This is a genomic window from Aquimarina megaterium XH134, assembly GCF_000520975.1.
GTDB lineage: Bacteria > Bacteroidota > Bacteroidia > Flavobacteriales > Flavobacteriaceae > Aquimarina > Aquimarina megaterium.
The window spans coordinates 1-57,671 of the sequence record NZ_JACB01000054.1 but is presented as its reverse complement, the minus strand read 5'-3'; the positions used below and the strand labels follow the sequence as shown (position 1 = coordinate 57,671).

The window sequence follows — 57,671 nt, the reverse complement described above, 5'->3', positions numbered from 1 at the left end:
TAACCATGCAATTAATTATTACAAGTATGTTACTACACAAGTCGAAAAAATGAAGCCTATGATTAAAATTCATCATTTAAACTGTGTTCAAATAGAATCGCCAATGGGGCCTGCAATCGGACATTGTTTACTCCTTGAAGGAATAAACAGATTGGTGTTAATTGATTCTGGGATCGGATTATCAGAAACCAAAGACCCTGAAAAAAAACTTGGAAAGGAATTGATAGAGATCACGGGGTTTAAATTTGACGAAAAACGTACTGCCATAACACAAATACAAAAGTTAGGATTTCGTCCCGAAAAAGTTAAAGATTGCATCATTTCTCATCTTGATCCCGATCACATTGGGGGGCTTGCCGATTTTCCTGATATGAAAATTCATATTGCTAAAGAAGAGTACGAAAGTTTTAAAAGTGGAAACGAAAGGTATCTTCCCCAACAATTAGCGCATAATCCAGAAATAAAATTGTACGAAAAAAGTAATAGCAAATGGTTTGGACTTCCTGCTCGAAAAGTTGATTTAGATTTTGAAACTGAAATTTACTTAATTCCATTGTTCGGCCATACACTTGGACATTGTGGAGTAACATTTAAGAAAAATGAAAAATGGATTTTTTATGTGGGAGATGCGTATTACCTAAGAGATGAAATATCTGATTTGAATCATCCCGTAGATGAATTAGCAAGGATAAGAGCAGTCGATGATGAAATGAGAAAAGAAAGTCTTGAAAAAATAAGGGAAATAGTGAAAAAGCACGGAAATGAAATTGAATATTTTGGCTATCATGACCCTACAGAATTTCAGGAAACTAAGGAAAACTTAGCAGATAACGACGTCTATTATTAATAAACACCATAAAGAGCAACTATGAATCCAATACTTAAAAATATTCTAGCTGTTATTGCTGGATGGTTAGGAGGTAGTATCATCAATATAGCCCTCATCAAAATTGGTCATAAATTAATTCCTATAAAAGGGATTGATCCCAATGATATGGATGCTCTCGCAGCCGTTATGCCGTCTTTAGGATTCGAGTATTTTATTTTTCCTTTTTTGGCTCATGCTCTGGGTACTCTGGCTGGCGCAACGATTGCTGGTTTAATAGCCGCAAGTCACAAAATGAAATTCTCATTAGGTATTGGTGGATTGTTCTTATTAGGCGGAATCATGGTTAACTATATGCTACCCGGCCCTACCTGGTTTGCTGTTGCAGATATAGCTATCGCTTATATTCCTATGGCATGGATCGGTGGAAAAATAGCTATGAAGATATCAGAAAATAACATCTAAACCTCTCTGAATTCTCATAGAAAACATAAAATTTATTTCAGATCTTAAAAAGTATTTTCCAATTTGAAAACGTATAAAATTTTATATGGTTAACAAGAAATGAAATGCTAAAAACAACTAATTTAGCGTAAGCCTCCAAAGCTTACGCTTTTTTAATACATTTATAGTAAAAGACTTCAATTATCAAGATGTTACTGTATATATAACACCGTTGACAATTATGAAAAAAGCAATAATTATATCGACTCTTTTGTTTTTTGGGTTAGAACTGATTTCAGCACAGTCCAAAGAAACGGTCTTAGAGGATATAAGATCCGAGTATAAGACGATAAGAAACAATATAACTTCTTATGTAAAAAAATCCCCAGAAATTGAATTAAATACAACAGAAGGAGGGCTTGTAACTGCATATTTAGATAACAAAGATTTAAGGTTAATCGAAATCATTGAATTTGGAGAAACAGGAAAAAACATAACTCAATATTATTTTAAAAACAGAAAGTTATTTTTTGCATTTGACCAGCAATATCGCTACAATACACCTATTTACAATGAAGAATTTGATGCAAACAAAACTACTATAATTGAAGATCGATATTATTTTCACAAAGAGAAGCTATTTCTTTGGTTAGATACTGATAAAAATAAAGTCGATTTGACTTTACAAGCAAATAAGATGATTGGAAAAAAGTTTATTGATTACACAAAAAAATTAAAACACGAATTAAAAAAAGAGCAAAAACACTAACATAAAATTCGAATAAATGAATAGATATGTTGCTTTTCTACGAGGAATTAATGTAAGTGGTCATCACAAAGTTCCTATGGCCGACCTTCGTAAAGAAATGGAAAAACTGAATTTCGAAAAAGTGATTACAATTCTTAACTCGGGAAATATAATATTTGACTCAGCAAGAGATGATGTGAAGAGTCTTGAAAAAATAGTATCTGATCATTTTGAAAAAACCTTTGGTTTTCCTATCCCAACGATCATAAGAAAATCTGAAACGATCTATCATTTATTAGATAAAGATCCATTTAAGGACATACTACTAACAAAAGACATTCGATTGTATGTTTCATTTCTGCAGGAAGATGTTAAAACCGATTTACAGTTACCATGGGTAAATGATAATAATGCTTTCAAAATTATCGGTAAAATCGACAAAACTATAATAAGTGTCTTAGATCTTTCGATAACCAAGACACCAAAAGGAATGGAAGCTCTGGAACGATATTTTGGTAAGCAAATCACAACTCGTAACTGGAATACCATCAAACGAATAGAAAAGAAGCTTGAAATTAACTCTTAAGTCACGAATAAAGAGTAATATTAATTATCTTGTTACAATTTAAAACTAAATTGATATGAAATGAGCCATAACAATTGAGTAGATACCAATCTAGATGTTCAATGGTGTAATTCTATCTGACATTTAAAAGACAATAAAAAAGAACAGATGAAACATAAAGGTTATATTGAGATTGATCAATCTTTACATAAAGTGGCTGAGCTTTTTGCAAATCCAGATAATCTTAAAGAATATCAGGATGGATTTATTAAAAAAGAATTGATCAGTGGAGAAAAAGGAAAAGTTGGTGCTGTTTCTAAAATGTATTACAAACACGGAAAACATGATATGGAATTGACTGAAACAATAACCAAAAATGAACTTCCGCATTCATTTGAAGCCAGTTATCATCATAAACATATGGACAATACCATGAAATGTAATTTTATTGCCTTAGGCGATAAAAAAACAAAATATGAATTCGAATATGAATACACTCGTATAAACTGGGTTATGCCAAAATTGATGGCTATTTTATTTCCTAGTATGTATCGAAAACCCGCAGAAAAATGGCTTAGACAATTTAAAGAGTTTGCCGAACGACAATAATCACTGTACTTTTCTTTTTTATATTGCTCTTATGCTAATAATTCGAAAGATTGTTTGGCAATCTCTAATTCTTCATTAGTAGGAATAACTAATATTTTTACCTCTGAAGAGGGTAAACTTATATCCCTTATTTCTTTAGATCGAATATTGTTTTTTTCTTCATCTAATCGAATGCCAAAAAACTCTTGATCTTTACACACCAAATTTCTAATCAAAGTAGAATTCTCTCCTATTCCGGCAGTAAATACAATAGCATCCAAGCCGTTCATAACCGAAGCATATGCTCCTATAAATTTTTTGATACGATATGTATTCATTTGCAGCGCTAACTGGCAATCTTTATTGCCGTTTTCTGCTTCAGATTCAATATCCCGCAAATCGCTATATCCTGTTAACCCCAACATTCCACTTTCTTTTTGTAAAAGATCATTTACTTCTTTTAATGAATATCCCAGAGAATTAACCATATAAAAGATGACTGCAGGATCAATATCTCCAGATCGGGTTCCCATGATCAATCCATTCATCGGAGCAAATCCCAAAGTATGATCTATACTTTTACCATCCTTAACAGCAGTCATGCTACATCCATTTCCTAAATGAATTGTAACAATTTTAGATTTCTCTTTCCCTAAAAGTTCTATCGCTTTTTCTGAAACATATTTATGACTGGTACCATGAAAACCATATACTCTAATATTATGCTCATCTAAAAATTTATTCGGAATAGCATATTTATAAGCTTCTACAGGAATAGTTTGATGAAAAGCTGTATCAAACACGGCTACTTGTTGTGCGTTAGAAAAAATCTCTTCGGCAACCAAAATTCCTTCCAGGTTTGCAGGGTTATGTAATGGTGCCAATGCAGAAAGTTTCTTGATTTTTTGTTTTACTTCTTCGGTTATTTCAACTGTTTCGGCAAAAGTGCTTCCCCCATGAACTACTCTATGACCAACAGTATGAATTTCTGTTGCAGATCGGATCACTCCTACTTTATCATCCATCAAATAGCTGGCTATTAATTGTAGTCCATCTTTGTGAGTATTAACAGTCACAGTTTTTTCAATGTTATGTATCTCGGATGTATAAGAAATTTTAGCATTTTCTATACCAATACGCTCTACTAGCCCAGAACAAACTACTTTTGCATCGGGCATAGTAAATAGTTGAAATTTTATAGACGAACTTCCAGAATTTAGTACAAGTACTTGCATATTTTTTAATAATTAAGAGTATTAAAAATCAGATATTTCTTTACTCTGTTTATAATCCCTGAGCCTGAATTGCTGTTATAATTACTGTATTATACACATCATCAACAGTACACCCCCTGCTTAGATCATTAACGGGTTTATTCAATCCTTGTAACATAGGACCAATGGCTAATGCTCCTGTTTCTCGTTGAATAGCTTTGTAAGTGTTATTTCCTGTATTTAAATCTGGAAATATCAAAACACTGGCCTGGCCAGCTACTTCAGAATTTGGTAACTTACTTTGTCCCACTTCCAAATCTACTGCTGCATCATATTGTATAGGTCCTTCTATTTTTAGATCAGGGTGTTTTTCTTTTACAATGGCAGTTGCTTCTCTAACTATTTCTACATCTTCTCCTTTACCAGAGGTTCCCGAAGAATATGATAACATAGCTACTTTGGGTTCGATCCCAAAAGCTGCTGCCGATTCTGAAGAAGAAATTGCTATTTCTGCCAATTGTTCTGCATTAGGATTAGGGTTAATTGCACAATCACCAAAGACTGATACCCGATCTGCTAAGCACATAAAGAATACAGAAGAAACAACTTTTACTCCTGGTTTGGTCTTTATAAATTGTAACGCTGGCCTAATCGTATGTTGTGTTGTGTGCACTGCTCCCGACACCATTCCGTCTGCATGACCTTTGTATATCATCATCGTACCAAAATAGGATACATCTGCCATCATATCTTTGGCCATATCCAGATTTACATTTTTGTGCTTTCTTAGCTCATAAAATGTTTGTACATACTCATCATAATAAGGAGATTCTGTAGGGAAGACAATCTGTATTTTATCAAAATCTATCGGAATATCCAGTTTTGTAGCCTTGCTCTTTATTTTCTTTTCATTTCCGATTAAGGTAATATCCACAACTCCAGATGCCAATAATCTAGAAGTAGCTCTTAAAATTCTTTCATCAGATCCTTCTGGAAGAACAATATGTTTTTTATGTTTTAGAGCGCGTCTTAATAAATTATATTGAAACATTCGAGGGGTTAACCCTTCTGATTTAAATGTAATTAGTTTATCGGCTAATTGATCTTCATTAACATATTTTTCGAATATGCTAATAGATGTATTTATCTTTTGCAGATTATCTAGATAGATTTTAGATTTAATTGCTCCTATTTTATTAGTAATAGAAAATGTACCGCTAGGTACCGATATAATAGGGAAAGATAAAGAAACTCCTTCTATTAATTTAAGTATTGGTGGTTCAGGAATAATTCCTCCGGTAAGTATAATCCCCGAAATCTTAGGATAATTATCAGAAATATTTGCCTGTAATACCCCCAAAATGATATCTGCACGATCTCCAGGAGTAATGACAAGACTGTTATCCTTAAGATGTGTAAGGTAGTTACGTAATTGCATTGCTCCTACTCCAAAACTACCTGCTTGATTATTAAGGTATTCTTTACCAAACAACACATTACCCTCTAATTCGTTTACAATCTCTTTAATAGTAGGATTAATCAAAGAATTGATCTTTGGGATAATAATACGATCGACATTATTACCAAAATCTTTTTCAAAATTACTTTCTAATTGTTTTTCGCAACCTTGAGTAACTTTATTGGCTACCGTAGCCAAAACTTCAACATCTTTACTATTAAAAGTATCGTATGCTAGTTTTAGATTACTAACAATTTCATCATTTTGCTTATCAATTCCACTTGCTACTATAACTGCCGGGATACCCAAATTTTTGGCAATAATAACATTAATATCAAATTCAATGATATTACCTTCATCAGAAAAATCAGTACCTTCTACTAATATAAAATCAAATCTTTCTTCAAGGTTTTTGTATTTCCTGATGATCTCATCTATAATTTCTCCTGATTTACCCTGGTTGTATTTTTGAAGTACCTCACTTCTTGTATAGGCATAGGCATTTTTGAAGTTAATATCTAATTCGAAATGCGATATTACAGTATTAATATGGTTATCAACTTCTCCTTCTTTAGGATCATCGATAATTGGTCTAAAATACCCTACTCTGGCTACTTTACCCAGAAGCATACGCATCATACCCAAAACAACAATAGATTTACCACTATTAGGTTCTATAGTAGCAATATAAACGGCTTTACTCATGTTTAAGAATTTGGTAGTGCAAAGATACGTTAATACCGTAATTTAACATAAGATCATTGTATAATAAAACTTCTTTCTATCATAGTCATATAATATTAACAATTCGATTTTCATTTCAACAAAAAAGGTTTAGAATTACACTAAACCTTTTATTATATCCTATAACTTTTTGACATCTTAATTCATGCCTTTTCTACTTTTAAAGCCTTTGTACAATACATGCTATAACATATACTACAATTAATTTAATCAATACAATCATTATACATATTACAATTTAAAAGATAAACCAGCTTGAAACACCGAGTTTTTAAGCGATGTACTATTTTCTTTAGTAATATCTGCAAATCCAAGGTTATATCTAATTCCGATTTCTAAATTATCAGTTAACGAATATCCTATACCCAAAGCTACTCCGTAATCGATTTTCTTAAAGTTACTTTTAACAAAACCAGTTCCTTTGCCTCCTAATAAATATCCTACTTGAGGTCCTGCCTCGAGGCTTAACTTATTAATAGGATAGAATTTTATTATTGCCGGTAATACATTGATATAGTTTAATTTTATTTTTCCGGAACTATTTTTTGATTTAGCTCCTTGAGCAGAATACAGTATTTCGGACCGAATTGCTAATTTTTCGGATAGTCTATATTGAGAAAAGACTCCTCCCATTATCCCTATTTTAAATTTAGAAGATGTATTTCTAAACTCGGTTAGGTTAGCCCCTGCTTTAATCCCAAACTCTATTCCTTTTTGTTTTTCCTGTGCATTTATAGTCATTACCCCTAATAACACTGCACATAACATTAATTTAATTGTTTTCTTCATTTTGATTTATTTGTTTTTAATTGAATACATTATTGTTCTGAAAGCGATTTTCAGATTAAAAATTAATCCCTAATTCGAGCTCAAACCCAAAGTTTTTGGTATACACCTTAGAAGTTTGTATTTGTTGAAAAACACCTGCTCCAATGACAATACCATACTCTTTCCAGGGGATAATTTTCACTCCTTGTTTAGCGCCTATTCCTATAAGGAAATTATGCTGTTTTTTGCCTTCTATCTTTTTGGTGATTTCAAGTCCTAAAGGCACTTCTATGCCTATATTGGCATACACTCCTGGTATTATTTTTAGATACCCATCAAAACCGCCCCCTACGCTAAAGGCATCAACAGATGTGTAATTTTTGTTGAGTAATGAGCTTCGTTTTATACTATATCTATCATAGGATATTACAAAAGGCATGATGAAGTCTTTATCACTATCGGCAAAACCTATATAACTCATTTTCCACCCTTCTTTATGTTTGCTGTATACTTTCCTAAATGTCACCATATCAAACCATTTCCCTAATCGTTTTTTATGCTTCATTTCTGATTTCTCATAAAAAACATCTTCTGCACTGGTTTGTAGATCTCCTGATATGAATTCTGGTTTGTTTCTTTTTTTATAGGTATTGATAAAGCTTAAGGTACAATACTCTAATGCCGCTCTGATTCTCTGTTCATAGGTTTCGAATATTTTTGATTTATCAGAGATAGAAAAAGTTTCATCTTCATAATGCTGTACATCAAAAAGTTTTTGCAGTTTATCATTTTCTTTTTCATAAAAAATCAAGTTAATATACACCCTCGTTTTTATACTGCTTATACTACTTTGTGATTGTTGAATTTCTAAATTCTTTACTTTTATAACTATTGGTTTTGTGTCTTTGGTTTGCGAAAAAGAAGTTTTCATAAAATCCAGAATAGCCGTTGGTGCATCTGGATATAATTGAAAAATGACTTTTTCTCCATTTTCTTTAGTTCCTAATCCTAAGTTTTTCTCTTTTCTAATATCGATAACCTGTGCTATAGATATCGATAAATTTTCTGTATGAAAAGGAATGGTTTTTAAGCTTATATTTTCCTGAGATAATACTATAGAAGACAGGAAAAACATTGATACGTGCCAGATATACTTCATTATAAATCTGATTTTACAAATTAGACTTATAATGAACCTCGACCGCTCTAATTTCCTCAATATCAAAATATAACACTAGCTCTTTGGGTGTTAAAGTGGCAATGTATGCTTTCACTGTTTCTCTTTTGTCATCAGTCATCATTATATAACCTCCATTAGTATTTAACATCCAAACACCACTCTCCTTTTTCCCTTCAGATATGGAGACGAAGGTCATATCCTTTTTAAAAAGGATATAATCATTTCTTTCTTTTTTAGATGGTGGATATTTCTTAACTCCGATCTTATAAGTATCCAAATCCCATTTCTTTAGGAGAGCATTTTTATTCAGGGTTTGTGCACCGATACTATAAAGCGAAAAAGTAAATAGTATTGTCGTTAGAATTGTTATGTTTATTTTGCTGTTCATATCTTACTTTTAAAATTTTAGTCAAAACTAGTAAGCATGAATAGTATGTCGTTTGTCCTGTTAAGACAAAAAAATATGACTTATATATGATCTTAAAATTCTTATTTTACTGTAGTAATAACCTATCTAATTGTCCTAAAAAGACAACTCAAAAATTACTATATCGTAGTACCTTTCCTCTAAAATGATAAAACATGGGAAACCCAACACAACTGGAACGTTATAAAAAGCTAATTCTCTATATAGAAGAAAGATTTAAAAATGAAATCAGTAAAAAAGATATAGAAGACGTATCGTTTTATTCGTATCGAAATATAAATAGAATATTTCTTGCGCTTCATCACGAAACTATTGGACAATATATAAAAAGGATAAAACTAGAAAAAGCTGCAGAATACTTAAAATTTTCATCCGAGAATATCTCTGATATCGCTTATGAAATTGGATATAGTGATATTGCTGCTTTTAGTAAAGCTTTTAAAAAGCAATTTAAATGCTCTCCTTCTTCTTTTCGGAATTCAACCAAAATCAAACAACACATTACTCAAAAAGCTATCTTTCCATTAGAAAATACTAAAGAACAAATTCTTACGTATGAAATCGAAGAAATCCCCGGTTTTGATATTTTATATTTAACCTATCAAGGGTCTTATGAAAATATTAATGGAATAGAGAAAACCTGGAAACAACTGATCTCATATGCGTCAAAACATAGTTTATTAAAAGATGAAACAATTATATTGGGAGAAATACTAGATGATGACGAAATCACCGATACTTTACATTGCCGATATAATGCTTGTATCATTCTAGAAAAAGAAATAGATTTTCCTCTAAAAGGGTTATTTAAAACCAAACATATACCCCGACAAAAATATGCTAAGTTTATACACAAAGGTAGTCACGAGAGTTCTGTAGACACCTATGATTTAATCTATGGGTACTGGATAACCGAAGTACAATTAGAGTTTGAAGACAAACCAACTTTAGAGTTTTATCTTAATGATGAGTCTGATACTCCAGAAAAAGAACTTCTTACCGAGATTTATATTCCTGTAAAATAATAATTGTCTGTATTGAACAATAACGTTTCGAAACTGCTCATCTAAATTTGTTAGCAAAAACAGAGTTCTATGCAAAAAAGAATTATCGGAATAGATGTAGCAAGAGCATTAGCTATCTTCGGAATGATTATCGTTAATTTTAAAATGGTCTTTGGAAATCATGGCAACCCTCTCTTGAATACCTTTTTAGGATTATTAGACGGAAAAGCAGCTGCAACCTTTGTGGTTCTGGCAGGTGTAGGAATTTCATTACTAACAAAAAGTGCAATACATCAGAATAATAAAGAAACGTTAAACAGAAACAAAAATAAACTTCTTAAAAGAGCTCTATTTCTTTTCTTAATTGGTATATCCTATTCAACAATCTGGCAAGCAGATATTTTACACTTTTATGCGATATATATGTTGCTAGCAATATTTTTAATAAAAAGTAGTCCAAAAACACTAGTATCAATAGCAGTAGGAATGATTATAGTATATCCTATACTTATGATGTTATGGAATTATGATAGCGGATGGGACTATACTAAAATGGAATATACAAATCTATGGACTGTAAAAGGTTTTTTTAAAAACCTTTTTTTTAACGGTTTCCATCCTGTTATTCCATGGAGTGCATTTATGATTATAGGAATGTGGTTTGGTAAAATGGAATTAAGTAATACTATAGTGGTCACAAAAGCATTGTGGATTAGTCTTACTGTATTTATTGTTGTACAGATACTATCCTATTTTTCTATTATATTCTTTTCTATGGGAAACCAAGAAATCATCACAGAATTAACCCCGATTCTTGGAACAGATCCTATGCCTCCATTACCTTTATACATGGTTTCTGGGAGTAGTATAGCCATATTTCTTATTTCTTTTTGTATTCTAATTTCAAAAAAATATGAGAATACCATTTTCATATATATATTAAAAAACACCGGACAACTTGCTTTAACTTTTTATATCGCACATGTTATAATAGGAATGGGATGTATAGAAATTGTTAATCCCGCAAGAATGGGAGAGTATACTATAAATTTTTCGTTTTTATACGCCTTGTTCTTTATTGTAATATGTCTCATTTTTTCAATGATTAATAAAAAACATGCAAAACATGGCCCCATTGAATGGATAATGCGAAAATTAACCGATTAAAGATCTATAGATTAAAAACATAAAGACCGTCTAAGTTTTATTAGACGGTCTTTATTATTGTTTGTTATAGATTAGTTTCCTAATTTATATCCTCACCTTTTTTAAGTTTTTCCAAATCACCATTAAGTCTTCCTTTAAATCGATCAGGAGCGTTACCTAGTGATGTATTTATTGCTTTTATAGCATTTTTATAATCTCCAGTTGCCGAATATGCTTTTGCTAATCCATAGTTAGATGGCCATGCACCTTTGCTATTTTTCACATTATCCTTTAAAATAACAAGTGCTTTATCTTTTTGCCCTAAGCTTATTAACCCTGTCCCTAATCTAAAAATCTGTGTAGTGCTTCCTAGTTTAGCCGCTTTATCCACAAAAGTCATAGCTTCACTTGTTTTTCCTTGCTTAGCCAAAATCTGTGACTTAAGAGATAGGTTAGCAAAAGTTTCTTTACTAAAAAAATTACCCGATATAGAGGCATTAACCCACTCTAATGCCTGATCTAACTCACCAGCATTAAAAGCATAATTTGCAGCATTATCCCAATTTGTCTGAGTAAAACCGGCAGAATTACGAAGATCATTTTTGATACCTGTCATGACCACATTTTTTACATCAACTTCGATCTTGAAAGGAATTTCTTTTTTCTCCCATCTCAATGCTGCTACAGCACTATTGGGTTCAACATTAGGAAATAAAAAAGTTAACATTTCGGTATGTGCAGTTTCTTTGGTTTTAACATCTACACGTAAAGCATCTTCCTTTTCATCATAAAAATAACTTCCCCAGGATGTCGAGTTGTTAGAAAATATAACTGTAGCCCCACCATCTTCTTTTAATGCAATATGAAGCCCGTAAGTACCTGCTTTAATATCTTTTCCTTCAATTTTAACATCGTGAGTAAACGTTATTATCGAATTGCTGTTAGCTCCTGCTCTCCAGGGTGCTGCTTTAGAAGTTCCAAACCCCAGGTTATTATATCCATAAGGAACTAGTTTTCCCCAGATTTCACGTTCCTTTACACTTGGTCTCCCATAATCAATGGTAATATTAGTAACCCCTACACGTTGCATTACCTGTGCACGTTGACTTCCTTCTGGAGTGGTAAGTTGCGCATTTGTTTGAATTGAGAGCAACATCATTGCGCTCACAATACAAGTTGTAATTAAGTTGAATTGTTTCATGACTGTTTTTTTTGATTAATTATTATCACTTAGAGAAATTAAATTTCTAACCTAAACAATGTAAGAGGTATATCTCAATCCTAATGTTACGGTAGTGTTAAACTCAAAAAGAAAGTCATAATTGATTGTTAAACCATGTTATTCTTTTAACAGCTGATTAACAAAGTCTTCAAAATCCTTTTTAAAATTTACATATTTCTGACCTGTAGCCGGGCCATTAAATCCTGTGTGTATTTTACGTACCTGCCCTTTTTTATCAATAAAAATAGTTGTAGGATATGACAATACATGGTTTAGCATTGGTAGTTTTTCTTGTGCTTTTTGTTTATCTGAAGTTCCATATTGCGCCAAAAGAATTGGGTAGGTCACTTTCAGTTTTTGTTGTAGTCGTTTTATAGATTTAAATGCTTTTTCTTCGGTCTTAGCATATTCAAAAGCTAATGCTACAAATTCGGCTCCATTGTTTTTGTGCTTATTCTGATACTCTACATAATATTTGGTTTCATCCATACAGTTTGGGCACCACGTCCCCATAATTTGTACGATTACCACTTTATCTTTAAACCGATCATCTTTAAGCGAAATTTGATTTCCTTCAACATCAGGAAAATTAAATTCTAATGTATCATATCCTTCTTTCAGAAAAGTTAATGAATCTTCAGAAGGTAATTTAAAGTTTTCATTTCTTTTAGCTACAAAAGGTTCTTTCCAATGATTACCCGAATAAAAGTGACCATTTAATGTGCTATCTGTTACCTGTGCAGTAAATAAGAAAGCATGAGCTCCGTCAAAAGTTGATAATTGTAATTGGTCTTTATTTAAAACACCTTCTAAATAACGATAGTCTCCTGTAGTTGTTCTAAATGTACCCGTAACAATATTTCCATTTTGTTTAAAAGTACCTTTAGCAATATACCTGTCTTCTTCATTGTCTTTACTAAAAACTGTTTCCCAATTTCCCGTAATATCATAATTCGATTTTGAAACAATTTCAAATCGATCCTGCTCTCCATATTTTGCTGCAAAAGGTACTACTCTATCAAGGCTTTTTTTAATAAAGCTTCCAGAAATTGTCATAGAATCTATAAATCGACCAGCAATATACCCCTCAAAAACAGGAAGCTTAATTAGTATAGAATCTTTATTAATTATAACTTCATCAACATCAATTGTTTCTTCGGCATTAAAAATTCTTAAGGTCTGATCATCCATTACCTCGATCAGAAAAGGAAGTTTTTTATTGTCCTGAACTTCTAGTGTTGCTTTCCATGGGCCACTTTTAAACTCAACCAAATCAGATGGTTTATCTTTCTTACAAGAAGAAAAAATAGTGGTAACAAGTAGAATAAGTATGGCTGTTTTTCTCATTATTTGATAGTATAAAAAGTCCGGAAAGTTACTCAAAACTTACCGGACGATTCTCTTTTTATAATTTTATTAAGTTTTTATTGCTCCTTTGCATATAATTTCTCTAATTTTTCTTTTCCTTCTTTCATCTTTTCTTTTCCATTTTTTATTGATTTCTCTAAGGCTTTTAGCTTTTCTTCAGCTTTAGTGATTTTAGTTTCTTTTTCTGCAATTTCTTCTGGAGTTAAAGCTTCTTCTCCTTCTTTTTCCTTTGCTTTTGCTAGACGCTCTTTTGCAGCTTCGATTTTTGCTTTACCTCTGGTAATTCTTTCTTCATTCTTTTTTAATACTTCGCTACGTTCTTTTACCATGTCTTTAGCCTCTTCGGCTCTGGCCATTCCAAACTCTTTACCTGTTAATCCTTCTTTATTTTTTCCATATGCTTTCCCTTTTATTTTCTTTTCAGCTTTTTCTAAAGCTTTTTCGGCTTTTTCTTCTGCTTTTTCAGCCTTTTCAATAGCTTTATCCTTAGCTTCTTCTGCTTTCTCTTCTAGTTTTTCAACTTTTTCTTCGGCTTTCTCTCTAGCTTTCTCTGCCTTCTTTTGGGCTTTCTCTGCTTTTTTTTCTGCCTTTTCCTGAGTTTTTTCTTTTTTCTTAGCTATTTTTTCTTTTGCTTCTTGAGATTTTCCCTGAGCAATTATCACCTGATTCCCTAAAGTGAAAATCAAAACAAATACCAATATTAGTTTTATAAATTTCATGTTAGTTTTTTTTTAGTTAGTGTTAAAATGATTAAGGGTATGAAGGTTTATTACTAGAAGATCTTTTAAATATCATCCAAATCTTCTAAAGATTCTTCTAATTCTTCTACTTTGGTCTCAACTTCTTCAGAAACCTGATCTAATTCAGACTCAATTGCTTCTATTTTTTCTACAACAGCTTTGGTTTCTTCCTCTTCTTTTTTCTTATCTGTACAAGAAATAATTCCGAAAAGAAACATGATAGCAAATAACTTAATTCCTGTTTTCATAATATTAAAATTTGGTTAGAATAAAACTATTATAAATATACCACAATTTTGTTTATAGATATATTTACAACTATTTGTATCCTCTGCCCAATATATTATCTTTACCAACTGAATTTAGAAAGATCACAAATGAAGATTTCATATAACTGGCTGAAGCAATTTATTAATATCGATTGGGATGCAGAGAAAACAGGAGAACTCCTTACCGATCTAGGGTTAGAGGTAGAAGGAATAGAGTCCTATCAAAGTGTAAAAGGAGGATTAGAAGGTGTTGTTATAGGGCAAGTTCTTAATTGCGAAAAACATCCAAATGCAGATAAGCTTAAAATTACCAGAGTAGACTTAGGTAATGGCGAACCGGTTCAGATTGTTTGTGGTGCTCCTAATGTTGCTGCGGGGCAAAAAGTCCCTGTTGCTACTATTGGCACAAAACTTTATAATGATAAAGGTGAAGAATGGGTTATAAAAAAAGGAAAAATAAGAGGTGAAGAAAGCCATGGTATGATCTGTGCTGAAGATGAATTAGGGCTAGGAAAAAGTCATGACGGGATTATGGTCTTAAGTACTGATATCACCGTAGGAACTAAAGCTGCAGATATATTTGATATTGAAAATGATTCTGTGTTTGAAATTGGATTGACTCCTAATCGTGCAGACGCAATGAGTCATTGGGGTACTGCACGTGATCTCAAAGCAGGATTGCTACAAAAAGACCTTAATTTAGAACTTATTACTCCTTCGGTAAGTAATTTCAGAGTAGAAAACAGGCTAAATAAAATTGATATCGAAGTCAAAAATAATGAGATGGCACCCAGATATTGCGGTGTAACGATTTCTGATATTAAAGTAGGAGAATCTCCTGCCTGGTTACAACATAGACTAAAAGCGATAGGAATTACTCCGAAAAATAATGTTGTAGATGTTACCAACTATGTTTTACATGAGTTAGGACAACCTTTACACGCATTTGACGCACACTATATTGAAGGGAATAAAATTGAAGTAAAAACTGTTGATGCCGGTACCAAATTTACAACTCTAGATGAAGTAGAAAGAGAATTACATCAAGAAGACCTTATGATCTGTGATGCTGTAAAACCTCTTTGTATTGCTGGTGTATTTGGAGGAATAAACTCTGGTGTTACAGAAAGAACAACATCAATTTTCTTAGAAAGTGCTTACTTTAATCCTATTAGTATTCGTAAAACCGCAAAACGGCATGGTTTAAACACAGATGCTTCTTTTAGATTTGAAAGGGGTATTGATCCAAATATCACCGAATACGCATTGAAAAGAGCTGCTCTATTAATACAAGAGCTTGCAGGAGGTAATGTTTCTAGTGAAATCATGGATTTATATCCTAAAAAGATTGAAGATTTCCAGGTGATTTTATCTTTTGAAAATACTACAAAGTTAATTGGTGAAGAAATACCTCAAGATACTATTAAAAGGATTCTCACTTCATTAGATATTAAAATTAATAGCGTAACCGAGACAGGAATAGGTCTTACCATTCCGGCGTACAGAAATGATGTACAAAGAGAAGTTGATGTAATAGAAGAAATTCTTAGAGTATATGGGTATAATACTATTGGTTTTACTCAAAAATTAAATGCTTCGATATCAAATATTGATAGGTTCTCTGATCATAATGTGCAAAACACCATATCAAATCAACTTGTTGGTCTGGGATTTCATGAGATGTTAGCCAACTCACTTACCTCTCCTGATTATATTGTCTTGAGTGAACAGCTCAAAAATGAGAATAACGTAGAAATGCTAAATCCACTAAGTAATGATTTGGCAGTAATGAGGCAATCCATGTTATTTTCGGGATTAGAAGCTGTATCATATAATAGTAATAGAAAACGATCAGATCTTAAATTGTTTGAGTTTGGAAAAACATATCATAACTATGAAGATAAAAGAATAGAGAATAAACATCTAAGTATTATTATTTCTGGAAGTAGGTCTAAAGAAACCTGGACTGCAAGTCCGCAAACAAGTGATTTCTTTTACTTAAAAGGAATAGTATTCTCTATTTTAGAACGTTTAGGACTTACAAGATTAAAAACATCTCCTATAAAGAATGATGTTTTTACTGAAGGGCTTTCTTTAAGTATTGGTAAAGCACAATTAGTAGATTTTGGAATACTAAAAAAACCGGTACTTAAACATTTCTCTATTTCCCAGGAAGTATTGTATGCAGATTTTAACTGGGATGTTATTTTAGAATATGCAAAACATAATAAACTAAAGTATAAAGATATTCCAAAATTTCCTGAAGTGCGTCGTGATTTTGCTTTGTTACTAGACGATTCTATAAAGTTTGAAGAAATTCATACTATCGCCAAGCAAACCGAGAAACAAATTCTAAAAGATGTAAACTTATTTGACGTGTACCAAGGTAAAAACCTTCCTAAAGGAAAAAAATCGTATGCCGTAAGTTTCATTCTACAGGACGATAATAAGACACTTACCGATAAACAAATCGATAAGATCATGAACAAATTACAGTACAATTTTGAAAATAAATTAGGCGCCGAACTTAGATAAGTAACAGTGTCAAATTTAAGATACTAACCTAAAATACCATTTAAAATATATCATAAAAAAAACCGGAATGTACATTCCGGTTTTTTTTATGATATATAATTTGAAAGCTTTTATTACTAGTTGCCTCCTTCTAAGGCTTTAAGTCTGTCTTTCATTTCGCCAGCCTTAGGATCATCTAACTGATAAAATATATTCATCAATGTACGAATAGCTTCTACATTATCAGGATTACTTTTTAGAGCTCCTTCAAGATAAGGAACAGCTGTTTTATATAATTCTGATCTCTTTTTTGTAAGCTCATCATACTTTCTATTATCACTTGAGGATGTTCCTAAACTATTCATTTCATCTACAATCTTAGTTTCTCCACTTAAAATTATAGAAGCAATATTGATTTGGGCAGCAGTATAATCTGGTTTTAGCTCTAAAGCTTTCTTATAGTAACCTAATGCTTGATCATTATCACCGAGACGAGATGCACTAACTCCTAAATTATATAGTAAATCTGGATTTTCAGGATCGTTAGCTACGATCTGTTCCATAATTTCTTTATACTTAGCAATATTTCCTAATTTATAGTATACATCAGCTTCTGCTTGCTTTAATGCAGAATCTTCTGGGTTCTCTTTTTTAGCATCTTCAATAGCTGCTATTGCTTCTTCATCTTTTCCTTGACTCATATAGATCAAAGCAATATTTTTTGCGATCTCTCCTTTTCTGGATTCAGAAGTTTTAGTTTCTGGCTTAATGTATTCTCCAGTTTTTACAGAAAGGTCTCTTATTTGTTTAGATTCAAAAACATCAACCTTACCTGTTTCTTTATGAGTTGCAACAAATTCCTTCTTTACCCCACTAAAACCAAGACTTTTTAATTCCTTATAGTATTTTAAAGCAGTATCATAATCTTTATCATTAACAGCATTACTAGCTGCATAATATAAATATGTTGTATCAGCTTTATTGGTAGTATATCCTAAATAAAGTTTTTCTGATGCTCCTTTATAGTTTTTTGCATTCTGATCTTTAATTGCGTTTTCAATTAAAGATTGGCGTAACAATTGTAATTTCTGAGTAGCATCAACAGTATATTTAGATCCTCCTGTGGCTTTTTCAATTTCGATTGTTTTATTATAAGCATTCGCTGCACTTTCAATTTTCTCTAAAGATTCACTTGCAGAAGAAGCTACAACTTGTCCTTTAAAAAAATAATACTGTGCTTTCATTTTATCATCTGCAGCATCCAACAGTCCTTCTGCAGCTTGTAATGCTTCTGTCGCTATATCCATATTACCAGATTTTAAGGCTTTTGCTGCTGCCTTTAATGCCGGTTTCATTGTGGTTTTCTTTTGAGCAAATCCAAAAGCACCAATAGCTAAGAATAGTACTACGATAAATTTAGTTTTCATTACTTGAGTTTTTTTAAAATGGGATTTAATTATTGTTTTGTTTCATTATCAATATTCGTGCCATCTGAAGCGTTATCAGCATCAGTTGTAGAAGAATCAACATCTTCTATATCTTCGTCCTGATCTATATCATCTTCGTCGTGCATAACTTTTGCTACTGCAGCAATAGAATCTTTACCTTTTAAATTAATAAGACGTACACCTTGTGTTGCGCGTCCCATCACACGTAAATCTTCTACGGCAAGTCGAATAGCAATTCCTGATTTATTTATAATCATAAGATCATCTAAATCGGTAACATTCTTAATTGCCACTAGAGATCCTGTTTTATCAGTAACAGAAATGGTTTTAACACCTTTTCCTCCTCTATTTGTTATTCTATAATCTTCTAATTTAGAACGTTTTCCATAACCATTTTCTGAAACTACTAAGATATTACTTTCCATTTCATTAACAGCTACCATACCAATTACTTCATCTTTATCATCGGCAAGTCTGATTCCTCTTACTCCCGAAGCTCCACGTCCCATTGGTCTGGTTTTTTCTTCTTCAAATCGAATTGCTTTACCCGATTTTACTGCTAACATTACCTGGCTTTTACCATCGGTTAATTTCGCTTCGAGAAGCTCATCATTATCCTTTATAGTAATAGCATTAATACCATTTGTTCTCGGTCTGGAATATTGCTCTAAAGATGTCTTTTTGACCTGACCTTTTTTCGTTGCCATAATGACATAGTGTGAATTAATGTACTCTTCATCTTTAAGATCCTGAGTACAGATAAAAGCTTTCACTTTATCATCACTATGTATATTAATTAGATTTTGAATAGCTCTTCCTTTAGAAGTTTTACTTCCTTCAGGAATTTCATATACTCTCATCCAAAAACATTTTCCTTTCTGAGTAAAGAACAGCATATACTGATGATTGGTTCCCACAAATAAATGTTCAAGAAAATCCTCATTACGTGTTGTACTTCCTTTTTGCCCTACTCCTCCTCTATTTTGTTTCTTATATTCATTAAGAGAAGTTCGTTTTATATATCCTGCATGTGAAATCGTAATGACTACTTTTTCATCCGGGATCATATCTTCTATACTCAGATCTCCTCCTGCGTACTCTATTTGAGAGCGGCGTTCATCACCGTATTTTTCTTTTACTTCTATCAGTTCGTCCTTAATGATTTGCATCCTACGCTCCTTCTTCTCCAAAATATCCTTAAGGTCTTCGATCGTTTTCATCAATTCTTCATACTCGGCACGTAATTTATCTTGTTCAAGACCTGTTAACTGTCTTAAACGCATTTCTACAATTGCCTTGGCCTGTATTTCAGAAAGTTTGAAACGCTTTATTAATTTTTCGCGCGCCTCATCTGCATTTGCAGAAGAACGAATTAAAGCAATCACTTCATCAATATTATCAGAAGCTATGATTAAACCTTCAAGAATATGGGCTCTTTCTTCAGCTTTTTTCAATTCATACTTTGTACGACGAACAACAACTTCATGTCTATGTTCTACAAAATAATGAATCATCTCTTTTACATTCAATAACTGTGGTCTTCCATTAACCAGTGCAATATTATTTACACTAAAAGAAGATTGTAAAGCTGTATATTTATATAAAAGGTTTAGTACTATATTAGGTATTGCATCACGTTTTAGAACATATACGACACGCATACCTTTTCTATCAGACTCATCACGTATTGTTGCAATCCCATCAATTTTCTTATCATTAACAAGGTCAGCAGTTTTTTTAATCATGTCTGCTTTATTCACCTGATAAGGAATTTCACTAACAATAATACATTCTCTACCGTTTACCTCTTCAAAACTGGCTTTAGCTCGTATAACGACTCTTCCTCTACCTGTTTTAAAAGCTTCTCTAACACCATCATAACCATAAATTGTTCCTCCTGTAGGAAAATCCGGAGCTTTAATGTATTGTATTAACTCATCAATTTCGATATCATTATTATCGATATATGCAATAGTACCATCAACAACTTCACTTAAATTATGAGGAGGCATATTTGTTGCCATACCTACTGCAATCCCTGAAGCTCCATTTATTAATAATCCCGGAACTCTTGTTGGCAGAACTGTTGGTTCTTGTAAAGTGTCATCAAAATTAAATGTATGGTCTACAGTATCTTTTTCGATATCTGCCAGCATATCCTCGGATATCTTTCGCATTCTTGCTTCTGTATAACGCATAGCCGCAGGGCTATCACCATCTACAGAACCAAAGTTACCTTGGCCATCAACTAACATATATCTCAAACTCCACTCTTGTGCCATACGAACCATCGTATCATATACAGATGTATCACCATGTGGGTGATATTTACCAAGAACTTCTCCTACAATTCTTGCAGATTTCTTGTGGGCACTACTTGCTTTAACACCCAGTTCATACATACCGTATAAAACACGTCTATGCACGGGCTTAAGACCATCCCTAACATCAGGAAGTGCACGAGATACAATAACAGACATTGAATAATCAATGTATGCCGATTTCATCTCATCTTCTATATTGATAGGTATAAGCTTTTCTCCATCAGCCATAAAAAATTATTTTATTCTAAAATTGATTAATTAAACGCGCTAATTTAAGTAAATTAAGACGGTTTTAACAGCCAATTACCCTGTAATATACGGAATTTATTAACAATAGTATAGACAGATGTAGTTAATAAGTCTGTGATCTTAGGTTTTGATTATTAATGCATTTTTTGTCTATTTACCAATACAAGCAAAAAAACCCTAATAGACACTGTCTCAGAGCTGGTGTGTGTATTTTTAGAGCTTGAAATTGCATGACAAAATATCCCAATGTCAAAATATCTAATTAAAAGGAATAGTTTTTGTCAATTTAATTCTAAAAATTACTATTTTAGTTATAAAGAAAGAGAATAATTTTATGGATGATAATTTTTCGCCCAGAGTAAAAGATGTGATTGCGTACAGTAAAGAAGAAGCTCTTAGATTAGGGCATGACTTTATTGGCACAGAACACCTTATGTTAGGGTTGCTACGTGACGGAAGTGGTAAAGCTATTAATATTCTAGATGCGTTAGATATTGATTTGACAAATTTAAGAAGGAAGGTTGAGATCCTAAGCCCTGCAAATCCAAATATAGCTGTCGCTTCGAACGAGAAAAAAAATTTACATTTAACTAGACAAGCAGAAAGAGCATTAAAAACTACTTTTTTGGAAGCTAAGTTATTTCAAAGTTCTTCTATTAATACTGCTCATCTTCTGCTATGTATCCTAAGAAATGAAAATGACCCAACTACAAAACTTTTAAATCGTTTAAAAGTAGATTATGATAATGTTAAAGACCAATTTAAGTTTATGATTGCTAACGAAGAAGAATATATAGATAATCCAAAAGCAGAATCTTTCTCTGAAGATGATGATGATTTAACTGGAGATTCATCTAAAGAAAATCCTTTTAACTCTCCTTCTGGAGGAAGTAAAGCAGGGAAAAAATCTAAAACTCCTGTTTTAGATAACTTTGGCCGTGATTTAACGGCAATGGCAGAAGAAGGAAAACTCGACCCCGTAGTGGGGCGATCCAAAGAGATAGAGCGTGTATCTCAAATATTAAGCAGACGTAAAAAGAATAACCCACTACTCATAGGAGAACCTGGAGTTGGTAAATCTGCCATCGCAGAAGGACTTGCTTTAAGAATAGTAAAACGTAAAGTTTCTAGAATCTTATTTGACAAAAGGGTCGTTACTCTCGACCTGGCAAGCTTAGTTGCAGGAACCAAATATCGTGGACAATTCGAAGAGCGAATGAAAGCGGTAATGAACGAATTAGAAAAGAACGATGATATCATTCTTTTTATAGATGAGATTCATACTATTGTTGGTGCTGGTGGTGCTACAGGAAGCTTAGATGCTTCAAATATGTTTAAACCAGCCTTAGCAAGAGGTGAAATTCAATGTATTGGAGCCACAACCTTAGATGAATATCGCCAATACATAGAAAAAGATGGTGCTTTAGAGAGACGTTTTCAAAAAGTAATTGTAGAACCTACAAATATTGAAGAAACCATAGAAATCCTTAATAACATTAAGGAGAAATATGAAGAACACCACAATGTTAGTTATACACCAGAAGCTATTGAAGCTTGTGTAAAATTAACCAATAGGTATATGACAGATCGCTTTTTACCAGATAAAGCTATTGATGCGTTAGATGAGGCGGGTTCTAGAGTACATATTACCAATATTGATGTTCCTAAAAAAGTACTTGATCTTGAGAAAAAACTTGAAGAAGTAAGAGAACTCAAGAATAGTGTAGTCAAAAAACAAAAATACGAAGAAGCTGCAAAGCTTAGAGATGACGAAAAGAATCTTGAAAAAGAGCTTGGTGTTGCACAAGAACAATGGGAAAAAGAATCCAAACTACATAAAGAAACTGTTGATGAAGAAAACGTAGCAGATGTAGTTTCTATGATGACTGGTATCCCTGTTAATCGTATAGCGCAAACTGAAAGTAATAAATTAGCCGAATTACCCGACCTAATTATGGGTAAAGTTATAGGTCAGGATGAAGCCGTTACCAAAGTTGTAAAAGCAATACAACGTAACCGTGCAGGTCTTAAAGATCCCAACAAACCTATCGGGTCATTTATATTTCTAGGGCAAACCGGGGTTGGTAAAACACAATTAGCTAAAGTTTTGGCCAGAGAACTCTTTGATAGCGAAGACACACTTATTCGTATCGATATGAGTGAGTATATGGAGAAATTTGCAGTTTCCAGACTTATTGGAGCACCTCCTGGGTATGTTGGTTATGAAGAAGGAGGTCAACTTACAGAGAAAGTAAGAAGAAAGCCATATGCAGTTATTCTATTAGATGAAATAGAAAAAGCACATCCTGATGTCTTTAATATGATGCTTCAAGTATTAGATGATGGATATCTTACTGATAGTCTTGGACGTAAAATTGATTTTAGAAATGCTATAATCATCATGACATCTAACATTGGAGCTCGTAAACTGAAAGATTTTGGGCAAGGAGTTGGCTTTGGAACTTCTGCCAAAAAGACTCAAGCAGAAGATTATGCTAAAGGAGTAATCGAAAATGCATTAAAAAAAGCATTTGCTCCTGAGTTTTTAAACCGAGTAGATGATGTTATTGTATTTAATGCATTAGAACGAGAGGATATTCATAAAATTATCGATATCGAACTTGATAAACTATACGGACGAATCAAAGATCTTGGTTACGACTTATCTTTAAGTGAAAAAGCTAAGGATTATATTACCGAAAAAGGTTTCGATAGACAGTATGGTGCAAGACCTTTAAAAAGAGCTATCCAAAAATATATAGAAGATGCTTTAGCAGAAGAGATCATCAATTCTCAGCTTGAAGAAGGTGATAGTATATTTATGGATATGGATGATGATTCTGGCGAATTGACAATTACCATTAAAAAAGCTGAAGAATCAACCGAATCTTAACTTAATATTTATAATAAAAAATACAAAAGAGACTGTTACCTATAAGTAACAGTCTCTTTTAATATAGATTAAAAACATGTAACAGCCTTAAATTCAATCGTACAAAAATTACAAAAAACACAATAATAAGATTACCAGAGAACTTTTCTAATCCTCTTTCTAATTCATGTTTTTTTTATATCTTATACCAATAATAAAATAAGAAAGAGAGCCCTATTTCTATCCTATTTCGTATCTAAAACACATACTAAAATGCTAACAAATAATAGATGATCACTTCATACAACTTCTATTTCTGTCATATAGAGATATATGAAGATTATGTAAAGGCTATAATGAAAGAAGGAATTACAGTCTTACCAGAACATAACGATGTTTTGCTAATGATTACAGAAAAACATTTCAAAGACAAACCTTTTGTTTATATCACACACCGCATTAACTCTTATGCTGTAAATCCAACGGTATACTTAGAAACTGCCAAAATCACAAATGTGATTGGATTTGCGGTAGTATCTGCCGATCATAGACAAAAAATACAAACAAAGCTCGAAAAAGCTTTCTTTAACAAAGAGTTTAAACTATTTGACACTTTGGAGCTAGCCCTGAAATGGAAAGATAATATGATCAGAAAATATAAAGATCAAAAAACATTATAAAAACTATAAAGCGATACTTGTAGTGATACAGCATCGCTTTATTATAGTTATTAAGTTTATAAATTATTTAGCAATATTTACTGCTCTTGTCTCTCGTATTACAGTCACTTTTACCTGACCGGGATATGTCATATCTGTCTGCACTTTTTGAGAAATCTCGAAAGAAAGGCTAGCTGCTTTTTCATCATTCACTTTTTCGCTTTCAACAATCACACGAAGTTCTCTACCTGCCTGAATCGCATAAGCTTTTTTCACTCCATCAAATCCAAAAGCGATTCCTTCTAAATCTTTCAGCCTTTGTATATAAGAATCCAATACCTGACGTCTGGCCCCTGGTCTGGCTCCGCTAATCGCATCACACACCTGAACGATAGGAGAAATTAGCGATGTCATCTCTACTTCATCATGATGCGCCCCTATAGCATTACAGACTTCTTGTTTTTCACCATATTTTTCTGCCCATTGCATTCCCAGGATAGCATGCGGCACTTCTGTTTCTGTATCCGGAACCTTACCAATATCATGCAGCAAACCTGCTCTTTTTGCTAGTTTTGGATTTAACCCTAATTCTGAAGCCATTACGCCGCATAACTTAGCAACTTCTCTTGAATGCTGTAAAAGATTCTGACCATAAGAAGATCTATATTTCATTCTACCTATAGTCTTAATTAGTTCTGGATGCAATCCATGTATCCCGAGATCAATTACGGTACGCTTACCGACTTCAATAATCTCTTCGTCAATTTGTTTCCTTGTTTTTCTTACTACTTCTTCTATTCGTGCAGGATGAATCCTCCCATCGGTCACTAATTTATGAAGTGACAATCGAGCCACTTCTCGTCTTACAGAATCAAAACAAGATAAAATTATTGCTTCAGGAGTATCATCCACTATAATTTCGACTCCTGTAGCAGCCTCAATAGCTCTAATATTTCTACCTTCTCGACCAATAATCCTACCTTTTACATCATCACTTTCAATATTAAAAACCGAAACACAGTTCTCAATTGCTTCTTCTGTGCCTATTCTTTGAATAGTATTAATTATTACTTTCTTAGCCTCCTGTTGTGCAGTTAGCTTAGCTTCTTCAATAGTATCTTGAATAAGTGCCATAGCATCAGTCTTTGCCTGCCCTTTTAAAGACTCAACAAGTTGTTCTTTTGCTTCTTCTGCAGATAATCCTGATATAACTTCAAGTTGTTGTACCTGGCTTTTATGAAGTTTTTTAAGTTCACTTTGTTTCTTTTCTAAATAGTCCTTGCGTTGCTCTCCTTCTTTAATTTTTTCCTCGAGCTCTATATTTAGTTTTTTGTTTTTAGATAATTCATTAGAAACCTGAGATTCTTTATCTCTTGTTCGTTTTTCTGCTTCGGCCATCTTTTTATCTCGCGATAATATTACCTTTTCATGTTCTGATTTTAATTCAATAAATTTTTCCTTAGCCTGAAGTATCTTGTCTTTTTTAATTGTCTCTCCCTCATTTTTAGCATCTCTTAAAATGCTTTCGGAAGTTTTTTTAGCATTTTTAATAATTTCTGAAGCTTTATTACGTTCCAGAACTTTGGCAATGATAAATCCTATCATTAGTCCTGCTACCCCAGCAACTATTAAAAATATAATATTATTATCCATAATTTGTGTTAGTATTTATATAAAAAAAGCCTGCACTAGCAAAGGTTTTGTATAAACTCTGTAAAAACAGGTTTAGGGCTAACAAATTGCTCAAGAATCCGCTCAAGGCGGCGCGCTTTTACAACTTAAACTCACCCTTTTTAATTAATTCTTGTTGAGTTTATCAAAATAACAACTAGTGCAGGCAGTAACCTTATTTATTTTAAAGAACGTTATGATAAATGTTCATGTAGCAAATTATTTAATTCATTTAGTCTATTAGCCACATTAACCGTGTCATCATCTTTATCTATAGTTTTTTGTTCTACTTGTGCCGCAAACTGTAAAGCACACATTGCCAATACATCTTGCTTATCTCTAACTGCATAACTTTGCTCAAATTGCTTTATCATGGCTTCTATCTTTTTTGCTGCTTTCCGTAAACCTTCTTCCTGATCCGGATTAATCGTTAACGGATATACACGATCTGCAATAGATAATTTAATTTTAAGCTTATCTGCCATATTTTACTTATTCAGAAAGTTGTGCGATACACATATCAATCTCTCTTATTAAAGCGTTTATTTTGAGCTTGGTTTCCCTTTTATATTCGTCACTGCCTAATATTGCGTTTGCATTTTTGAGCGCACTGAATTTTTCTTCCCACTGCTTTAATTGATCAATCTGAAGTTCTGAATTAGACTCCAAATCCGATATTTTCTCTTTTAAATTTAAATTTTGTTGCTTAATTAATTCATATTTATGAAGCAACTTACTTATTCTATTTTCAAGAGAATCAATAATTTCAATTAAATCACTCATTGTAAATTTTACACAATACTTCGTTACACAAAGTTAACATACCAATTGAAAAAACCCAATAGTTTTACAACTAATTTTAAACCCTTTCTTTATTGTGGTTTAATCCTCGATATTTCTTCTACTTTAACCAAAGACGATGCGATTATCTGGTGCATATCATAATAACGATATTCTGCCAGTCTTCCTCCAAAAATCACACCTTCTAATTGTTGTGATTCTTCTTTATACTTTTTAAATATTTCTTGATTTCTACCGTTATTAATAGGGTAATATGCCTCTTTGCTTCTATCCCAATTTTCGGGATATTCTTTTGTTATAATTGTTTTATCCTGCTTTCCAAATTCAAAATGTTTATGTTCAATAATTCGGGTAAATTCATAACTTGCATCATTATAGTTTACCACTGCATTACCCTGGTAATTTTCTATGTCATGAAGTTCATGTTCAAATCGTAATGATCTGTATTCTAAATGCCCATGCTTATATTCAAAAAACTCATCTATCTTGCCCGTATATACAATCTTATCGGCTAGAGATTCAAGCTCTATTCTATCTTCAAAAAAATCCACTCCTGTTTTGGTATCAATACCGTCTAGTAAACCATTAATAATTACATTATAACCTCCGACAGGAATTCCTTGATAAATGTCATTAAAATAATTATTGTTATATGTATATCTAACTGGAAGTCTTTTAATAATAAATGCAGGGAGTTCTGTAGCTTTTTTCCCCCATTGCTTTTCTGTATAGGCTTTAATAAAAGTTTCATAAATATCTTTCCCTACCAAAGATAAAGCTTGTTCTTCAAGATTTTGTGGAGACTTTACTCCATATTGTGCTACTTGCTCATCAATAATCTTTTTTGCTTCTTGCGGTGTCTTGGTTCCCCATAGTTGATAAAACGTATTCATATTAAAAGGCAGGTTATACAGTTTACCTTTTGACAATGACAATGGAGAATTTATATAATTATTAAAAGTTGCAAATTGATTTACATAATCCCAGATTTTTTTATCATTAGTATGAAAAATGTGAGCTCCATATTTATGTATATTAATTCCTTCTTTTTCCTCGCAATATACATTTCCGCCTAAATGATCTCGTTTATCTATCACAAGACATTTTTTACCCCGATTAGTCATTTCGTGAGCAAAAACACTCCCAAACAATCCTGCTCCTACAATTAGATAATCATATCTCTTTTCTTTCACTAGTATATTTTTTTATTCGAAATGGTTTCTAAAAAATTCAGTTGTCAAAACTACTATTTTTAAAAGGATTTTATAGGTAATAATTACACATCAAAAAATCAAAATTGATAATCTTCTTAAAATAGGGTATAAAAAATAAAATGTGTGTATCTTTCCCACGATAAATTTACATATTCATATGAAAGGATATTTCATTTCCAGAAATTACAAATCTCTTTTTAACGCCGCTGGTAAAGCAAAAACTGATTGTGAGTCTATTCTAACCGAAATGGGGTTTAAAAACCTGGGATTCAAACAATCTTCAATCCCTAACTCTGCAATTGGTGCTCTAAAAAACTTTTTCGGCATTACCTTCGCCCTAATACGATTACCTTACAAGTCAACATTATGTACACAATATCCTCTAAATAAATTTAGAAACTATGTCTTATTTGTTGCAAAAATAAAAAGATGTAAAATCATTACTATTGTTCATGATGTGCGTTTTTTGAAAGGTAGAACTAGTGATGCAAATAAAGAATTAAAAAAAATAATTTCTTCAGATGCCATTATTGTGCATAATGATTCGATGAAGAATTGGTTTTTGGAACAAGATGTTAAAATCCCAATAATTGTACTCGGAATATTTGACTATATCTTAAATAAAGGATTACCTGATCAAAACAATGATGTTACAGGAGAAAAGATACACGAAGTAGTATATGCGGGAGGTTTTGGAGAAGGTAAAAATTCCTATATCTATGATATTGACCTACTCGAAAGAAAAAATTTCAGAATGAATCTGTATGGTATGGGATTTGATTATCAAAAACTCAAAACCGAAAAAGAAACATCTGTACTTACTTATGAAGGAGCATTTCCTTCTGATGTGGTTGCTTATCATATCAAAGGATCTTTTGGATTAGTATGGGATGGTATCTCTACAGAAGAATGTAGTGGTCAATACGGACAGTACTTAAAATACAATAACCCTCATAAAACTTCATTGTATATTTTATGTGGATTACCTGTAATTGTATGGGACAAAGCTGCCATTAGTACTTTTATAACAGATAACAATATTGGCTTTACAGTTTCTAATTTAGATGAATTAAGTAACAAATTAGAAAGTTTATCATTAGAAGAATATAAAAAAATGAAAACTAATGTAGATTTGGTTAGAACAAAAATTATTTCTGGTGGATATTTAAATGACGCTATTAATCATGCACTGAAAATAACATAATCTAACAAAAAAATAAGTAGTTTTATAAGCACATTTCATAAACACACACATAGATACCCCCTTTTATGAGAAAGATTATAGTTTTTATTGTACTTGGCTTTTCTTTTTGCTATGGACAAAAGAACCTTCCAAAAGACTATTTTATTCGTCCTCTGGATATTCCTACTGTAGTTTCGGGAACATTTGGCGAGTTGAGATCTAACCATTTTCATTCTGGATTAGATATGAAAACTAAGGGCGAAGAAGGATTAAATGTATACGCTACAGCATCTGGTCGAGTAACTAGAATAAAGGTTTCGCATGGCGGGTATGGTAAAGCATTATATATTGCACATCCCAATGGATATACAAGTGTATATGCCCATTTAAAAAAATTCTCTCCAGAAATTGAAGCTTTTGTAAAAGAAAGACAGTACGCAAAAGAATCTTATGAAATAGAACTTTTTCCAAAATCAGGTTCGTTAATGGTTAAGCAAGGTGATGTTATAGCATACAGCGGTAATACCGGAGGAAGTTCTGGACCTCATCTTCATTTTGAAATTAGAGATTCGAGATCCAGACCAATGAATCCAATGAATTTTGGTATAGAAGTAAAAGATACCAGAAAACCAATCATAAATAGTCTTTGGGCCTATAGTCTGGATAAAGACGCACATATTAATGGTGCGCAAAAACCAGTTAGATTAAAGCTTACACCTCTAGAAGACGGTAGTTTTAAAGCAGAAAACCTAAGTGCATATGGTAAAATCGGTTTTGGCGTAGCTACCATAGACAAACAAGATTTAGCCGAGAATAATAACGGTGTATATGAAATAACTACTCTAATTAATGGTCAGGAAAATTTAAAAATAGAAATGAATCGTTTTTCTTTTGCCGAAACACGATATGCAAATCGGATTATTGATTACTCCTATTTTAAAGAATACAGAAGTAGAATAACAAAACTCTTTGTTGAAAAAAACAATCCGTTGACCGTTTTTAAAAAGAAAGTAAATAACGGTATTGTTACTATTCAAGATAGCCTTTCTTACAACTATACCATTCATATCAAAGATTTTAAAAACAATACCACTACAATTACTATTCCTGTACAAGGAAAGAATGTAGAAACAATCACTAAAACAGATATTCCTAAAACATCAGAATACGCTAAAGCAACAGAAAATTATACGTATAGCTCTGGTTTTTTTGACCTTTTTATTCCTAAAGGTGCATTATATGAAAATACCTATCTAGACATATCTGTTAATGGAGAAAAAATTAAAATCCACAATAACAAAACTCCGTTACATAAAAACATGACTCTGGTTTTTGATGTATCAAGGTATAGTGAAGAAGATAAGAAAAAACTATATATAGGCCGTTTAAATGGCTCTAAAACACCATCATACTCTAGAACATCTAAGAAAGGTAATCGGTTCTCGACCAGAACACGTACTTTTGGAACATACTCCTTATTTACCGACAACCAGAAACCTACAATAATACCTATTAATGTTTCTAGCAAAAAATGGATATCAAAGGCCACACATTTAAAAGTAAAAATCAATGATTCTGAATCTGGAATAAAAAGTTATCGAGGTACTATAAATGGAAAATTTATTTTATTAGAGTATGATTACAAGACCGGAATGTTAATCTATGATTTTAATGATAAAAATCATGTGGACTCAGAAAATAATTTTAAACTTGTTGTGTTAGATAAAGTAGGTAATCGAGCAACGTTCGAAACCACTTTTTTTAGAAAACCTTAAATACTCTTATTTCTTGAAACCTAATTTTTTCCCTCTTTTGATTTTACTGATTCTAATCAGTATTTCTTCTTCGGCTCAGACCGCAACGTTAAAAGGTGTTATTCTTAATGAAAACAATATTCCCATTCAAGGAGCTAACATCTCTTATAACGATTCTGGTACTCAATCTGATAAAAACGGTGTATATCAACTTAGTATACCAGCTAATCAAGAAATTACAATACACATATCTCACATTAGTTTAAAAAATGTACAATTTGTTATTAATCTTGAAGAAAATCAAGAATATGAACTTAATCCAGTACTAAAAACAGATGTTGAACAGATAGGTGAAGTTATTATATCGGGTAGAGAGCGAAAAATTGTAGAAGGAATTACAACATTAGATCCCGAAACCATTAGAACCACCCCTTCTGCCAATGCAGGTGTAGAAGGACTCCTCAAGAGTTTACCCGGGGTAAGTTCTAATAACGAATTGAGTACGCAATATTCTGTTCGTGGAGGAAATTATGATGAAAATTTGGTCTATGTAAATGAGATCGAAGTTTATCGTCCTTTTTTAGTAAGATCAGGGCAACAGGAAGGTTTAAGCTTTGTAAATACGGATATGGTTCGTAATGTAGATTTTTCTGCAGGAGGGTTTCAAGCTAAATATGGAGACAAACTTTCTTCAGTTTTAGATATTACCTATAAAAGACCAACAAGATTGGGGGCAACAGCAGATTTAAGCTTACTGGGAGGTAGTGTTTCTGCAGAAGGAATTTCTAAAAACAAAAAACTAGCTGCTATTGTTGGTGTGCGATATAGAGATAATAGCTTATTAGTAGATGCAAAAAATACTGAAACCAATTTTCAACCTAGATTTGCAGATGTACAAACGTATCTTTCTTATAATTTTTCCAGTAAATTTGAATTAGGCTTCTTAAGCAATTTAGCACTTAATACCTATGACTATGAACCATTAACCGAACAGGTGAATTTTGGAACATTACAAACAGTGCAGGCATTGACTGTTCGTTATGATGGACAAGAAAAAGATCGGTATGAAACTTATTTTGGAGCACTAAAAGGGACCTACAGAGCCAATGACAACTTAACTCTAAAATTAATTGCCTCTGGATATCACACACAAGAACAAGAGCATTATGATATTTTTGCAGCATATGCACTGGGTACTGTAAATACCGATATTGGGAGTGAAAACCTGGGAGAAGTAGAATTTAGTGAAGGTATAGGTTCTCAATTAACGCATGCAAGAAATGATCTGGATGCATTGATATATAATCTCGAACATAAAGGAACATATGTTGCAGGTCAACATCAGTTTGATTGGGGTATCAAATATACCTCAGAAGATATTAGAGACCGTTTACAAGAATATGAAATCATTGATTCTGCTGGTTTTTCTATCAGACCTCCTGTATTGGATTTTGTAAATGATCAGCCATACACTCCTTTTGCAAGTCCTATTGTTCCTTTTACTAGCGTAAGAGCTACAAATAGCACCAAAATTGATCGTATTTCTGGATATGCACAATACAGCATTCGCTCTAATATAAAAGAAAATGAAATTTGGGCAAATGTAGGCATTAGAGCACATAACTGGAATATTTATGGAAATACAGTTGATAGCTCTGATTCGCAAATTGTATTTAGCCCTAGAGCTCAGGTTGCGATTAAACCTAATTGGAAATCTGATATGATCTTTAGAATCTCTGGAGGGTTATATCACCAGCCTCCTTTTTATAGAGAGTTACGAGATTCATTGGGAGTGGTACGACCAGATGTTAAAGCACAACAATCAATACATATTGTATTAGGTAATGATTACAGCTTTTCTATGTGGAAAAGACCATTTAAATTAACTACAGAGTTATATTATAAAAAACTAACTAATGTAAACCCGTATACTATCGAAAATGTTAGGATACGATATCGCGCAAGAAATAATGCAGAAGCATATGCACAGGGAGTGGATTTAAGGCTTAATGGAGAATTCGTTCCTGGTACAGAAAGCTGGGTGAGTCTCGGGTATTTAAAAACTGAAGAAAATATCGATAAGCGTGGTTATATCTCTCGACCAACGGATCAACGACTCAAAATCGGAGTATTATTTCAGGATTATGTTCCCTCTATCCCAAGTTTAAAAATGTATTTAAATATGGTCTATCAAACAGGAGTACCAGGAGGTTCTCCCAGTTATGCCGATCCATATAATTTTCAGACCAGATTACGAGATTACCGAAGAGCTGATTTAGGCATCTCATATGTTGTTGTTGATCAAAACAAAAGATTAAGAGAAGGTCATTTTCTTAATATGTTTAGAGAACTAAACCTAGGTTTTGAGATCTACAATATCTTTGATAATCAAAACACGATCACTAACACTTTTGTAAGAGATGCAGCAAGTCAACGCCAATTTGCTATTCCCAACTATTTAACGCCACGGGTTTTTAATGTTCGATTAAGGATGAAATTTTAAGAAAGAATTATTCTTCTATAAATTTCTTTAAGACATCTACTGTATAATCAATTTCTTCTTTAGTATTAAACTTTGAAAGAGAGAAACGTATAGATGGTTTTTGTAAATCCTCATCAGAAAGGATTTCGGTTAACACATGAGATCCTTTACCACTTCCGCTTTGGCAAGCACTCCCTTTTGAACATGCAATACCATTAATATCTAAATGAAATAATAATATCCCTGCCTTTTCTTCAGAAACAGGTAAACACACACTAATTAAGGTGTATGTACTTTTTTCAGGATCACAACAACTGGCATTAAACTTTACTCCTTCAATGTTATTTTTAAGAGTATCGATAAAGTATTGCTTAAGATTTTTAACGTAGCTCTTTTCTTCTTCTAAATTTTCATATGATAATCGCAATGCCTCATCCATTCCTGCAATATTATGCACGCTTTCTGTTCCTGCTCGATATCCTCGTTCTTGTTCACCACCAAAAATTAACGGTTTTAACCCAGAATTTTTTCGAATGTATGCAAAGCCAACTCCTTTTGGCCCATGAAATTTATGAGCACTTACCGCTGTAAAATCAACATGTAAATTACTTAAATCTACATCATAATGGCCTATTGACTGAACCATATCACTATGAAAAAGTGCTTCATGTTCATTACACAAGTTTCCTACATGCTCAATATCTAATATTGTTCCTACTTCATTATTTACATGCATTAAGCTTACTAACGTCTTCTCATTAGAATTACTAAGAAGTGATTCTAAGTGTTTATAATCAATCGAACCATCTGTATTTATGTTAACATAACTTACTACTATATCGGTACGAGACTCTATTTCCTGTACTGTATGCAATACTGCATGATGTTCTATTCTGGTTGTAATAATATGCTTAACTCCTAAATCCCTAACGGTACTATTTATTGCTAAGTTATCAGCTTCTGTGCCTCCAGAAGTAAAAATAATTTCTGATGCTTTTACCCCTAGATAACCAGCGATGTTTTTACGTGTTTGTTCAATATGATTCTTAGCAGATCGACCATAACCGTGTATTGATGACGGATTTCCATAATCTTCTTTCAATACAGAAACCATTTTAGCAATAACTTCTGGCCTTACCTCTGTGGTAGCCGCACTATCAAAATAAACTTTTTGCATAAAACAAAATAATTAAGTTGTTGAAATAGATATTTATTCGTTTTTTGTAAAAAAAACTTTAATTTTTACAATATTCCCAATTTTCCGACTACAAAACTAATCTAAATAAAATTATTTTCGAGTACACACGTTATAATCTTTCAATTCCTTTACTTTTGTCAAAAAAAATACTCATTCTGACATGAAAAAGTTGTTTTCATTTCTCTTTTTATTATTATTTCTTACCTCATGCGATGATGGTGATATAGTGATCACCAGTTTTGAGTTTGATGATGTTGACTTACAACTTTGTAAAGGTGCAAAACCAAATGAATTTGTTTTTTTCAAGATTAGCAAAACTATAAACGAAGCTATTTCTTATAACTTTATAAGTGAGAACTTTTCTGATACTATCGTAACACCCACACCCATTGCTATCCAATTAGGTGAAAGTTCTAGTAATTTAATATATAGAAATTTCAATGCCCCGGTAACTGCAGATTATTTTTGTTCTAATGTACCTTCTAGTGAAATCGTAATTATTGAAGAACTTAATGGTACTACAGGAACATCTGAAATTTTAACTGAAATCATTACAGAAGATGATGATGATGGAATTCCGGCAGAACAAGAAGATCTGAATGGTAATGGCAACCTTGATGATGATGATACCGATGGCGACGGAATCCCTAATTATAAAGATCAGGATGATGATAATGACAACATTCTAACTAGTGTTGAGTTACCAAATGATATTCCTGATAATGATGATCCACGAGATACAGATGGAGACGGTACACCTGATTATCTCGAAGAAGATGATGATAATGACGGAATCTTAACTCGTAATGAAGATGCAGATATGAATGGAAACCCAAGAGATGATAGAGATTCTGTTTCCGGAAAATTATTTTACCTAGATGCAGAATCGACTAATAGTGCAGTTGCAGTAGATCCTGTCCTTGACAACACTATAAAAACTACATTTAGAACCACTGTATCTATAAACGGCCTTGTTTTTGATGGTAACAATCAGAATTTTAAAGACAAGAATTTTTCATTTGGTTTTAGGGATATTACCATCCCTAAGACTACCAAAAAAGAGTAGCTCATACCACATTATTATGAATAATTTTTTTTACTATATAATTTTTATTGCAGTACTGGTTAGTTGTAGTGAAGGAGATATTATTGAAAATGACATCAGTAATTTCACAGCTCCGTTAGAGAATTGCTCTAATCAAAATGAAGATACTTTTGTTTTTTTCAAAATTGATCCTCAAATTAATCAATCTCTTTCTCTTAGCTTTACAAGCACTACTTTTGAATTAAATACAGTTCCAGAAAGCCTTACTCATACTGTAGCACTTAATAATACTACAAATATCCTAATATACAGACAATTTAATACTCAAATCGATGGTACTGCATATTTTTGCAGCAGTGTTCCTCCCAGCGGTATTACAGTTACTCAAGAGCTAAAAAGTTCTAACGGAAATGCTGAAATAAAATATGTCGTAAAGAGTGATACAGCTACAGAAACTGTCTACACCAGAACGATAACTCTTACCGATATCACTCTGGAAGGAGCTGGGATTGCAATACGACAAGAACTATTACAACTAGGTGAAGATGAGATTACTGTTTTAAAATAACTATTTTGGGTTTTGAACAATATACACCTCTGTCGCTCCTAGTCCATATTTTCTATAGTTACCTTCAGAAATTCTGATATTATCATATCTCCCAAAAAGGTATTTGAGTTCTTCTTTTAAAACTCCTTGCCCTACTCCATGAATAAAAACCACATTGGGAATACGTTTACTAATTGCGAAATCCAGTTGTCTTTTTGCAGTATCCAATTGCAATGTTATCATATCATGATTTGTCATTCCCTTGGTTGATCTCACTAATTTGTTAATATGTAAATCAACTTCCATTGGTGGCACATCTCGTTCTTTTGGTTTAGCAATAGGTCTTTTGGGCTTTTTTTTAAAGACCTCCTTCTCCTGCAAGTTCTTATGTACCTCTTCATAAGAAGGCATAATAAGCTCTCCTGACTTAATTTTTACCACTTCACGAATAAAAAATGTCATATCAAACCCATCCTCTGTTTCAATTGTTACTTCATCAGCAGTAACTGCTACAACTTCGCCTGTTATTGGTTCGTCCAAAACAGATACAGTATCCCCTATTTTAATCATATCATTCTTCTTCTTCAAGGTATGGATCAGAATCAATTTTGGTTTTCGATTTCACATTGGTATTAATAAGAAATACTCCTAACATTAAAAAAACCACTCCAATACTCTGGATGTAATAGTTTTTCGTTATCGAAGAAATTTCACTTATCAATGCAATAGCCCCAATCATTACCAAAAGTATACTTATAATTTTTTTGACCCTACGATAATTCATTTGCCTAATCCTTTTTTTATTAATCCAATAGATAGTATAATCAATATCATCATTCAATATCTTAAGAATTGATTTCTTTTCAAATAATGACTTCAAGGTATTTTTCTTTATACCTGATCCAATACTTCTCTTTACGAATTGCAAAAGTATTAAATAATAGATTTTTGAACCTGCAAATATTTTAAATAACTTAATTATGTATATTGCAGTTAATAATTATAAAGTTTTTCGCTTTTGGAGACCTATATGTTACCTTGTTTAAACAAAAAAATTTTTGGAGTTGATTGTTTAGGCTGTGGAATGCAAAGATCTATTTCTCTCTTACTCAAAGGAGATTTTGTTGCTGCGTTTTATATGTATCCTGCGATTTATCCTCTTTTACTATTACTAATATTTTTGGGATTCAACTTTTTTATCAAATTTAAATATGATAGACTTATAAAAATGGGTCTTATGGTTACAGCCATACTTACTATTATTATAAGTTATGTAATCAAAATGAAAATTATTTTTAACTAATCAATCTAAATTATGGAAAAACAAACATTACCTAATTCTACCCTAATCCTGGTTTTTGGTATTCTATCAATCTTAGGATGCTGTTGTTATGGTGTGCTAGGAATTATCCTTGCTATTGTAGCTATAGTACTTGCTAAAAAAGCTACTGCATTATACAATGAAAATCCAGAATTATATACTGGATATCAAAATGTTAAAACAGGTAAGATACTAGCAATTGTAGGTTTAATATTAAGTATTATCTATTTAATCTATGTTGTTTTCATATTTGCAACAGTAGGATATGATGGTATACTAGATATGCAAAGAGAAATGATGGAACAGTACGGAGGGTAATCTGTAAATAATTTAATTTTTAAAAACTGTTCGGAATAGTATTTCGAACAGTTTTTATTTAGAATAAATGTCTTACTCATATAATTTGTGGAACGGTTTATTAACTATATTGAATCTAATCTATTACAATGCCCTACCAAAAAGCTAATAGGTATTGATTGTTTAGGCTGTGGTTTTCAACGAAGTTTTTTATTACTCATCAAGGGGGATTTAGTAGAGTCGTTTCTAATGTATCCTGCGCTTATTCCATTACTATTAATGTTTGGATATCTAATTGCTCATCTTCTTCTAAAGTTTAAAAAAGGTGCTAAAACCCTTCAATATTTTTATATTTTAAATAGTATACTTATCATTACAAATTATATTATAAAATTCTAATACATTATATGGAAAACAAACAACAATTGCCAAATGCTACATTGGTATTAATATTCGGGATCGCATCAATAGTAACCTGTTTCTGCTATGGATTTCTGGGGTTAGTATTTGGTATCATTGCCTTGGTATTAGCTAAAAAAGCTAAAGAATTATATCTGGCAAATCCAGAATTATACACAGGATATGAAAATCTAAATGCAGGTAGAATTTGTGCTATAATTGGTACTATATTAAGTTCTTTATACCTACTAATTATTATTGGGTATATAATATTTATGGGTGCTCTAATGCCTTGGTCAGAAATATTAAATCAATAAAATTTTTGCGTACAATAAAAAAAGGAGGCCATTGTGCCTCCTTTTTTATTATATATGAATTTTGAATAGTATTTCACTATTTCTCAAACTCCTTTAACGTTTTGATAATAATGCTCACACAATCCAGTAGTTGTTCTTTATTCATTACTAATGGTGGAGCAAAACGAATAATATTACCGTGGGTTGGTTTAGCCAAAAGACCATTTTCTTTAAGCGCCACACAGATATTCCAGGCAGTATCACTATCCTCAGAATCATTAATTACAATCGCATTTAGCAATCCTTTACCGCGAACTAAATTCGCTATATTAGATTCTGCAATGTATTTACCAAGTTCTGATCTAAATAATTGACCTAATTCTTCTGCATTTTCTGCTAATTTTTCATCTCTTACTACTTCTAAAGCTGCTACTGCTACTGCTGCTGCAACAGGGTTACCTCCAAAAGTACTACCGTGATTTCCTGGTCTTATAACACTCATGATTGTATCATTAGCTAAAACTCCCGATACAGGATATGCTCCTCCACTTAACGCTTTTCCAAGAATTAAGATATCTGGTTTAACATTTTCATGATCAACGGCTAGTAACTTTCCTGTACGTGCGATTCCTGTTTGAACCTCATCTGCAAGAAATAGTACATTATGTTTTTCACAAAGCGCTTTGGCTTTGGCCAAAAATCCTTCAGAAGGAACATAAACTCCCGCTTCTCCTTGTATAGGCTCTACCAAAAACCCTGCAACATTAGTATTACTTTCTAAAGCCTGTTCTAAAGCAGATAGATTATCGTATTCAATTTTTATAAACCCTGCAGTATAGGGTCCAAAGTTTTTTCTAGCTACTTCATCATTCGAAAATGATATGATTGTTGTTGTTCTTCCATGAAAATTATTTTCGCACACAATAATCTGTGCTTCATTTTCTGGAATACCTTTCTTCTCATATGCCCATTTCCTACAAAGTTTCAATGCTGTTTCTACTGCTTCTGCACCAGTATTCATTGGTAATAATTTATCAAAACCAAAATACTCAGTCGCAAACTTCTCGTACTCACCTAATTTATCATTATAAAAGGCTCGCGAGGTTAGTGTTAATGTTTGTGCCTGATTAACCATTGCTCCTACTATTTTAGGATGACAATGCCCTTGGTTCACTGCAGAATATGCACTTAAAAAATCATAATACTTTTTACCTTCTACATCCCAAACATACACACCTTCTCCTTTGTTTAAAACAACCGGTAACGGGTGATAATTATGAGCTCCGTACTTGTCTTCTAATTCAATTAAATGCTGTGATGACTTTTTCTCTAAGATTGCCATTATTCACGTATTAAAAATAAAACTTTACAATTCCTACTTCGACATAAAGTTCGGGAGAGAAATCATCCTATTGAAGTTGGTTGCAAATTACTAAATATAAGCTTCTTTCTAAAATCTTATTGTGATATTTTTCCAGCTATAGAAGATACCTGTAGTTCTAGCCTCTTAATTTCTCTTAATAGTGCATTTTTATCCATTTGCATCCAGGCGAATAGTTTGGTCATTCCTATAACCATAAAACAGATCGCTCCTCCTGCAAACCACTTGATCAGTTCGTTAGTATTATCTGTATCTAAAAATTGAATAATGCAATAGATTAAAAAACCAAAAGCTACTACAGTTGCAATATTCATCAATACAATAATCCATCTGTGTTTGGTATTAAAAAGCCCCCCTAACATTTCGAAAAGATTTTGCTCATCTAAATCATCATAAAATTTTGCTTCTTCCTGGCTCAATGTTTCTTTAATTAATTGATCTATATCTTTCATTTTATTCTCCATTATTTCTATTTTTTAAAATTGATTTCAGTTTTTCTCTAGCTGTAAACAAACGTGATTTAACGGTACCGGTCGAAACGTTTATAATATCACTTATTTGTTTAATGCTATACTCTTCTATATAAAAAAGATTTAGTACTAACTGTTGATTATAAGGTAGTTTTTTAATTGAGTTTTTTAATAATACCATCGTATTTTGATTATTTTGAGTATCATCTTCAATACGATTTGTATTACAATCCTTATATGATTGTAAATGTTCTACTTCCTTTTTATGTTTTCGTAACCAATTAATAGCATTTCTGGTTACAATAGTCAATGCCCAACTCCCAAAACTATTAGAATCTTTTAGGCTATTGATTTTTAAAAAAATAGTACTCCAGCTATCCTGAGCAATATCTTTTGAAATTTCTATATCTCGAGTGTACCAATATGCCTGTTTACATAGTTTTGCGTGCCATCTTTTCACAAGAAGAGTTACTGCTTTCTTGCTTCCCGACTGGCATTGTAAAACCAACAAAGAATCAATTGTTTTATTGGTGTTTGTCATATGGGTCTTTATAGTATAGACGTAGAAATAATAAATAGGTTCATTTTTTTATTTCTTTTTTCTAAGATATATTGAATATTTAATAAGTATATGCTTTCTATTGTTATTTTTGCGCTATGGCAAGGAAAAACAGAAGACAGATCTTTGAGAATATCGAAGTTATTGATGCAGGTGCAAAAGGAAAGAGTATTGCTAAAGCCCCTGATGGAAAAGTAATTTTTATTAACAATGCAGTTCCTGGGGATGTAGTAGATATCCAAACTACCAAAAAGCGTAAGGCCTTTTATGAAGGTTCTGCTACTACTTTTCACAAGCTATCAGACAAACGTACCGAACCCACTTGTGAGCATTTTGGAACTTGTGGAGGCTGTAAATGGCAATTCATGGGTTATGAACATCAACTAGCTTATAAACAGCAAGAAGTTGTAAATAACCTAACCCGATTAGGTAAAATTGAACTACCCGAAGTAAGTTCGATACTTGGCTCCGACGATCAATTCTTTTATAGAAATAAAATGGAATTTTCGTTTAGTGATAGCAGATGGCTAACTCTTGACGAAATTAGAAGTGGTACTGAAATTCAGAATAGAAATGCATTGGGATTTCATATCCCAGGAATGTGGGATAAAATTTTGGATATCAATAAATGTCATCTACAGGAAGACCCAAGTAATGATATCAGAAATAAGGTAAAAGCTTTTGCTACAGAAAACAACCTCCCCTTTTATAATGCAAGAAATCAACATGGCTTTTTGCGTACATTAATGATTAGAATTGCATCTACCGGAGAAATTATGGTTTTGCTTCAGTTTTTTCATGAAGATATAGAAAAAAGAGTACTACTATTAGATTATATGGTTTCAGAATTCCCAGAAATCACTTCGCTTCAGTATACTATAAATCCAAAAGGTAATGATACCATTTATGATCAAGAGGTTATTTGTTACAAAGGGAAAGATTATATTGAAGAAGAAATGGAAGGATTACGATTTAGAATTAATGCCAAGTCTTTTTATCAAACAAATTCTAAACAAGCTTACGAATTATATAAAGTAACCCGAGATTTTGCCAACCTCACAGGGGAAGAGTTAGTATATGATTTATATACGGGAACCGGAACCATTGCACAATTTGTTGCAAAAAAAGCAAAAAAAGTAATTGGTGTAGAGGCTGTTCCTGAAGCTATTGAAGATGCGAAAGAAAATGCAAAGCGTAATAGTATTAACAATGTAGAGTTTTACGTTGGAGATATGAAAAAAGTATTCACTAAAGATTTTATTTCTCAACATGGTCAACCCGAAGTGGTAATTACAGATCCACCAAGAGATGGAATGCACAAAGATGTTGTAGGGCAATTATTAAACATTTCTCCTCAAAAAATAGTGTATGTAAGCTGTAATAGTGCAACACAAGCACGGGATCTTTCATTATTAGATGAGATGTATAAGGTAAGTAAAGTTCAACCAGTCGATATGTTCCCACAAACACATCACGTTGAAAATGTAGTATTACTTGAAAAGAGATAGATACAACTAGTTTTTTAGTAAAAAAACAGTTTTAATTCCTGATATATTTTTGCCGACTAAATAATTGATATCAGACTTTAATTAGTTAATGAATGATTTGATAAATTATAATTTCATCATGTATTTCATCGATTTTTTTAATCATTAGACATTAGAGCACCCAATTATCATGAAATTCATTGATAATAAGTGCTTTACTAACAAATAATTCGCTTTTTTAACAAAAACCGCGCTATTAGCTGATTATCAGATAATTAAATATATTTATTTAAGTTTATCAATTACGGTTTTACCATAAAAAGTTAACTCAAAAACCACATATAATATCATGAGTTATTTCCTACATTTGTACTCGAAGATTGCTACTACAATAAATTTATAATCAAACCTAAGTTTACCAAAACTAACAGTTATGAGAAATGTAGTAAAAATACCCCTGATCTTCATTCTTCTTATTTTAATTTATTTCTTATTTACTACCGGTTCCAGTGATACTGGTCAACATCAGATTAACGAAACCAAAAATCAAGTTGCACAAGAAGCTATAAAACAATATAACATTGTTAAACGAAATGGTCCTGGTATAGAAGCCTCATTACATGCAGGATTCGTTGCAGAAGCCTTTCTTCAAATCGGAGATAAAGAAAATTATACTAAATGGACAAAAATAAAAGAACAAGAAGAACGTGATGCAAAAAATGCTAACGTTAACTTACCATAATTTTTTTGCACACAAACTACTCACTACCACCAAGGCTTACAATGATGATATTGAACTTAAAAAAAGGAGAGTTTATAATAAAACTCTTCGTAATACCAATTATATGTATTACAATAATAACTGGAGCTGTTTTATACAATCTATACTATAACAATAATGCTCAAATTACCAGTTCTAAAAACAATAAAAACCCATTTTATTTTCACAAATCCGAGGCATTAACTGCATCATACTCCATCATCAATAAAAGGTTACGATCATCAACTATTATTTCTTTTGGAGAAAGTGACAAAGATGTTAGGATCGTTAATGATTCTACATTCACAGTAATCAATTATGTTGATTGGATAAATCAGGAAGGTGAAAACAAAAGAAATTATTACTGTTGTACTGTAATTTTTAATCACAACTGTAAAGCAAAAGCCCGAAATCTGGTTTTTATGGATTAATCACACCCTTTAGATTATGGCAACTTGATGTAGCAATCTTCTACATTTTCTATTGCGGTGGCCGGGAGCTGTTAAAAGTTCCCGGTTTTTAAAACAAAATTATAATCACCAAAAACTTCACAAGAATCAAAATATGATATAAACAGCAACACATCTACTTTATTCGAGTCTTTTATTTTTAAGAAATAACCAGTATGAATTGGTTTATCTTTTTTATTTTTGGTCACGCAAATAGCAATTCGAAATTTATTTTGTTTCAATATTTTTGCATTCATCTAACCGTATTTTTATCCTCGTAGTATCGAGGGTAGTTACAAAAAACCATATTCAGTAATGTTATGGTTGAGATAGAAAAAAATACTATATGAGAGTATACAAATATTTATTTTTTATATTAATAGGAGGCTTGGTTTTATATTCAAATTTAAGCTGTGAACGAGATGACATATGTGCAGAAGGTACTCCTACTACACCTTTCTTAGTTATAAAATTTATTGACTTTGATGCGGGCACCCAGATAAAAACTCCATTAGAATTACAGGTAAAAGCAGTTGGCATAGAAACTCCTTTTACTTTGGGTGCAGTTACAGATTCTATCCTAATTCCTCTAAGAAATGATGTATCGATTACTGATTATGAATTTACTATAAATTCTGACACAACTAATAATAGTGATACCGACCCCCTCCCTAATAAAGATACTGTAAGTTTTCAATACACAACAGAAGAAGAATATGTAAGTAGTGCTTGTGGGTTTAAGATTAATTACAAAGGTCTTACTGTATCTCCACCAGAAGCAGGAGATGATGGGAGCTGGATCAAAAATATAACAATACAAAGAGAGAACGTAACCGATGAAACAACTGCACACGTATTTATTTTTCATTAGCATCTTAATCACCAGCTTTTTCTATGGGCAAGAAGAACCAAAAGTTAGTGCAAAAGACACTCTCCCTCCCGCAGAAAAATATGGTTTTAGAGCAGGAGTTGATCTCGGTCGATTAATCAGAACAGCAGTTGATGATAACTATTCTGGATTTGAAATTGTTGGAGATTACAGGTTTTATAAAAAATTCTATCTTGCTGCAGAAATAGGTAATGAGTCCTTGATAAGAGATGAAGAGAATATTAATACAAAAGGATCTGGAAGCTATGCAAGAGTCGGTATAGATTATAACATATACGATAATTGGTACGGAATGCAGAATAGCATCTATGTAGGGCTGCGATATGGATTTTCTACTTTTGAACAAACGTTAAACGATTATTCTATTTTTACAAGTACAAACTATTTTGGACCAAACCAAATAACCGAAAGTATCAAATCTGATGGCTTAAACGCCAGTTGGATAGAATTAGTTCTTGGTATCAAAGTAGAGCTTATAAATAATCTATACCTGGGAGCCAATGTATCTCTTAGAACTCTGGTAAGTGAAAAAAAACCTGATAGATTCGATAATCTATATATTCCTGGATTTGGTCGCACTAATGATTATAGCAATATCGGTGTAGGATACGGATATTCTATAAGTTATCTGATTCCCTTTTTTAAGAAAAAAAAGTAATATAAATCACTGCTTTCCTCCTACCTTTTGTTTATTTGCCCGGGATATGTTCTGCAATAACATAACTTCAAAATAAACCTGTACAATCATTTTACCAGGTATTCCATCAATTATTATAGGGTATTGCTTATCTTGTTTGGATGTTTTATCATCTCATACTCGTTCACATGAAATCATTTAATACTCTTTGTTTTCTTTTTTTAGTACCTGTAAGTATGATCTTCTCTCAGGATCGAATTACCGGTAAAAGTTTTGCCACACGATCTGAAGTAATTGCTACCCACGCAATGGCTGCCACTAGTCACCCTTTGGCTACACAAACTGCTCTAGACATTTTAAAGCAAGGAGGTAACGCAATTGATGCAGCAATCGCTGCTAATGCAATGCTTGGGTTAATGGAACCTACAGGAAACGGGATAGGTGGTGACTTGTTTGCTATTGTATGGGATGCTAAAAGTAAAAAGTTATATGGATTAAATGCTAGTGGACGATCTCCTGAAAAATTAACTTTAGAATATTTTAAGAAAAACAACCATACTAAAATACCGTCTCATGGTGCTCTTCCTGTTTCTGTTCCTGGCTGTGTAGATGGGTGGTATGAGCTACATGGCAAGTTTGGTAAATTAAGTATGAAAAATATTTTGCAACCAACTATTAATTATGCTCGTGAAGGTTTTCCTGTGACCGAACTGGTTGCATATTATATGCAATTAAGTGCTAAGTTTTTATCAAAATACCCTGGTTTTAAAACCACATATATGCCAAAGGGTTCTGCTCCGAAAAAAGGAGAAATTTTTAAAAACCCTTTTTTAGCGAATACACTTGAAAAAATTGCAAATGAAGGTAGAGATGCTTTCTATAAAGGAGATATTGCTAAAACTATTGCAAAGTATGTGAAAGAAAATGGTGGATTTCTGAACTATGATGATCTAAAAAATCATACCTCAGAATGGGTAGAGCCTGTATCTACAAACTATAGAGGATACGATGTATGGGAACTACCTCCAAACGGTCAAGGAATAGCTGCCTTACAAATGCTAAATATTCTTGAAAAATATGATATCAAATCTATGGGGTTTGGTACAACAGAATATCTTCACATTTTAACCGAAGCTAAAAAACTAGCCTATGAGGATCGAGCAAAATTTTACGCAGATCCAGATTTTAATACTATTCCTGTACATCAGCTTATCTCTAAAAATTATGCTGATCAAAGAAGAAAACTTATTGATAAAAACAAAGCTGCAAAAACATATGACGCCGGAAATCTTAATGATGGAGATACCATATATCTTACCGTTGCAGATGAAGAAGGAAATATGGTATCATTGATACAAAGTAATTATAGAGGTATGGGATCAGGAATGACACCCACCGAACTCGGTTTTATTTTACAAGACAGAGGTGAGTTATTTTCATTGAAAGAAGGTCATTTTAACACATATGAACCTAAAAAAAGACCTTTTCATACCATTATTCCTGCATTTATTACCAAAGACGGAAAACCTTTCATGAGTTTTGGGCTTATGGGTGGTGGTATGCAACCCCAAGGACATGTGCAGATTATCGTTAACATGATTGATTTTGAAATGAATCTACAGGAAGCTGGTGATGCTCCCAGAATAAATCATATGGGATCATCGCAACCCACAGGAGAAGAAATGACCAACGGAGGAACACTACATATTGAATCCGGAATTTCATATGAAACAATTAGAGGTCTGCTTTCAAAAGGTCATAACATATCCTATGCTTTAGGCCCATACGGAGGCTACCAAGCTATTATGGTAAAAGATGGTGTTTATTACGGAGCTTCTGAATCTCGTAAAGATGGCCAGGCAGCTGGATATTAACCTATACCAAACTTCTAAGCAATTATTCCTCTACAAATGGTGCACCTGCTTCTTGTAATGCTTTTGAAAATGAATTTACCTCATTCTTTAAAGCAGTGAACTTAGAAGTAATACTTTTTAATTGGTCATCGATTATCTTCATCGTTTCCAAATGTGTACTGGTTGGCCCATAAGTAGATCGCTCTACACCTTTATAAATAGAAAACATTCTATGTTCAATAGTTGGTCTTGTCTTCTCGCCTACTTGTTGTTTTGAAGTATTTCCAAAGAATTCTTTATTTAGATTTGCTATACGTTGTTCTAAAATATTTAAGCGATTATCCAGATCACCAGGAGCGCTGTTTGTTCTCAATAAGGCAGTTCTCATAGCTTTAATACGCTTTCCTGCTTTATTAATTTTCATATTTAAAGCAGAAACTCTACCAATAGTATTTTCATAACTTCTCCAGAATGTTGTCACTTTTTCAAGTGTCGCCCCCTTTAATGTACCATTGTGCATGCGCTTAACCATAAAAGAAATAGGGTCTGAAAGCTGAGTTACTTTTCCATTTACAACTTTGGATAATGTAGCTGTATACTGTCCCGGAGCAACCATAAATCCACGAGGAGATCCGTATGAGTTTTCTTGTTTCTCTAAAAAAATTGCATTTGTAGCTGGATATCGTAAATCCCATGCTACTCTATGAAAACCAGATGTAACAGGTCCTTCAATTCTACGAATGGTCTTTCCCGAGCTATTTGTTATTGCCAATAGTATACGAGGTTTGTTTTCTGTACGCTCTGCTTCTACATTATTCCATCCAGGAAAAGCAATATTTTTTCCTTTATTCTTTTTCTCTATCTCTTGTCGGTTTTCTTTACTGGTTTTTAACCCATCTTTTAAGTAGTATGTCAATACAGCTCCAAAATCTGGATTAGGAGCCACATAATGCGAAGCTCCCTGGCTACCTTTTTTATCATCAAAACTTAAACTAGGTCTTGGGATGTACCACCATGCATCTCTGGTTGGGAATAGTGTGGCTTCTTCTTTCAGTTTATCTTCAGAAATATTTCTTAAAAGAGAAAAATCATCAAATACGAAAAAACCTCTCCCAAAAGAAGCTCCTACTAGATCATTCTCTTTACGTTGAATTACCAAATCACGAAAAGAAATTGTAGGTACGCCTCCTTTCAGTTTTACCCAACGATTACCTCCATTTATAGTAAAATAAATTCCAAATTCTGTAGCTGCAAACAAAAGATTAGGTTGTACATGATCCTGAACAATTCTCCACACCAATGTCTTTTTCGGAAGATTTCCTTTTATAGATTTCCATGTTCTTCCATTATCAGTACTCTTTACCAAATAAGGATTAAAATCTCCGTATTTATGATTATCAAGAGCTACATATACTGTGTTTGCATCAAAAAGATCTGCCTTAATATCATTAACAAATGCTGTTGCGGGAACTCCAGGCAGTGTGCCTACATCAATTTTTCGCCAATTATTCCCTCCATTTTCTGTTGCTTGAATAATCCCATCATCAGTCCCTGCATAAAGTACATCTTCTTGTTTTGGAGATTCTGCTATCGAAGTGATTGTATTATAATTAGACATCGCCAAGAAATCCCAAGGTGCATCCCATGATTGTTTTTTACCCATAATAGACAATTCTATTCTTTCCTGATTTTTGGTTAAATCTCCTGATATAGCTTTCCATTTATCTCCTCTATTATCAGATTTCCATACACGATGAGAAGCAAAATAGATACGAGAAGGGTCATGAGCACTCACCAAGATCGGTGCATCCCAATTAAACCGCTCAAAATCCTCTTCTGCTCCAGGTTGGGGTTGGATATCAATCACTTCTCCTGTACTTAGATCTACACGAGTTAAATTTCCTTCTTGGCGTTCTGCATACATAATATTAGGGTTGCCAGGTTCTGTAGCGGGTTGATGACCATCCCAATTTAGTACAATCTTCCAGTCAGAATTTTGAATTCCATGCAAGTTATCGGTTCGTGATGGTCCTCCCTGTGTACTATTATCTTGGGTTCCTCCATAAATATTGTAAAAAGGTTCAGAATCATCTACAGCCACTTTATAATATTGTGTTACCGGAAGGTTTTCTATAAACCTCCAATTTTTAGTAAGATCAAAAGTTTCATACAGCCCTCCATCTGTTCCTACCAAAAGATAATCAGGGTCTTCTTTTTTAAAGGCTATAGCATGATTATCGCCATGCTTATGCTCTTCATTCATTCTTGTAAACGTTTTCCCTCCATCTACAGAGATTTGCATCGTATTATCTACCAGGTATAGCCTTTCAAAATGGTGAGGCGATGCATATAATTCCTGGTAATAATGTGGTCCTGTAGCCCCTGCAACAGCATTAGATTGTTTTTCCCAGGTAGTACCACGATCTGCAGAACGGTATACTCCTCCGGTTCTTCGATCTAATTCAATAGCTGCATATAAAATATCGGGTTGTTGTGGTGAAATCGCTAATCCTATCTTCCCCATCCAGGACTTAGGAAGTCCATTTTTGAGTCTTTCCCATGTTTCACCTCCATCTGTACTACGATGCAATCCTGATCCCGGGCCTCCTCCCATATAAGCAGCAACTGTACGATGTCTCTGCCATGTAGCTGCATAAAGTTGATCTGGATTTCTGGGGTCTATAACCAAATCGGTAACACCCACCCAGGTATCATCTCCTAATGTTTTTTTCCATGTTTTTCCACCATCAATAGATTTATATAACCCTCGATCTCCTCCTTTTTTCCATAGAGGGCCTTGAACAGCTACCCAAATTACATTAGAGTTTTCTGGATGTATAATAATTTTAGAAATATGTTCTGATGCTTTTAATCCCATATTGGCCCATGAAGCTCCCCCATCATCGCTGCGATAGATACCATCTCCATATCCCATATGACGCCCTCCTACATTCTCGCCAGTACCAACCCAGATCGTATTATGATTTACAGGATCTATAGCCACACAACCAATAGAATATGATGTTTGATCATCAAATATTGGTTTCCAGGTAGTTCCTGAGTTTACCGTTTTCCATACTCCTCCCGAACCAACAGCGACATACCAAATACTTTCGTTTTTAGGATGAATCGCAACATCTGCTATTCTACCAGACATAAAAGCCGGGCCTATGTTTCTTAATTTTAATCCAGAGAATACTGAATCTGATAATGCAGTGGATATTTCTTGTTTTGCTTTAGCACGCTGCCCGTAGATTGAAACAGTAAATGCAAACAAAAATAGTATGAAAAAGAATTGTGTGAATTTTGTTTTCATGAGAATATAATTGATGGTTAGCTTCAAAAAGAAGTAGAAAATTATTGTTATTTCAATAATAATCTCTTAACAAAAACATAAAAGTGTACAAATATTATTTTACATATTTATATTTTCCTCATTTCAGTTTTATATTACTAGCTTTCAAAGCTTAAAAAGAAAATAAATGATCTTAGGTAGTAATGATTCTACTATAGTTAATGTCTTTGTTTAATCTTACAACTTTTATAATCTTTTGTAAATTTCCAATTATAATAATGAGCGATTATCAAAGAACCTGTTCCTAAGAAATGTAATATTTTTTCTACTGAATGATTTTCTATTATAAACCCAATACTAAAAAGGATTAATGTTGTTATAAACAGAAAAGCTGGCAATGATTTACCGTGGTATTTTTTGTATCCATTATACATTGCAAACATTGCAATCATCATGCTGGCTCCTATTAAAAAAAACTCGTAGAATTCATCAGTTAAAAAAACAAGTCCCATCAAAGGGAAAAGAGTTATACATATAGGCAAAAGTATACAATGAAGCATACACAAAAATGATGTAGAAAACCCTATGAAATCCCAATTTACACGTATTGTTTTATGTATCATAATAATATAAAATTGATCAATTGCTATAGATCGTATCCTTATTTTTTTTAGAAAAACAGTCGCTTAATTCTTCACTATTGTTACCCCCAACATGAAATACTTTTTTTATTATAACTAAAAAACTGGTACAATAGCAATCAGATTTTTTTTGTAATTTTCAATATTGAATTACACTAAAGCAACAATGTTGCAATAATACAAAAAATATAGTTTTCAATTATGCTTTAAGGATGAAAAAAACAAGAAATACGCAAAAACAAGATTTCGTTATTGATATACTTACAAACGCCAAGCATACTATGTCTGTAGAGGCTATTTTAAAAGCAATGCCTATAAAGGTTAATAAAACTACCGTATATAGAATCTTAGAACGTTTTGCTGAAAAAGGGAAAGTACATTTTGTAACTGGCGAGGACGGCAAAGCTTATTATGCACTTTGTAATGATTGTAATATCAAACACGAAATGCATAATCATATTCATTTTCAATGCAAATCTTGTAAAAAAGTAACTTGTTTGCCTTATGAAATAGATGTTCCAGAACTTAAAAACTTTGAAATACAAGAGACTCAATTCCTCATGATAGGAATTTGTGATATGTGTATTAGCTAGAAGTCAATTCTTATATTTTGCCTTTTTACTTCCTGCATACATTTCATATTTAACTAATCGAGCTTCTAATTTTCCATTAAAGACTTTTATTTTTCTAGATGGTCGAAGTCCAACATGTTTTAAGGCTTCAAGATTTGCAGTAATAAACCAGGCATTGGTACCTGGATAATTTTGTTTCAATGTATCTCCTATTTGCGAATAAAATTCTTCTATATTTACTTCTAATCGTTCATCATAAGGAGGATTAAATGCAATATGAAGTGGTCCTTCTACTTCTTTTGTAGATTCAAAGAAATCTCCTTCTTTTATTTTTATAAAATCAGTAAGATTAGCATTTTCTACATTTACATTTGCTTTTCTTACGGCCGAATATTCTTTATCTATCCCGATTATGGAATGATGAAAATCTCTGGTTTTATTTAGACAAGCTTCCTCTATTTTTTCAAATAGATCTAAATCCCAATCTAACCATTTTTCGAAAGCAAACTCTTTACGGTTTATATTTGCCGGAATATTACAAGCAATCATCGCAGCTTCGATAGCCATTGTACCACTACCACACATAGGGTCTAAAAAATCACTTTGCCCATCCCAACCAGAAAGTAATAACAAGCCAGCTGCCAAAACTTCATTAATTGGAGCAATATTGGTAGCTGTACGATATCCTCTATGATGTAATGATCCTCCAGAACTATCTAATGACACTGTACACAGATCACGTTGAATATGAATATCAATCGAAAGATCAGGGTATTCTGTATCTACATTTGGTCTCTCCCCTGTTTCTTTTCTAAACTGATCTACAATCGCATCTTTTGTCTTTAATGCAATAAACTTAGAATGGCTAAAAATAGTAGAATTAACTGTGGCCGAAATAGCAAAAGTATCTTCTAAACTTAAATACTCTTGCCACCGTATACTTTGAATAAAATTATATATATCATTTTCGTTTCTTACTCTTTTGGAAGTAATTGGTTTTAAGATTTTTACTGCAGTTCTCAAACATAAATTTGCTTTATACATAAAGCCTGTGTCCCCATAAAAACTTACCATACGATTCCCAATTTCTACTTTTTGAGCACCTATTTTTCTAAGTTCACTTGCTAGAACTTCTTCAAAACCATAAAGGGTTTTGGCAACCATTTTAAACGAATTACTCACTATTTTCTTTTTCGACACGAAGGTATTTAAATTTTTAAGTGTAAAGGTTTAAAACTTTAAACGACTTCTATAATTAAACCGTAAAAATACACTAATTTTGCGCCCTATGCTAAAAGATTCAACAATGTGGTATGCATCATGGTTTGACACACCATACTATCATATCTTATATAAAGATAGAGATCATACTGAGGCTAAAGACTTTATGGATAACATCACTAAGTATCTGAGCTTAGAAGCTGGTGAAAAAATTCTGGATTTAGCTTGTGGTAAAGGTAGACATAGTATCTATTTAAATACATTAGGTTATGATGTAACTGGTGTAGATCTCTCTAAAAATAGTATTGAATATGCTTCACAATTTGAGAACGAAACGTTAAAATTTAGGGTGCACGATATGTGTCAGCCATATTCTGAGAAATTCTCTGCTGTTTTTAATCTTTTTACTAGTTTTGGTTATTTTGACAAGGAAGAGGATAATCTAAATACGATTAGAGCTATTAAATCAAACCTAAATGAAAAGGGATTCGGTGTTATTGATTTTATGAATGTCGATTATATCATTCAGAATCTGGTAGCCCAAGAAACGAAAGAAGTTAATAACATTTTATTCAATATTAAGAGATACTATCAAGATGGATATATCTTTAAAGAAATTGGATTTAGAGATAATAACGAGGATTTTTTATTTACAGAACGTGTTAAAAGCATTACACTAAGTGATTTTAAAAATTACTTTACAAATGCTAATGTAAATTTGTTGGATATTTTTGGCAATTATCAACTTCAGAAATTTGATAAAACTACTTCGCCAAGACTCATATTAATTTTTAAATAGTGTACAACTATATATTATCCATAACAGCTGTATTTATAGGAGCTTTATTAGTTTTTATTTTTAAAACTTCTAACCAAAAGAGCTTAAAACTACTTTTAGCTTTTAGTGGTGCTTTTCTTCTTGCGATCACCATTTTCGATTTATTACCAGAGGTATTTGAAGATAATCTCTTTGCAAAACGTACCGGTGTTTGGATTATGATTGGTATTCTTCTTCAAAAAGTATTAGAATACTTCTCTAAAGGGGCAGAACATGGACACATACATCTTCATGAAGAAACTCGTCGGATTCCAAAATTATTATTTATTAGTTTAGGTCTACATGCCATTCTCGAAGGGTTTCCGATACACCATACAGATGGGATTTTATTAGGTATAATTATACATAAAATTCCTATTGCCATGATTTTAACAACTTTTTTATTAAATACCAAAATCAAAAAAAGTGTCATTATCATATCATTAACTTTATTTGCGCTAATGACCCCTCTGGGTACTTTCATTTCTGAAAACTTTACTATGATTCAGAATTATTATAAAGAAATTACTGCATTAGTTATTGGTATATTTCTGCACGTGTCTACTACAATTCTGTTTGAAAGTAATGAAGGCCACAAATTTAACATTACAAAACTTATGGTTATTCTTATAGCTACAGTTACAGCATATATTATATAATGTTTAGTAAATCAGAATCAAAACAAATACGTCAGGAATTCTGGACCAGTTTTGGTAAAGAATACCCTCGTAAGTGGGTATTGTATAATACCAAAATCAAAGATGTAACCCTTAAATTTACATTTACTACAAAAAAAGCCCAAGTATCTATTGATATCGAACCCTATGATAAGATAATCAAAGCATATTATTATGATAAATTCATTAGTTTAAAAAAGATTCTTACCAGTGAATTTATAGAAGATATTATCTATAATGAGTTCTACGAACTTGATAGTGGTAAAGTTATATCCCGTATATATGTAGAGATAGATAATGTAAGCATCCATAATAGGAACACTTGGTCAGAAACCATGGCTTTTTTATCAAAAAACATGGATAAACTTGAAGAGTTTTTCTTAGAGTATAAAGAATACATTAGTGATTAAGTTTAGTTACTAAAAGTGTTCGATACTCATTTATCGGTTACATATTCTTTCCTAAAAAGCTATTATTCTCCTCTAAAAGATTAGAATGGGTTGATTTAAAGGCAATCTCATTTCATTAAAAAATTGATATAAATACTGTTCAACTACAATAGTAGTTATTCTAAATATATAATTAGATAGTTGCATCAAAAAGTAAGTTTAAGACTACAATAATAAACAAAAATAAAGCTAAAATATTATTTTAATCATGATTTTATGCATTTAAACTGATTATTTAGTATTTTTTTAATATATTTAGATACCCCAAAATCTATGCTGAACATGAAGATTGTCAAAATTAAGAAGCATTACATATGTTTACTATGTATAAGTTTGCTTTATTCTGTTGTATACCCCCAACAATATGAAGAAATGTCTTTTTCGGAATTAGAAAATGCAATTATCCATACCGAAGACCATTTAAATTCAACAATAAGAAGAGCCAATGGTATAATGATTATTGAAACGATAATTGATATTTCAGAAAAATTCAATCCTAAACAAGAATATTATTTAAAAGGATACTCCTACAATTTGCTTGGAAAAATTCACTTTTCGACTAAAGATTATAAAGAAGCACTTAAAAACTACAAAATTGCAGAATTATTTGTAAAAGAACTTGAAGGGTTTCAGGAACTATCTATCGATATAAATAACAATATTGCCCTAGTATATATAAATGGATTTAACAAACCTAAAAAGGCTCTTAAGAGGATAAAACATATCTATGAAAAATCTGATGATTTAAATGAAAATTCGCAACATATTTTAGCGTTAAACCTGGCGAATATTTATATAAAAACAAAGAATTACAATAAAGCATATCATCTATTAGAAAAATGTAAAAAATACTTTATTGATCAACAACAACAGCCATCAAAATTAGCCACTACCTATACTAGCTACGGCGAATATTATTATCGTAAAAAAAAATATAGTACCGCTATAAAATATTATGAGTTAGCTGCTACCATTGCAGAAAAAAATCAGTTGTTTAGACAGGCAATGACCATTTACAAAAAATATGAAGATTTATTGGTTAAAATTGGAAAAGAAGATAAGGCATATCTAATTCTAAAAAAGTATACAAAGCATCATCAAACTGCACTCGAAATAGAAAAATTAGAAGCCGAACAATATAAAAAACAGCTAATTGTAAGCGAAGAAAAAAACACTATAGAAACTCAAAAAGCACAACAATCGAAGACCATATCTATTTTTACGGTCTCTTTACTTCTTTTATGTTTAATACTCTTTTGCTTCTTTATTTATAACCACAGAAAAACAAAAATCCTCGGAAAATCCCTTGCTTTACGAAATAAACAACTTAAAATTTCTAAAGAAAAATCTGACCATCTAGCTGCTGTAAAAACAAAATTTATATCTACTGTTAGTCATGAACTCAGAACTCCATTATATGGAGTTGTAGGGTTATCATCAATCTTAATGGAACGTATTAAAGATGAAGAGAATCATAAGTTTATAAAATTAATGAAGTTTTCTGCAGATCATTTATTAAACCTTATTAATGATGTACTTCAGGTTTCTAAAATGGAATCTTATGAAATACGTCTTGACAAATCTACTTATGATATTAAAAATCTAGCCGATGATATTAAAAACTCATTCGAATATCAAGCAGATAAAAACGGAAATACTTTGCATCTTAATTTCGACCCTAATATTCCCAATTTGCTTATTGGAGATTCGGTGAGGTTATCTCAGATTTTTATTAACCTTATCAGTAATGCTAATAAATTTACTAAAAAAGGAAACATTTGGTTAAATTTTATAAACCCAATTATTACTGATAATATGGTTGAAATAACTTTTGAAATAAAAGATGACGGAAGAGGAATTCCTTTAGACAAACAAGAAATAATATTTGATAAATTTTCTCAGGCTAATTCTAAAGATCATACTACAGGTACTGGTCTCGGGTTACATATAGTTAAGAACTTAGTTGATCTTCATGGAGGAGACATTAAACTAAAAAGTACTCCAGGGGAAGGTTCTACATTTTATTTTACTGTCTCTTTTGAAATTGATACCGTGAGTGAAGTAAATAACACATCAAATAACACCAAAAATTGTATTTCATTACTAAACACTAAAGAGTATAACATTCTAATTGTCGAGGATAATAAAATAAATCAAATAGTTACCCAAAACATTCTTAAAACAAAGGGATATTATTCTGAAATTGCTGATGATGGATTGATAGCGATCGAAATGGTGAAGGAAAAAAAGTATGATCTTATATTAATGGATTTAAACATGCCAAATATGGGCGGGATGGAATCTACTAAAATAATTAGAGAATTTAATTCTGATGTGCCTATTATAGCGTTGACTGCCTCGGATACTCAGGATACTATAAAAGCAATACTTAATTCAGATTCTGGTTTCAGTGATTTTATGAGAAAGCCATACAAAAGTGAAGAGTTTTTCAGGAAAATTGAATTGAATATTTCTACTACAATTTCAAAGGCATCATAGATTTATTACATAAAAAAAACCCTTCATTA

General features: G+C 32.3%; 55 protein-coding genes and 1 other RNA gene. 30 read left to right on the top strand and 26 right to left on the bottom strand.

All coding sequences use genetic code 11. From position 1 onward, the window contains the following. Positions 1-58: 58 nt before the first annotated feature. The 5 genes from Z053_RS0123855 to Z053_RS30485 all read left to right on the top strand — a co-directional run bounded on the left by Z053_RS0123855 (position 59) and on the right by Z053_RS30485 (position 3,192). Entirely contained in the window at positions 59-847 is a 789-nt protein-coding gene (locus Z053_RS0123855) for an MBL fold metallo-hydrolase (RefSeq protein ID WP_025667484.1), read from the top strand. Between the two features lie 21 nt (positions 848-868). Then, on the top strand, positions 869-1,291 hold the full coding sequence (locus Z053_RS0123850) for a hypothetical protein (protein WP_025667483.1): 423 nt from the start codon (positions 869-871) through the stop codon (positions 1,289-1,291). Positions 1,292-1,511: 220 nt separating this feature from the next. Further along, complete coding sequence (locus tag Z053_RS0123845; RefSeq protein ID WP_025667482.1) at positions 1,512-2,039, top strand: hypothetical protein; 528 nt, start codon at positions 1,512-1,514, stop codon at positions 2,037-2,039. A 16-nt stretch (positions 2,040-2,055) separates the two neighbouring features. Then, positions 2,056-2,604, top strand: a complete 549-nt coding sequence (locus Z053_RS0123840) for a DUF1697 domain-containing protein (RefSeq protein WP_025667481.1) — start codon at positions 2,056-2,058, stop codon at positions 2,602-2,604. Positions 2,605-2,751: 147 nt separating this feature from the next. Beyond that, the gene (locus Z053_RS30485; RefSeq protein ID WP_025667480.1) at positions 2,752-3,192 is read left to right on the top strand and encodes an SRPBCC family protein; all 441 of its coding nucleotides are present in this window, start codon (positions 2,752-2,754) and stop codon (positions 3,190-3,192) included. A 29-nt stretch (positions 3,193-3,221) separates the two neighbouring features. On the opposite strand, the gene Z053_RS0123830 is transcribed toward Z053_RS30485, so the two are convergent. The 5 genes from Z053_RS0123830 to Z053_RS0123810 all read right to left on the bottom strand — a co-directional run bounded on the left by Z053_RS0123830 (position 3,222) and on the right by Z053_RS0123810 (position 8,924). After that, a complete protein-coding gene (locus Z053_RS0123830; protein ID WP_025667479.1) occupies positions 3,222-4,406 on the bottom strand; it encodes an acetate/propionate family kinase in 1,185 nt (394 codons plus the stop codon). 49 nt (positions 4,407-4,455) lie between these two features. Continuing rightward, positions 4,456-6,549 (bottom strand): phosphate acetyltransferase, encoded by a 2,094-nt coding sequence (gene pta / locus Z053_RS0123825; protein ID WP_025667478.1) that lies wholly within the window; start codon positions 6,547-6,549, stop codon positions 4,456-4,458. 270 nt (positions 6,550-6,819) lie between these two features. After that, positions 6,820-7,377 carry a porin family protein gene (locus tag Z053_RS0123820; RefSeq protein ID WP_025667477.1) on the bottom strand — a complete coding sequence of 186 codons (558 nt, stop codon included), beginning with the start codon at positions 7,375-7,377 and terminating at the stop codon, positions 6,820-6,822. A gap of 55 nt (positions 7,378-7,432) precedes the next feature. Next, on the bottom strand, positions 7,433-8,515 hold the full coding sequence (locus Z053_RS0123815; protein ID WP_025667476.1) for a hypothetical protein: 1,083 nt from the start codon (positions 8,513-8,515) through the stop codon (positions 7,433-7,435). 13 nt (positions 8,516-8,528) lie between these two features. Next, positions 8,529-8,924, bottom strand: coding sequence for a lipocalin family protein (locus Z053_RS0123810; protein WP_025667475.1), 396 nt, complete (start codon positions 8,922-8,924; stop codon positions 8,529-8,531). Positions 8,925-9,118: 194 nt separating this feature from the next. Here Z053_RS0123810 and Z053_RS0123805 point away from each other — a divergent pair, with 194 nt between their 5' ends. Then, entirely contained in the window at positions 9,119-9,988 is an 870-nt protein-coding gene (locus tag Z053_RS0123805) for an AraC family transcriptional regulator (protein ID WP_025667474.1), read from the top strand. A gap of 69 nt (positions 9,989-10,057) precedes the next feature. Next, positions 10,058-11,134 (top strand): DUF418 domain-containing protein, encoded by a 1,077-nt coding sequence (locus Z053_RS0123800; RefSeq protein ID WP_025667473.1) that lies wholly within the window; start codon positions 10,058-10,060, stop codon positions 11,132-11,134. Between the two features lie 79 nt (positions 11,135-11,213). On the opposite strand, the gene Z053_RS0123795 is transcribed toward Z053_RS0123800, so the two are convergent. The 4 genes from Z053_RS0123795 to Z053_RS0123780 form a co-directional block, all read right to left on the bottom strand. Beyond that, positions 11,214-12,314 carry a DUF2911 domain-containing protein gene (locus tag Z053_RS0123795; RefSeq protein WP_025667472.1) on the bottom strand — a complete coding sequence of 367 codons (1,101 nt, stop codon included), beginning with the start codon at positions 12,312-12,314 and terminating at the stop codon, positions 11,214-11,216. A 138-nt stretch (positions 12,315-12,452) separates the two neighbouring features. After that, positions 12,453-13,682 carry a peroxiredoxin family protein gene (locus tag Z053_RS0123790; RefSeq protein WP_025667471.1) on the bottom strand — a complete coding sequence of 410 codons (1,230 nt, stop codon included), beginning with the start codon at positions 13,680-13,682 and terminating at the stop codon, positions 12,453-12,455. Between the two features lie 77 nt (positions 13,683-13,759). Next, positions 13,760-14,422: a hypothetical protein gene (locus Z053_RS31170; protein ID WP_025667470.1), complete on the bottom strand. Its 663-nt coding sequence runs from the start codon at positions 14,420-14,422 to the stop codon at positions 13,760-13,762. A 65-nt stretch (positions 14,423-14,487) separates the two neighbouring features. Beyond that, the gene (locus Z053_RS0123780; protein ID WP_025667469.1) at positions 14,488-14,691 is read right to left on the bottom strand and encodes a hypothetical protein; all 204 of its coding nucleotides are present in this window, start codon (positions 14,689-14,691) and stop codon (positions 14,488-14,490) included. Positions 14,692-14,820: 129 nt separating this feature from the next. Between Z053_RS0123780 and pheT the strand changes: the two genes are divergently transcribed. Continuing rightward, positions 14,821-17,247, top strand: coding sequence for a phenylalanine--tRNA ligase subunit beta (pheT, locus tag Z053_RS0123775; protein ID WP_025667468.1), 2,427 nt, complete (start codon positions 14,821-14,823; stop codon positions 17,245-17,247). Between the two features lie 116 nt (positions 17,248-17,363). Here the strand turns inward: pheT and Z053_RS0123770 are convergent, their stop codons facing one another. Both Z053_RS0123770 and gyrA read right to left on the bottom strand, forming a co-directional pair. Further along, positions 17,364-18,653, bottom strand: a complete 1,290-nt coding sequence (locus Z053_RS0123770; RefSeq protein ID WP_025667467.1) for a tetratricopeptide repeat protein — start codon at positions 18,651-18,653, stop codon at positions 17,364-17,366. A gap of 29 nt (positions 18,654-18,682) precedes the next feature. Next, positions 18,683-21,226, bottom strand: coding sequence for a DNA gyrase subunit A (gene gyrA / locus Z053_RS0123765; protein WP_025667465.1), 2,544 nt, complete (start codon positions 21,224-21,226; stop codon positions 18,683-18,685). Positions 21,227-21,581: 355 nt separating this feature from the next. Between gyrA and Z053_RS0123760 the strand changes: the two genes are divergently transcribed. After that, positions 21,582-24,140 carry an ATP-dependent Clp protease ATP-binding subunit gene (locus tag Z053_RS0123760; protein WP_025667464.1) on the top strand — a complete coding sequence of 853 codons (2,559 nt, stop codon included), beginning with the start codon at positions 21,582-21,584 and terminating at the stop codon, positions 24,138-24,140. A 269-nt stretch (positions 24,141-24,409) separates the two neighbouring features. Further along, positions 24,410-24,799 (top strand): STAS/SEC14 domain-containing protein, encoded by a 390-nt coding sequence (locus Z053_RS0123755; protein WP_025667463.1) that lies wholly within the window; start codon positions 24,410-24,412, stop codon positions 24,797-24,799. Positions 24,800-24,862: 63 nt separating this feature from the next. Here Z053_RS0123755 and rny read toward each other — a convergent pair whose 3' ends face one another. The 5 genes from rny to glf form a co-directional block, all read right to left on the bottom strand. Further along, positions 24,863-26,431, bottom strand: a complete 1,569-nt coding sequence (rny, locus tag Z053_RS0123750; RefSeq protein ID WP_025667462.1) for a ribonuclease Y — start codon at positions 26,429-26,431, stop codon at positions 24,863-24,865. Positions 26,432-26,484: 53 nt separating this feature from the next. Next, a non-coding RNA gene (gene ssrS / locus Z053_RS30880) (6S RNA) lies at positions 26,485-26,591 on the bottom strand. A 52-nt stretch (positions 26,592-26,643) separates the two neighbouring features. Beyond that, the gene (locus tag Z053_RS0123745) at positions 26,644-26,934 is read right to left on the bottom strand and encodes a cell division protein ZapA (protein WP_025667461.1); all 291 of its coding nucleotides are present in this window, start codon (positions 26,932-26,934) and stop codon (positions 26,644-26,646) included. 7 nt (positions 26,935-26,941) lie between these two features. Continuing rightward, positions 26,942-27,232: a hypothetical protein gene (locus Z053_RS0123740; protein WP_025667460.1), complete on the bottom strand. Its 291-nt coding sequence runs from the start codon at positions 27,230-27,232 to the stop codon at positions 26,942-26,944. Positions 27,233-27,321: 89 nt separating this feature from the next. After that, a complete protein-coding gene (gene glf / locus Z053_RS0123735; protein ID WP_025667459.1) occupies positions 27,322-28,443 on the bottom strand; it encodes a UDP-galactopyranose mutase in 1,122 nt (373 codons plus the stop codon). Between the two features lie 178 nt (positions 28,444-28,621). Between glf and Z053_RS0123730 the strand changes: the two genes are divergently transcribed. From Z053_RS0123730 to Z053_RS0123720, 3 genes are all read left to right on the top strand, one after another. Beyond that, the gene (locus Z053_RS0123730) at positions 28,622-29,668 is read left to right on the top strand and encodes a hypothetical protein (RefSeq protein ID WP_025667458.1); all 1,047 of its coding nucleotides are present in this window, start codon (positions 28,622-28,624) and stop codon (positions 29,666-29,668) included. A gap of 65 nt (positions 29,669-29,733) precedes the next feature. Beyond that, complete coding sequence (locus Z053_RS0123725; protein WP_025667457.1) at positions 29,734-31,422, top strand: M23 family metallopeptidase; 1,689 nt, start codon at positions 29,734-29,736, stop codon at positions 31,420-31,422. A gap of 13 nt (positions 31,423-31,435) precedes the next feature. Then, positions 31,436-33,904: a TonB-dependent receptor gene (locus Z053_RS0123720; protein ID WP_025667456.1), complete on the top strand. Its 2,469-nt coding sequence runs from the start codon at positions 31,436-31,438 to the stop codon at positions 33,902-33,904. A gap of 7 nt (positions 33,905-33,911) precedes the next feature. On the opposite strand, the gene Z053_RS0123715 is transcribed toward Z053_RS0123720, so the two are convergent. Further along, positions 33,912-35,060, bottom strand: coding sequence for a cysteine desulfurase family protein (locus tag Z053_RS0123715; RefSeq protein WP_025667455.1), 1,149 nt, complete (start codon positions 35,058-35,060; stop codon positions 33,912-33,914). 181 nt (positions 35,061-35,241) lie between these two features. On the opposite strand from Z053_RS0123715, the gene Z053_RS0123710 reads away from it, so the two are divergent. Continuing rightward, entirely contained in the window at positions 35,242-36,147 is a 906-nt protein-coding gene (locus Z053_RS0123710; RefSeq protein ID WP_025667454.1) for a hypothetical protein, read from the top strand. Positions 36,148-36,163: 16 nt separating this feature from the next. After that, positions 36,164-36,694 (top strand): hypothetical protein, encoded by a 531-nt coding sequence (locus Z053_RS0123705; RefSeq protein ID WP_025667453.1) that lies wholly within the window; start codon positions 36,164-36,166, stop codon positions 36,692-36,694. On the opposite strand, the gene Z053_RS0123700 is transcribed toward Z053_RS0123705, so the two are convergent. Further along, positions 36,695-37,243, bottom strand: a complete 549-nt coding sequence (locus Z053_RS0123700) for a DNA mismatch repair protein MutS (RefSeq protein WP_025667452.1) — start codon at positions 37,241-37,243, stop codon at positions 36,695-36,697. 1 nt (position 37,244) lies between these two features. Next, on the bottom strand, positions 37,245-37,553 hold the full coding sequence (locus Z053_RS0123695) for a hypothetical protein (protein WP_152538383.1): 309 nt from the start codon (positions 37,551-37,553) through the stop codon (positions 37,245-37,247). Between the two features lie 150 nt (positions 37,554-37,703). Between Z053_RS0123695 and Z053_RS0123690 the strand changes: the two genes are divergently transcribed. From Z053_RS0123690 to Z053_RS0123675, 4 genes are all read left to right on the top strand, one after another. Then, complete coding sequence (locus tag Z053_RS0123690; protein ID WP_051476133.1) at positions 37,704-37,976, top strand: DUF2752 domain-containing protein; 273 nt, start codon at positions 37,704-37,706, stop codon at positions 37,974-37,976. A 12-nt stretch (positions 37,977-37,988) separates the two neighbouring features. Continuing rightward, positions 37,989-38,312: a CCC motif membrane protein gene (locus tag Z053_RS0123685; RefSeq protein WP_025667449.1), complete on the top strand. Its 324-nt coding sequence runs from the start codon at positions 37,989-37,991 to the stop codon at positions 38,310-38,312. 87 nt (positions 38,313-38,399) lie between these two features. Next, entirely contained in the window at positions 38,400-38,690 is a 291-nt protein-coding gene (locus tag Z053_RS32225; protein WP_081748329.1) for a DUF2752 domain-containing protein, read from the top strand. A gap of 8 nt (positions 38,691-38,698) precedes the next feature. After that, positions 38,699-39,007 carry a CCC motif membrane protein gene (locus tag Z053_RS0123675; protein WP_025667447.1) on the top strand — a complete coding sequence of 103 codons (309 nt, stop codon included), beginning with the start codon at positions 38,699-38,701 and terminating at the stop codon, positions 39,005-39,007. Between the two features lie 76 nt (positions 39,008-39,083). Here the strand turns inward: Z053_RS0123675 and rocD are convergent, their stop codons facing one another. The 3 genes from rocD to Z053_RS0123660 form a co-directional block, all read right to left on the bottom strand. Continuing rightward, positions 39,084-40,328, bottom strand: a complete 1,245-nt coding sequence (gene rocD, locus Z053_RS0123670; protein ID WP_025667446.1) for an ornithine--oxo-acid transaminase — start codon at positions 40,326-40,328, stop codon at positions 39,084-39,086. A 116-nt stretch (positions 40,329-40,444) separates the two neighbouring features. Next, complete coding sequence (locus Z053_RS0123665; RefSeq protein WP_025667445.1) at positions 40,445-40,831, bottom strand: DUF6768 family protein; 387 nt, start codon at positions 40,829-40,831, stop codon at positions 40,445-40,447. Next, positions 40,821-41,378, bottom strand: a complete 558-nt coding sequence (locus tag Z053_RS0123660; protein ID WP_025667444.1) for an RNA polymerase sigma factor — start codon at positions 41,376-41,378, stop codon at positions 40,821-40,823. Before Z053_RS0123660 ends, Z053_RS0123665 begins: the two co-directional genes overlap by 11 nt. Before the next feature lie 116 nt (positions 41,379-41,494). Between Z053_RS0123660 and rlmD the strand changes: the two genes are divergently transcribed. From rlmD to Z053_RS0123645, 3 genes are all read left to right on the top strand, one after another. Beyond that, positions 41,495-42,904: a 23S rRNA (uracil(1939)-C(5))-methyltransferase RlmD gene (gene rlmD / locus Z053_RS0123655; protein WP_025667443.1), complete on the top strand. Its 1,410-nt coding sequence runs from the start codon at positions 41,495-41,497 to the stop codon at positions 42,902-42,904. A gap of 412 nt (positions 42,905-43,316) precedes the next feature. Continuing rightward, positions 43,317-43,625 carry a hypothetical protein gene (locus tag Z053_RS0123650; RefSeq protein ID WP_025667442.1) on the top strand — a complete coding sequence of 103 codons (309 nt, stop codon included), beginning with the start codon at positions 43,317-43,319 and terminating at the stop codon, positions 43,623-43,625. Positions 43,626-43,666: 41 nt separating this feature from the next. Continuing rightward, positions 43,667-44,074 carry a hypothetical protein gene (locus Z053_RS0123645; RefSeq protein ID WP_025667441.1) on the top strand — a complete coding sequence of 136 codons (408 nt, stop codon included), beginning with the start codon at positions 43,667-43,669 and terminating at the stop codon, positions 44,072-44,074. A gap of 71 nt (positions 44,075-44,145) precedes the next feature. Here Z053_RS0123645 and Z053_RS0123640 read toward each other — a convergent pair whose 3' ends face one another. Beyond that, positions 44,146-44,349, bottom strand: coding sequence for a hypothetical protein (locus Z053_RS0123640; protein WP_025667440.1), 204 nt, complete (start codon positions 44,347-44,349; stop codon positions 44,146-44,148). 89 nt (positions 44,350-44,438) lie between these two features. Between Z053_RS0123640 and Z053_RS0123635 the strand changes: the two genes are divergently transcribed. The 3 genes from Z053_RS0123635 (at position 44,439) to ggt (ending at position 47,492) form a co-directional block, all read left to right on the top strand. Continuing rightward, positions 44,439-44,963: a DUF6452 family protein gene (locus Z053_RS0123635; RefSeq protein WP_025667439.1), complete on the top strand. Its 525-nt coding sequence runs from the start codon at positions 44,439-44,441 to the stop codon at positions 44,961-44,963. Next, on the top strand, positions 44,929-45,639 hold the full coding sequence (locus Z053_RS0123630) for a DUF6048 family protein (RefSeq protein WP_025667438.1): 711 nt from the start codon (positions 44,929-44,931) through the stop codon (positions 45,637-45,639). Before Z053_RS0123635 ends, Z053_RS0123630 begins: the two co-directional genes overlap by 35 nt. A 167-nt stretch (positions 45,640-45,806) precedes the next feature. Beyond that, a complete protein-coding gene (ggt, locus tag Z053_RS0123625) occupies positions 45,807-47,492 on the top strand; it encodes a gamma-glutamyltransferase (protein WP_025667437.1) in 1,686 nt (561 codons plus the stop codon). Positions 47,493-47,514: 22 nt separating this feature from the next. Here ggt and Z053_RS0123620 read toward each other — a convergent pair whose 3' ends face one another. Both Z053_RS0123620 and Z053_RS32220 read right to left on the bottom strand, forming a co-directional pair. Beyond that, entirely contained in the window at positions 47,515-50,787 is a 3,273-nt protein-coding gene (locus tag Z053_RS0123620; protein WP_025667436.1) for a VPS10 domain-containing protein, read from the bottom strand. A 197-nt stretch (positions 50,788-50,984) separates the two neighbouring features. Then, positions 50,985-51,389 carry a MerC domain-containing protein gene (locus tag Z053_RS32220; protein WP_081748328.1) on the bottom strand — a complete coding sequence of 135 codons (405 nt, stop codon included), beginning with the start codon at positions 51,387-51,389 and terminating at the stop codon, positions 50,985-50,987. 230 nt (positions 51,390-51,619) lie between these two features. Between Z053_RS32220 and Z053_RS0123610 the strand changes: the two genes are divergently transcribed. Then, entirely contained in the window at positions 51,620-52,000 is a 381-nt protein-coding gene (locus tag Z053_RS0123610; RefSeq protein WP_025667434.1) for a Fur family transcriptional regulator, read from the top strand. A 3-nt stretch (positions 52,001-52,003) separates the two neighbouring features. On the opposite strand, the gene Z053_RS0123605 is transcribed toward Z053_RS0123610, so the two are convergent. Beyond that, positions 52,004-53,143 carry a THUMP domain-containing class I SAM-dependent RNA methyltransferase gene (locus Z053_RS0123605; protein ID WP_025667433.1) on the bottom strand — a complete coding sequence of 380 codons (1,140 nt, stop codon included), beginning with the start codon at positions 53,141-53,143 and terminating at the stop codon, positions 52,004-52,006. 124 nt (positions 53,144-53,267) lie between these two features. Here Z053_RS0123605 and Z053_RS0123600 point away from each other — a divergent pair, with 124 nt between their 5' ends. From Z053_RS0123600 to Z053_RS29230, 4 genes are all read left to right on the top strand, one after another. Next, positions 53,268-53,999 carry an SAM-dependent methyltransferase gene (locus Z053_RS0123600; protein ID WP_025667432.1) on the top strand — a complete coding sequence of 244 codons (732 nt, stop codon included), beginning with the start codon at positions 53,268-53,270 and terminating at the stop codon, positions 53,997-53,999. Then, a complete protein-coding gene (locus Z053_RS0123595; protein WP_025667431.1) occupies positions 53,999-54,676 on the top strand; it encodes a ZIP family metal transporter in 678 nt (225 codons plus the stop codon). The genes Z053_RS0123600 and Z053_RS0123595 overlap by 1 nt, the downstream gene beginning before the upstream one ends. After that, entirely contained in the window at positions 54,676-55,104 is a 429-nt protein-coding gene (locus Z053_RS0123590) for a DUF4268 domain-containing protein (protein ID WP_025667430.1), read from the top strand. The genes Z053_RS0123595 and Z053_RS0123590 overlap by 1 nt, the downstream gene beginning before the upstream one ends. A gap of 411 nt (positions 55,105-55,515) precedes the next feature. Next, complete coding sequence (locus Z053_RS29230; protein ID WP_025667429.1) at positions 55,516-57,642, top strand: ATP-binding protein; 2,127 nt, start codon at positions 55,516-55,518, stop codon at positions 57,640-57,642. The last annotated feature ends 29 nt before the right edge of the window (positions 57,643-57,671 follow it).

Excerpts from the sequence above, each read along its gene's own strand:
- Z053_RS0123855 (WP_025667484.1), top strand. The coding sequence starts at position 59 with ATGATTAAAATTCATCATTTAAACTGTGTTCAAATAGAATCGCCAATG.
- Z053_RS0123850 (WP_025667483.1), top strand. The coding sequence starts at position 869 with ATGAATCCAATACTTAAAAATATTCTAGCTGTTATTGCTGGATGGTTA.
- Z053_RS0123845 (WP_025667482.1), top strand. The coding sequence starts at position 1,512 with ATGAAAAAAGCAATAATTATATCGACTCTTTTGTTTTTTGGGTTAGAA.
- Z053_RS0123840 (WP_025667481.1), top strand. The coding sequence starts at position 2,056 with ATGAATAGATATGTTGCTTTTCTACGAGGAATTAATGTAAGTGGTCAT.
- Z053_RS30485 (WP_025667480.1), top strand. The coding sequence starts at position 2,752 with ATGAAACATAAAGGTTATATTGAGATTGATCAATCTTTACATAAAGTG.
- Z053_RS0123830 (WP_025667479.1), bottom strand. The coding sequence starts at position 4,406 with ATGCAAGTACTTGTACTAAATTCTGGAAGTTCGTCTATAAAATTTCAA.
- pta (WP_025667478.1), bottom strand. The coding sequence starts at position 6,549 with ATGAGTAAAGCCGTTTATATTGCTACTATAGAACCTAATAGTGGTAAA.
- Z053_RS0123820 (WP_025667477.1), bottom strand. The coding sequence starts at position 7,377 with ATGAAGAAAACAATTAAATTAATGTTATGTGCAGTGTTATTAGGGGTA.
- Z053_RS0123815 (WP_025667476.1), bottom strand. The coding sequence starts at position 8,515 with ATGAAGTATATCTGGCACGTATCAATGTTTTTCCTGTCTTCTATAGTA.
- Z053_RS0123810 (WP_025667475.1), bottom strand. The coding sequence starts at position 8,924 with ATGAACAGCAAAATAAACATAACAATTCTAACGACAATACTATTTACT.
- Z053_RS0123805 (WP_025667474.1), top strand. The coding sequence starts at position 9,119 with ATGGGAAACCCAACACAACTGGAACGTTATAAAAAGCTAATTCTCTAT.
- Z053_RS0123800 (WP_025667473.1), top strand. The coding sequence starts at position 10,058 with ATGCAAAAAAGAATTATCGGAATAGATGTAGCAAGAGCATTAGCTATC.
- Z053_RS0123795 (WP_025667472.1), bottom strand. The coding sequence starts at position 12,314 with ATGAAACAATTCAACTTAATTACAACTTGTATTGTGAGCGCAATGATG.
- Z053_RS0123790 (WP_025667471.1), bottom strand. The coding sequence starts at position 13,682 with ATGAGAAAAACAGCCATACTTATTCTACTTGTTACCACTATTTTTTCT.
- Z053_RS31170 (WP_025667470.1), bottom strand. The coding sequence starts at position 14,422 with ATGAAATTTATAAAACTAATATTGGTATTTGTTTTGATTTTCACTTTA.
- Z053_RS0123780 (WP_025667469.1), bottom strand. The coding sequence starts at position 14,691 with ATGAAAACAGGAATTAAGTTATTTGCTATCATGTTTCTTTTCGGAATT.
- pheT (WP_025667468.1), top strand. The coding sequence starts at position 14,821 with ATGAAGATTTCATATAACTGGCTGAAGCAATTTATTAATATCGATTGG.
- Z053_RS0123770 (WP_025667467.1), bottom strand. The coding sequence starts at position 18,653 with ATGAAAACTAAATTTATCGTAGTACTATTCTTAGCTATTGGTGCTTTT.
- gyrA (WP_025667465.1), bottom strand. The coding sequence starts at position 21,226 with ATGGCTGATGGAGAAAAGCTTATACCTATCAATATAGAAGATGAGATG.
- Z053_RS0123760 (WP_025667464.1), top strand. The coding sequence starts at position 21,582 with ATGGATGATAATTTTTCGCCCAGAGTAAAAGATGTGATTGCGTACAGT.
- Z053_RS0123755 (WP_025667463.1), top strand. The coding sequence starts at position 24,410 with ATGATCACTTCATACAACTTCTATTTCTGTCATATAGAGATATATGAA.
- rny (WP_025667462.1), bottom strand. The coding sequence starts at position 26,431 with ATGGATAATAATATTATATTTTTAATAGTTGCTGGGGTAGCAGGACTA.
- Z053_RS0123745 (WP_025667461.1), bottom strand. The coding sequence starts at position 26,934 with ATGGCAGATAAGCTTAAAATTAAATTATCTATTGCAGATCGTGTATAT.
- Z053_RS0123740 (WP_025667460.1), bottom strand. The coding sequence starts at position 27,232 with ATGAGTGATTTAATTGAAATTATTGATTCTCTTGAAAATAGAATAAGT.
- Z053_RS0123730 (WP_025667458.1), top strand. The coding sequence starts at position 28,622 with ATGAAAGGATATTTCATTTCCAGAAATTACAAATCTCTTTTTAACGCC.
- Z053_RS0123725 (WP_025667457.1), top strand. The coding sequence starts at position 29,734 with ATGAGAAAGATTATAGTTTTTATTGTACTTGGCTTTTCTTTTTGCTAT.
- Z053_RS0123715 (WP_025667455.1), bottom strand. The coding sequence starts at position 35,060 with ATGCAAAAAGTTTATTTTGATAGTGCGGCTACCACAGAGGTAAGGCCA.
- Z053_RS0123710 (WP_025667454.1), top strand. The coding sequence starts at position 35,242 with ATGAAAAAGTTGTTTTCATTTCTCTTTTTATTATTATTTCTTACCTCA.
- Z053_RS0123705 (WP_025667453.1), top strand. The coding sequence starts at position 36,164 with ATGAATAATTTTTTTTACTATATAATTTTTATTGCAGTACTGGTTAGT.
- Z053_RS0123700 (WP_025667452.1), bottom strand. The coding sequence starts at position 37,243 with ATGATTAAAATAGGGGATACTGTATCTGTTTTGGACGAACCAATAACA.
- Z053_RS0123690 (WP_051476133.1), top strand. The coding sequence starts at position 37,704 with ATGTTACCTTGTTTAAACAAAAAAATTTTTGGAGTTGATTGTTTAGGC.
- Z053_RS0123685 (WP_025667449.1), top strand. The coding sequence starts at position 37,989 with ATGGAAAAACAAACATTACCTAATTCTACCCTAATCCTGGTTTTTGGT.
- Z053_RS0123675 (WP_025667447.1), top strand. The coding sequence starts at position 38,699 with ATGGAAAACAAACAACAATTGCCAAATGCTACATTGGTATTAATATTC.
- rocD (WP_025667446.1), bottom strand. The coding sequence starts at position 40,328 with ATGGCAATCTTAGAGAAAAAGTCATCACAGCATTTAATTGAATTAGAA.
- Z053_RS0123665 (WP_025667445.1), bottom strand. The coding sequence starts at position 40,831 with ATGGAGAATAAAATGAAAGATATAGATCAATTAATTAAAGAAACATTG.
- Z053_RS0123660 (WP_025667444.1), bottom strand. The coding sequence starts at position 41,378 with ATGACAAACACCAATAAAACAATTGATTCTTTGTTGGTTTTACAATGC.
- rlmD (WP_025667443.1), top strand. The coding sequence starts at position 41,495 with ATGGCAAGGAAAAACAGAAGACAGATCTTTGAGAATATCGAAGTTATT.
- Z053_RS0123650 (WP_025667442.1), top strand. The coding sequence starts at position 43,317 with ATGAGAAATGTAGTAAAAATACCCCTGATCTTCATTCTTCTTATTTTA.
- Z053_RS0123645 (WP_025667441.1), top strand. The coding sequence starts at position 43,667 with ATGATGATATTGAACTTAAAAAAAGGAGAGTTTATAATAAAACTCTTC.
- Z053_RS0123640 (WP_025667440.1), bottom strand. The coding sequence starts at position 44,349 with ATGAATGCAAAAATATTGAAACAAAATAAATTTCGAATTGCTATTTGC.
- Z053_RS0123635 (WP_025667439.1), top strand. The coding sequence starts at position 44,439 with ATGAGAGTATACAAATATTTATTTTTTATATTAATAGGAGGCTTGGTT.
- Z053_RS0123630 (WP_025667438.1), top strand. The coding sequence starts at position 44,929 with ATGAAACAACTGCACACGTATTTATTTTTCATTAGCATCTTAATCACC.
- ggt (WP_025667437.1), top strand. The coding sequence starts at position 45,807 with ATGAAATCATTTAATACTCTTTGTTTTCTTTTTTTAGTACCTGTAAGT.
- Z053_RS0123620 (WP_025667436.1), bottom strand. The coding sequence starts at position 50,787 with ATGAAAACAAAATTCACACAATTCTTTTTCATACTATTTTTGTTTGCA.
- Z053_RS32220 (WP_081748328.1), bottom strand. The coding sequence starts at position 51,389 with ATGATACATAAAACAATACGTGTAAATTGGGATTTCATAGGGTTTTCT.
- Z053_RS0123610 (WP_025667434.1), top strand. The coding sequence starts at position 51,620 with ATGAAAAAAACAAGAAATACGCAAAAACAAGATTTCGTTATTGATATA.
- Z053_RS0123605 (WP_025667433.1), bottom strand. The coding sequence starts at position 53,143 with ATGGTTGCCAAAACCCTTTATGGTTTTGAAGAAGTTCTAGCAAGTGAA.
- Z053_RS0123600 (WP_025667432.1), top strand. The coding sequence starts at position 53,268 with ATGCTAAAAGATTCAACAATGTGGTATGCATCATGGTTTGACACACCA.
- Z053_RS0123590 (WP_025667430.1), top strand. The coding sequence starts at position 54,676 with ATGTTTAGTAAATCAGAATCAAAACAAATACGTCAGGAATTCTGGACC.
- Z053_RS29230 (WP_025667429.1), top strand. The coding sequence starts at position 55,516 with ATGTCTTTTTCGGAATTAGAAAATGCAATTATCCATACCGAAGACCAT.